The organism is Flavobacterium araucananum (assembly GCF_002222055.1).
Classification (GTDB): domain Bacteria; phylum Bacteroidota; class Bacteroidia; order Flavobacteriales; family Flavobacteriaceae; genus Flavobacterium; species Flavobacterium araucananum.
Window position 1 is genome coordinate 1 of sequence record NZ_MUGS01000034.1, and the last position, 57,671, is coordinate 57,671.

Annotated in this window: 42 protein-coding genes and 1 riboswitch (1 of these 43 running past the window's edge); of the genes, 19 read left to right on the forward strand and 23 right to left on the reverse strand. The window is 35.8% G+C overall.

The window, feature by feature from the left end; translation table 11 throughout:
• The first annotated feature begins 325 nt into the window (after window positions 1–325).
• The 5 genes from B0A64_RS15725 (at window position 326) to B0A64_RS15740 (ending at window position 3,516) form a co-directional block, all read left to right on the forward strand.
• Window positions 326–649 (forward strand): carboxypeptidase-like regulatory domain-containing protein, encoded by a 324-nt coding sequence (locus B0A64_RS15725; RefSeq protein WP_089480456.1) that lies wholly within the window; start codon window positions 326–328, stop codon window positions 647–649.
• 145 nt (window positions 650–794) lie between these two features.
• Window positions 795–1,205, forward strand: a complete 411-nt coding sequence (locus B0A64_RS15730) for a hypothetical protein (RefSeq protein ID WP_089480457.1) — start codon at window positions 795–797, stop codon at window positions 1,203–1,205.
• 370 nt (window positions 1,206–1,575) lie between these two features.
• Window positions 1,576–1,731 carry a hypothetical protein gene (locus tag B0A64_RS25215; protein WP_165769829.1) on the forward strand — a complete coding sequence of 52 codons (156 nt, stop codon included), beginning with the start codon at window positions 1,576–1,578 and terminating at the stop codon, window positions 1,729–1,731.
• Entirely contained in the window at window positions 1,728–1,955 is a 228-nt protein-coding gene (locus tag B0A64_RS15735) for a hypothetical protein (RefSeq protein ID WP_089480458.1), read from the forward strand. The genes B0A64_RS25215 and B0A64_RS15735 overlap by 4 nt, the downstream gene beginning before the upstream one ends.
• A gap of 343 nt (window positions 1,956–2,298) precedes the next feature.
• Entirely contained in the window at window positions 2,299–3,516 is a 1,218-nt protein-coding gene (locus tag B0A64_RS15740) for a hypothetical protein (protein WP_089480459.1), read from the forward strand.
• A gap of 79 nt (window positions 3,517–3,595) precedes the next feature.
• Here the strand turns inward: B0A64_RS15740 and B0A64_RS15745 are convergent, their stop codons facing one another.
• Window positions 3,596–4,003: a helix-turn-helix domain-containing protein gene (locus B0A64_RS15745; RefSeq protein WP_089480460.1), complete on the reverse strand. Its 408-nt coding sequence runs from the start codon at window positions 4,001–4,003 to the stop codon at window positions 3,596–3,598.
• Window positions 4,004–4,100: 97 nt separating this feature from the next.
• Between B0A64_RS15745 and B0A64_RS24945 the strand changes: the two genes are divergently transcribed.
• A complete protein-coding gene (locus B0A64_RS24945; protein WP_123875926.1) occupies window positions 4,101–4,313 on the forward strand; it encodes a hypothetical protein in 213 nt (70 codons plus the stop codon).
• Between the two features lie 106 nt (window positions 4,314–4,419).
• The gene (locus B0A64_RS15750; RefSeq protein WP_089480461.1) at window positions 4,420–5,187 is read left to right on the forward strand and encodes a methyltransferase domain-containing protein; all 768 of its coding nucleotides are present in this window, start codon (window positions 4,420–4,422) and stop codon (window positions 5,185–5,187) included.
• 531 nt (window positions 5,188–5,718) lie between these two features.
• Here B0A64_RS15750 and B0A64_RS15755 read toward each other — a convergent pair.
• The 6 genes from B0A64_RS15755 to B0A64_RS15780 form a co-directional block, all read right to left on the reverse strand.
• Window positions 5,719–6,507: a helix-turn-helix domain-containing protein gene (locus tag B0A64_RS15755; protein WP_089480462.1), complete on the reverse strand. Its 789-nt coding sequence runs from the start codon at window positions 6,505–6,507 to the stop codon at window positions 5,719–5,721.
• A 23-nt stretch (window positions 6,508–6,530) separates the two neighbouring features.
• Window positions 6,531–7,676: an MBL fold metallo-hydrolase gene (locus tag B0A64_RS15760; protein WP_089480463.1), complete on the reverse strand. Its 1,146-nt coding sequence runs from the start codon at window positions 7,674–7,676 to the stop codon at window positions 6,531–6,533.
• A complete protein-coding gene (locus tag B0A64_RS15765; RefSeq protein ID WP_089480464.1) occupies window positions 7,673–8,326 on the reverse strand; it encodes a Rossmann-fold NAD(P)-binding domain-containing protein in 654 nt (217 codons plus the stop codon). The genes B0A64_RS15760 and B0A64_RS15765 overlap by 4 nt, the downstream gene beginning before the upstream one ends.
• Before the next feature lie 2 nt (window positions 8,327–8,328).
• A complete protein-coding gene (locus tag B0A64_RS15770) occupies window positions 8,329–9,369 on the reverse strand; it encodes an SDR family oxidoreductase (RefSeq protein ID WP_089480465.1) in 1,041 nt (346 codons plus the stop codon).
• Between the two features lie 154 nt (window positions 9,370–9,523).
• Window positions 9,524–10,336, reverse strand: coding sequence for a helix-turn-helix domain-containing protein (locus B0A64_RS15775; protein ID WP_089480466.1), 813 nt, complete (start codon window positions 10,334–10,336; stop codon window positions 9,524–9,526).
• A 278-nt stretch (window positions 10,337–10,614) separates the two neighbouring features.
• Window positions 10,615–11,634 (reverse strand): SDR family NAD(P)-dependent oxidoreductase, encoded by a 1,020-nt coding sequence (locus B0A64_RS15780; RefSeq protein ID WP_089480467.1) that lies wholly within the window; start codon window positions 11,632–11,634, stop codon window positions 10,615–10,617.
• Window positions 11,635–11,957: 323 nt separating this feature from the next.
• On the opposite strand from B0A64_RS15780, the gene B0A64_RS15785 reads away from it, so the two are divergent.
• Both B0A64_RS15785 and B0A64_RS15790 read left to right on the forward strand, forming a co-directional pair.
• Complete coding sequence (locus tag B0A64_RS15785) at window positions 11,958–14,378, forward strand: TonB-dependent receptor (RefSeq protein WP_089480468.1); 2,421 nt, start codon at window positions 11,958–11,960, stop codon at window positions 14,376–14,378.
• Window positions 14,379–14,615: 237 nt separating this feature from the next.
• Window positions 14,616–15,077, forward strand: a complete 462-nt coding sequence (locus tag B0A64_RS15790; RefSeq protein ID WP_089480469.1) for a response regulator — start codon at window positions 14,616–14,618, stop codon at window positions 15,075–15,077.
• A 92-nt stretch (window positions 15,078–15,169) separates the two neighbouring features.
• On the opposite strand, the gene B0A64_RS15795 is transcribed toward B0A64_RS15790, so the two are convergent.
• The 11 genes from B0A64_RS15795 to B0A64_RS15845 all read right to left on the reverse strand — a co-directional run bounded on the left by B0A64_RS15795 (window position 15,170) and on the right by B0A64_RS15845 (window position 33,880).
• Window positions 15,170–16,012 carry a porin family protein gene (locus B0A64_RS15795; RefSeq protein ID WP_089480470.1) on the reverse strand — a complete coding sequence of 281 codons (843 nt, stop codon included), beginning with the start codon at window positions 16,010–16,012 and terminating at the stop codon, window positions 15,170–15,172.
• Between the two features lie 49 nt (window positions 16,013–16,061).
• Window positions 16,062–22,313: a T9SS type A sorting domain-containing protein gene (locus tag B0A64_RS15800; RefSeq protein ID WP_089480471.1), complete on the reverse strand. Its 6,252-nt coding sequence runs from the start codon at window positions 22,311–22,313 to the stop codon at window positions 16,062–16,064.
• A 15-nt stretch (window positions 22,314–22,328) separates the two neighbouring features.
• Window positions 22,329–23,267, reverse strand: a complete 939-nt coding sequence (locus tag B0A64_RS15805; protein ID WP_089480472.1) for a formyltransferase family protein — start codon at window positions 23,265–23,267, stop codon at window positions 22,329–22,331.
• Window positions 23,264–24,394: an ABC transporter substrate-binding protein gene (locus B0A64_RS15810; protein WP_123875927.1), complete on the reverse strand. Its 1,131-nt coding sequence runs from the start codon at window positions 24,392–24,394 to the stop codon at window positions 23,264–23,266. The genes B0A64_RS15805 and B0A64_RS15810 overlap by 4 nt, the downstream gene beginning before the upstream one ends.
• 69 nt (window positions 24,395–24,463) lie before the next feature.
• Window positions 24,464–25,003, reverse strand: a complete 540-nt coding sequence (locus tag B0A64_RS15815; RefSeq protein WP_208863545.1) for a phage tail protein — start codon at window positions 25,001–25,003, stop codon at window positions 24,464–24,466.
• A gap of 14 nt (window positions 25,004–25,017) precedes the next feature.
• The gene (locus B0A64_RS15820) at window positions 25,018–25,557 is read right to left on the reverse strand and encodes a phage tail protein (RefSeq protein ID WP_089480475.1); all 540 of its coding nucleotides are present in this window, start codon (window positions 25,555–25,557) and stop codon (window positions 25,018–25,020) included.
• A gap of 42 nt (window positions 25,558–25,599) precedes the next feature.
• Window positions 25,600–26,139, reverse strand: coding sequence for a phage tail protein (locus B0A64_RS15825; protein WP_089480476.1), 540 nt, complete (start codon window positions 26,137–26,139; stop codon window positions 25,600–25,602).
• Window positions 26,140–26,826: 687 nt separating this feature from the next.
• Window positions 26,827–27,705 (reverse strand): cation diffusion facilitator family transporter, encoded by an 879-nt coding sequence (locus B0A64_RS15830; protein ID WP_089480477.1) that lies wholly within the window; start codon window positions 27,703–27,705, stop codon window positions 26,827–26,829.
• A gap of 133 nt (window positions 27,706–27,838) precedes the next feature.
• The gene (locus tag B0A64_RS15835) at window positions 27,839–31,054 is read right to left on the reverse strand and encodes a TonB-dependent receptor (protein WP_089480478.1); all 3,216 of its coding nucleotides are present in this window, start codon (window positions 31,052–31,054) and stop codon (window positions 27,839–27,841) included.
• A 776-nt stretch (window positions 31,055–31,830) separates the two neighbouring features.
• Window positions 31,831–33,198, reverse strand: coding sequence for a HAMP domain-containing sensor histidine kinase (locus B0A64_RS15840; RefSeq protein ID WP_244285428.1), 1,368 nt, complete (start codon window positions 33,196–33,198; stop codon window positions 31,831–31,833).
• Window positions 33,188–33,880, reverse strand: coding sequence for a response regulator transcription factor (locus tag B0A64_RS15845; protein ID WP_089480479.1), 693 nt, complete (start codon window positions 33,878–33,880; stop codon window positions 33,188–33,190). The genes B0A64_RS15840 and B0A64_RS15845 overlap by 11 nt, the downstream gene beginning before the upstream one ends.
• A gap of 352 nt (window positions 33,881–34,232) precedes the next feature.
• Between B0A64_RS15845 and B0A64_RS15850 the strand changes: the two genes are divergently transcribed.
• Window positions 34,233–35,012: a polysaccharide deacetylase family protein gene (locus tag B0A64_RS15850; protein WP_089480480.1), complete on the forward strand. Its 780-nt coding sequence runs from the start codon at window positions 34,233–34,235 to the stop codon at window positions 35,010–35,012.
• 195 nt (window positions 35,013–35,207) lie between these two features.
• Here the strand turns inward: B0A64_RS15850 and B0A64_RS15855 are convergent, their stop codons facing one another.
• On the reverse strand, window positions 35,208–37,832 hold the full coding sequence (locus B0A64_RS15855) for a phosphatidylglycerol lysyltransferase domain-containing protein (RefSeq protein ID WP_089480481.1): 2,625 nt from the start codon (window positions 37,830–37,832) through the stop codon (window positions 35,208–35,210).
• 234 nt (window positions 37,833–38,066) lie between these two features.
• On the opposite strand from B0A64_RS15855, the gene B0A64_RS15860 reads away from it, so the two are divergent.
• Window positions 38,067–41,456, forward strand: coding sequence for a glycosyltransferase (locus tag B0A64_RS15860; protein ID WP_089480482.1), 3,390 nt, complete (start codon window positions 38,067–38,069; stop codon window positions 41,454–41,456).
• A 113-nt stretch (window positions 41,457–41,569) separates the two neighbouring features.
• Here the strand turns inward: B0A64_RS15860 and B0A64_RS15865 are convergent, their stop codons facing one another.
• The 4 genes from B0A64_RS15865 to B0A64_RS15880 form a co-directional block, all read right to left on the reverse strand.
• On the reverse strand, window positions 41,570–42,541 hold the full coding sequence (locus B0A64_RS15865) for a proline dehydrogenase family protein (RefSeq protein ID WP_165769830.1): 972 nt from the start codon (window positions 42,539–42,541) through the stop codon (window positions 41,570–41,572).
• 281 nt (window positions 42,542–42,822) lie between these two features.
• Entirely contained in the window at window positions 42,823–43,083 is a 261-nt protein-coding gene (locus B0A64_RS15870; RefSeq protein WP_089480483.1) for a hypothetical protein, read from the reverse strand.
• Window positions 43,084–43,454: 371 nt separating this feature from the next.
• Complete coding sequence (locus B0A64_RS15875; RefSeq protein ID WP_089480545.1) at window positions 43,455–43,844, reverse strand: RidA family protein; 390 nt, start codon at window positions 43,842–43,844, stop codon at window positions 43,455–43,457.
• 174 nt (window positions 43,845–44,018) lie between these two features.
• On the reverse strand, window positions 44,019–44,582 hold the full coding sequence (locus tag B0A64_RS15880; protein ID WP_089480484.1) for a Crp/Fnr family transcriptional regulator: 564 nt from the start codon (window positions 44,580–44,582) through the stop codon (window positions 44,019–44,021).
• Window positions 44,583–44,922: 340 nt separating this feature from the next.
• Here B0A64_RS15880 and B0A64_RS15885 point away from each other — a divergent pair, with 340 nt between their 5' ends.
• The 8 genes from B0A64_RS15885 to B0A64_RS15920 all read left to right on the forward strand — a co-directional run.
• A complete protein-coding gene (locus tag B0A64_RS15885) occupies window positions 44,923–45,171 on the forward strand; it encodes a hypothetical protein (protein ID WP_089480485.1) in 249 nt (82 codons plus the stop codon).
• 139 nt (window positions 45,172–45,310) lie between these two features.
• Window positions 45,311–45,519, forward strand: a riboswitch (cobalamin riboswitch).
• A gap of 114 nt (window positions 45,520–45,633) precedes the next feature.
• A complete protein-coding gene (locus B0A64_RS15890; protein WP_089480486.1) occupies window positions 45,634–47,682 on the forward strand; it encodes a TonB-dependent receptor in 2,049 nt (682 codons plus the stop codon).
• On the forward strand, window positions 47,679–48,824 hold the full coding sequence (locus B0A64_RS15895; RefSeq protein WP_089480487.1) for a YncE family protein: 1,146 nt from the start codon (window positions 47,679–47,681) through the stop codon (window positions 48,822–48,824). The genes B0A64_RS15890 and B0A64_RS15895 overlap by 4 nt, the downstream gene beginning before the upstream one ends.
• 89 nt (window positions 48,825–48,913) lie before the next feature.
• Window positions 48,914–50,125: a cell surface protein gene (locus B0A64_RS15900; protein WP_089480488.1), complete on the forward strand. Its 1,212-nt coding sequence runs from the start codon at window positions 48,914–48,916 to the stop codon at window positions 50,123–50,125.
• Window positions 50,126–50,150: 25 nt separating this feature from the next.
• Window positions 50,151–52,430, forward strand: a complete 2,280-nt coding sequence (locus tag B0A64_RS15905) for a DUF5074 domain-containing protein (RefSeq protein ID WP_089480546.1) — start codon at window positions 50,151–50,153, stop codon at window positions 52,428–52,430.
• Between the two features lie 191 nt (window positions 52,431–52,621).
• Entirely contained in the window at window positions 52,622–55,174 is a 2,553-nt protein-coding gene (gene mgtA, locus B0A64_RS15910) for a magnesium-translocating P-type ATPase (RefSeq protein ID WP_089480489.1), read from the forward strand.
• A gap of 288 nt (window positions 55,175–55,462) precedes the next feature.
• Window positions 55,463–56,803, forward strand: coding sequence for a TolC family protein (locus B0A64_RS15915; RefSeq protein WP_244285429.1), 1,341 nt, complete (start codon window positions 55,463–55,465; stop codon window positions 56,801–56,803).
• Between the two features lie 10 nt (window positions 56,804–56,813).
• A protein-coding gene (locus tag B0A64_RS15920) for an efflux RND transporter periplasmic adaptor subunit (protein WP_089480547.1) crosses the window boundary here: on the forward strand, window positions 56,814–57,671 show its 5' portion. Its footprint extends 408 nt past the window's final position; the window shows 858 of its 1,266 coding nt (coding positions 1–858); its start codon is at window positions 56,814–56,816; its stop codon lies off the right edge, out of view.

The following is a 57,671-nucleotide window of genomic DNA, read 5'->3' on the forward strand; positions in this document are numbered from 1 at the left end:
TCTTTTTTCTTTGTTTGGTTCCTATCATTATCATTACTTCCTATTTTTTTTAATTTAAACAAAAAAGTAAGGAATAGCAAAATTTGGTCTTTTACTTCTTTTTATTTTTTACTAGGCATTATAACAATATATTTTGTTTTTGATAAAACTTTTGAATTTAAATATAATTCAGCTTATTTTTTATCAATATTTACACCTTATTATTTCATTTTGTCATATTATTTTATTGTCTGGAGAAAATCATTAAGACAAGAGTCTATATAATTTGCACCACTGCTGAATTTGATTTATTAAAATTAGTTTGGCTTACTAAAATAAAAATACTATGATAAATTTTAAATATTTTATTATTTTCTTTTTTTTTATCTCATGTAATAATTCAAGATATTACGGATATGTATATAATTTCGAAAAGAGAAAGCCTTTAGAAGGAGTAAAGGTTTATGATATGTGTAATAAAAAAGTAATTACTACAGATAAAAAAGGATATTTTGAAATTGATCATGCAAAAAATTGTTCAGGTACTTTAGTGTTTCAAAAGACATACTATAATAGTGATACTATTCGTTCAATTTCTATCCAAAGTGGAGAATCTATGATAGAAGTTTTTAAGGGGGATACTATCTATTTAAAGTTAATAAAGGATTAAATTTCAGGAAAATACGTAAAAATTGATACAAACTCCGCTCACGATCCAATAATACTTAAAATCGTTCTTTTCTTATTGTTGTCGCTACGAAGTCAGGAGACTTCGCAGAGCAGGGGCTAATGTGGCTAACTAAAATTAAGGTTTTATGAAAACTGTAAAAAAAACACTAATTCTTTTTTTTATTACATCTCTTATAATAATTCTATCTTTTTTTGGATTATTTTATTTTGGTAATTCCAAACCAAAAATTAATATTCCAAATGTAGATTATTGTCATGGTATAGTACTAGATGAAAAATTACAGCCAATTAAAAATGTAGAGGTTTGTGATATAAGTAGGCATCAAACCATTTCAACAAGTATAAGTGGCTACTTTAAATTAGAAATAGACTCTATTACGTCTCCGGAACCATTAATCTTTAATAAAAAAGGTTATCAAATAGACACAGTTAATGTTGTGGGTATAATGCCGAGAAGTGAAAATGTTTTTTATCGCTTTATGAATAAAAAACCTGACACTATCATTATGAAAAAGTTAAATTTGAGGAAACTCTAGCTCTTCAAAGTCTTCTAAATAAAAACTTAATTTGAAGTTATGCATTGTACGAAGTATTATTACTTACTTTCGGCTCACGATCCAATAATACTTAAAATCGTTCTTTTCTTATCGCTGTCGCTACGAAGTCAGGAGACTTCGCAGAGCAGGGTACTATTATTTAAAAACTTGGGAATATCAAAATTCTAATGATGAAGATAAAAAATTTCAAGAAACCTCTGCTCATGAATTTGGTCATGAAGTTTTACAAGCTTACGGAGGTACTGCATTTTCATGGCAGCATAAAGGCAGTTCATATTATTTTCCTCAAAATACAAAACCATTAAAAGGAAAAGAAACTGCTTGGGAATATATCACACATAGGGATAAAATGCCTGAGATATCAGGCGAAAATTATCCTGTTTCTGGAGAGGTAGATTTGATGAAGTATTATAATAATGATAGAATAAAAGATACATTAAAAACTATTGCATCAGAAAAAGATGTTTTAGGTTTGATATGGTTAACTAAAATTAAAATAAAATGAAAATATATTTATTGATAATTCTAGCACTAATGTATTCATCTTGTGTAAATGACACAAAGCGTAATGCTATAGAAGGTTTTGTCTATGATTCAAAAACCAAAAAACCAATTACAGACGTACAAGTGACTCAAAAATTAGATGGGAAGCGAGTTTTAGCAGGTACTACATCAAAAGTAGGGTATTTTAAGATAGATAAGATAACAGAACTAAAATTAGGTATGTAGACGCATAATCTTGCGAACTTATATTATTTAGAAAAAAAAGGATATTTGATAGATACATTAATGAGTCATGGAGGAGTAAATGATATTGATAAAAGAGATTCTGTTTTTATGAAACCAAGTAGAATTGACAGACGTAAAAATTGATCCAAACTCCGCTCACGATCCTATATTAAAATCGTTCTTTTCTTATCGTTGTCGCTCCGAAGTCAGGAGACTTCGCAGAGCAGGCGTACTACACGAAAATATTCGTGCTGTAGCGAGGATAAATAGAAACTATAGCTTGCAAACTAAAAATTAAAATTGTTTAAAATATTTTTTATTAATAAACACTTTAGACACTTATATGAAAAAAAAAATAATCAAATTAGGGCAACCAATTTTTCTTTGCTCACTGCTTCTTCTTATTCTTAATGACTGGTTGTTTAAGGTTTTGTTTCATAATTTTATTACCGGAAAGTTGTCTGACTTTGCTGGTTTGTTTGCTTTCCCTTTTTTTTGGAGTGCTTTATTTCCGAAGAAAATTAAGGAAATTCATTTATTTACTATTTTGTTTTTTGTCTTTTGGAAAAGCCCTTTTTCAGATGTCTTTGTAAATTTTATTGGAGCATTTAGAGTGGTTGATTTCTCTGATAATATAGCACTCATAAGTGTCTTTATTTCATTTCAACTATCAAAAAAAGAATATTTTATTCTAAAACTTAATCCCCTAATTTTGCAATTAATTATGTTGCTTTCCTGTTTCTCTTTTATTGCTACAACACAAAAAAGAGAGCCATGTGGCACAATTGAGTGTGATTTTTTGAACTTGTCTTTAATTAATGAAACAGATAAAAAGTTAGTGGTTTTGATTGACTTCAAATACTCTGAAAAAGAAATCTCACATTATAAAGAACAGCAGATTTTAGATAACATAAATGTTGGGCGGAAAGCCTTAGAAGAATGGCGTGGAGAGGGATCACATTCTTTCAAACCATCGGATTCAATTAAAATTATAAAAGTAATAAATGACAATTGGACTGCCCGCCAAAAAGCTAGTACTATAGCCCCTTTAATTCTTGATATTCATGCTTCTGCCAATGTATTATTGCCTTTATCTTTTTATGACAGTTTGATTGGATTTCCTGAAAGTTTCAAGATATCTATATTTGACAGTGATTTGAAACCGATCAAGGTGTATGACAAAAAAGCATTCTTTGTCAAAATAAACCAAAACACAACGACAAAATTAGATGAATATTCAAGATCAAATAATTTAAAACTACTTTTTGGAGAGATAAAAAGACCTTTTGTCATATCCAACTGTTATGGGAAGTGGGAATCAAAAGGAAATGGAAATTTTAGTAAAATAGAATTTAATTCACAGTTTTTTATCGATGACAAAACGGGAGATGTTTATAGGTGCGAAAACAAAAATGACACGATTTTGGTACATACTCCAAATCAGATTTATATTGGAATTCTTAAAAACCCAAAAGATAATGAAATTGTCATTTCTTGGGATACAAAAGAAGTTGTTACGTACAGAAAATCTTTAAACCCAACTTTTTTATCCAAGAAATGATTTGAGTTAAATAAAAAAGGCTGTTCAAAAATACATTTTGAACAGCCTTTTAGTCTTTTATTAAATAACAAAATAGGAATTATTTGTCTTTGAATAATTTTTCAAGTCTTACCATCATTTCCTCTTTTTCTTTCAGCATACGCTCGTATAATGCAATTTTCTCTTCGTGTAGTTTAACCAATTGATCAATTTGATTAATGGTAGAATTGTAAAATACAGATGCAGGTTGCTGACAATTGTCAAAAGTATTAGAAATAATATTTATTGCCTGCTCTTCATCAAAATTCTGAAAAGCTTCGACAGGAATTTTTAAAGCATGTGAGATTTGATCCAGTACATCATCTTCAATTATATCTTTTTGCTCCAGCATAGAAATTTTCTTCTGATTCCAGTCATTTCCCAGATCAAAAGCCAATGCTTCTTGTTTGATGCCAAGCATTTCTCTGAAGCGTTTTACATTTCTTCCCTGATGTATTTTCTGTTCCATAATAAATATCAATTTTCTAAAGGCTCAAAGATAAAGCCATTTGGATTAAAAATCCTGAATTTCAAAGATAAAAAAATATCACATAAAACACCCCCTTTTGTCAGATATTATATCTGCATTTAGAACAGATTATCCTTTTGAAAGAATGAAATTTTGCCCGCTGGAGAAGTCTCCGGCTTCGTACCAGTTCGAATGTTCTGTTTTTGTATTTACTTCTTATAAAAATGATTTCCCTAGCCCAGACAGCAGCGGCATCCTTTTATTTTTTTTCTTTAGAAAAATAAAAGATATACCGAATGGCTGGAAATAGCTCCTAATAAAACCCACAAGAATTTTGTATCTTAGTTTTTAGTAACCCAATTTTATCCTGATCAATGAATAGTTGCATCAAAATAAAATTTTTAAAATGACCACAAATGCCTTGGAATCCAGAAATCTACAATAAGTTTAAAAACATACGTTATCAGCCATTTTATGATTTGGCGGACTTTATCAAACCTGTGAGCGGAATGAAAGCGATTGATTTAGGTTGTGGTACGGGAGAACAGACGGCTATTTTAGCCGATAAATTTAGTGATGCTGATTTTTTGGGTGTTGATTCTTCGGTAGAAATGCTGGAACAATCCAAGTCTTTAGAAACTGACAATTTGCATTTTCGTAAAGCAACTACAGAAGAAACATTGAAGTCAGGCGAGAAATGGGATCTGATTTTTAGTAATGCAGCTTTGCAATGGTCAGATGATCATGAAACTTTGTTTACAGAGTTGGTAAAACTCGTTAACCCAAAAGGGCAATTTGCCATACAAATGCCTGTTCAGCCGGAGAATAAACTCAATGTAATTCTTACTGAATTGGTCGATGAAGAACCGTTTAAATCGTATTTGAAAGGTTATAAAAGGGATTCTCCTGTTTTGGGCATTGATGCTTATGCGCAAATTCTTTTTGATGGCGGATTGCAAGATCTTCAAATTCTGCAAAAAGTATATCCAATCATTGCAAATGATCATGAAACGCTTTATAATTTTATTTCGGGATCGGCTTTGATTCCGTATATCGAGCGTTTGGATGGCGATGAGAAAGCACTTTTTATTAATACTTATAAGAAGAGAATCGCACTGCATTTCCCAAAACTGCCGGCGATATATTCTTTTAAGAGGCTTTTGCTTTATGGCAGGAAAGGGTAAATAGTTATTTGCACTAATGATATTAAAATTAAATCTGCTCAATCTGCGAGAGAGAATATTTTAATCTCTATATATTTAAACACATAGAGACATAGTTTTTAGGATTGTTAAAAAGACGTTTTACTTTGAATATTACCGCATAGACTGTGCGTAAAGCTATGTGTAAAAATCTAGTTTTTTTTAACTATCTGAATCAGGAACGTAGAATCTATGTTTCTATGTGTTTAATTTTTTTTCTCGCAGATGTAGCAGATTGAGCAGATTTTTTAATCTATTTAATTCTTTTAATCTGTGGCTATATTAAACACATAACATAGCTTTTAAGATTGTTTAAAAAGGCATTTCACTTTCAATAACACCGCATAGCTTGGTCGCAAAGCTATGTGAGAAAATCTAGTTTTTTTAAACTATCTCAATCAGGAACGTAGAATCTATGTTTCTATGTGTTCAAAATTTTTTCTCGCAGATGTAGCAGATTGAGCAGATTTTTTTTAATCTATTTAATCCTTTTAATCTGTGGCTATTATTAAACTATTGTGGCAATAAAGTTGATGGCGTGATACCGTACTTTTTTTTGAAAGCAAAAGAAAAATGAGAGAGATCTTCGAAACCGAGATCGAGATAAATATCCGATGGTTTCTTTCCTTTTTTTTCGATCAGAAAATAGCCTTCCTGAAGCCTTCTTTGTATGAGCCAATGACTTGGTGTATCTGAAAAAATGGCGGCAAAATCACGTTTAAAACCAGATATACTGCGACCGGTAAGATATGCAAAACGTTCCATACTGATATTAAACTTATAGTTCCTGTTCATATAAGCTTTTAGGTCGATCTTTTCGGGCGGTGCAAAATCAAAGAGAATATCTGTTAATTCAGGATTTTCTTTGATGAGAATCAAAAGCAACTCTTCGCGTTTTATATTTGAAAAAGTATCATCGATTTCGCCTCCATCATTATAATACGGCATTAGCGACAGGATAAAGTTGGGGACCAGATCACTTTTTCTGATGTGTACAAATGATGCTTCGTTGGTATTATTTTGTGCAATAATTTTATGTTTGATGGCAAATTTTTCCAGAAATTGAGTATCAAGGATTACAACCACTTTTTCGAATTCTCCATTTTGTTTTTGCTTGTTGTATCGTGCCAGATGATTTTTGCGCACAATGCAGCATTCACCTTCTTTGAGATGGTATTTACTAATTCCGTCATAACCTTCGATAGTACCTTTTGCGAGGTACAAAAAGAAATGTTCAGCAATAAATTGTTCCGGAGATATTTCGGGACCAATATAGCAACTTTTAATTTCGGTATATCTCATATATTGCACTTAAGTATTCCGGTTTATTTAACGCTATTGATTGAACGGTCTTTCCACCATGGTTTAAAAACTTTATGATCATCAAAAATAACAATTTCTCCAATAACAGGGGTAATGAGCGGGATATGATATTTTGAATTGAGTCGGTTAAGTTCGTTTAGCGGTTCGTTCCAGGTATGTTTGGCAAGGGCAAATTTAGAATTATGAACCGGAACAATACTTTTGGCTTTTAGATCTTGTGCTGCCTGCAAAGTTTCTTCGGGCAACATGTGGATATAATGCCAGGCTTTATTGTATTGTCCGTTTTCCATAATAGCGACATCGATTGGTCCAAATTTTTTTCCGATTTCAGCAAAATGAGTATCATAACCACCATCACCACTATAAAATACTTTTATGGTTGGCGAATGAATTAAATAAGATGCCCATAATGACTGATTTTGTTTTAAACCGCGTCCTGATTTATGTCTTGCAGGAAGTGTGTGAATGGTAAAATCCTTTGCTACAGTGATCGAATCATTCCAGTCTTCTTCTATAATTTTATCTTTGGGATATCCCCAACGTTCAAAATGTGCTCCAACACCCAAGCCACAAATTACTTTTTTTACTTTGTCTTTAAGTGCCAAAACTGTTGGATAATCGAGGTGATCATAGTGATCGTGGGAAATGATTAAATAGTCAATTTGAGGTAAATCCTGTACGTGATAGGTATTTGTTCCGTCAAAAACTTTTACGGTATTTGGCAATGGCGAAGCATTATCACTAAAAATAGGATCGATTAAAATTTTCTTTCCATCAATTTGTAAAAGAGTAGACGAATGTCCAAACCAGACCAGAAGATTTTTATTTGCGGGTAAATGTTTTAGATCTGTTTTTACAGACAGAATTGTGCCTGAAGGTTCTGTAGGAACTGCTTTATCAAAAAACTGTTTTCGCAATACGCCCCAAAAAGTATAACCAGGAGCTAAAGTTGGCGTATAAATCCTATTTTGAAATTCGCCATTTTTATACTGTGCGGATTTCTGGATTCTTTGCTTACTTTTGCCAGATGGTAAACTTCCAAAGGTTGCTTTTTGCATATAAAGCCACGTACATAAACCAAGAACTAAGCCTGGAGTCAGAACAATTATCAGGGTACGTTTGATTATTTTCAGGATTCGTTTTTTCATTTTTGAGATGCTGCTTTTTTAATATCTACTGCTTCCAGTATTTTTTTAGGATATCCGGATTGTGCGACAAAAATCATGGCGCGTCCTATTTCTCTGGTGGTACAACCGGTATAAAACAGGCCAAAGATTGGGTAGAGTAGTGTGATGTATTTGTTGAATCCTTTCAGGTGAATTTGGGTCTTATCGGGTTTCATTAATCCGGGACGAAAATTGTATTGTCTGCTAAAAGATAATGCCTGCAATGCATTTTCGGTTTTTCCTTTTACACGTGCCCACATTACTTTTCCGTTTTCGGAGCTATCTGTATGAGATCCGGAAATAAAGTTGAAGGTAAGGTCTGAGTTTTGATTTAATACTACTTTGGCAAAATGCAAAGTTGTATCGTACGTAATTTGCGTGTATTGTGCTTCGTCCATGCCTACGCTACTAATACCGGCACAAAAGAAACAAGCATCATAACCTGAAAGTTTGGTATCATCGCTTTTTAACGATAAAAAATCCGGAACGAGATATTCTGTTAATTTAGGATGTGATTGACCACTTGCTTTTCTTCCCACATACAAAACAGATTCTATTTGATTATTATCCAGACATTCTATTAAAACTCCTTCGCCCACCATTCCGGTAGCGCCTGTTACAATTACTTTCATATTTATATTTTAAGAGATTTCCATTTTATTAAACTAATTACCGTTGCTATTACAGCTTCTTCATTGCTGCGGGGTTTCCAGCCTAATATTGTTTTTGCTTTTTCGTTGCTGGCGTTGCGATAAATTCCAACTAAGGGCAAGATTGCTTTTGCCTGATCGTTAAACAAAGCGGTTAAGCGTATTATAAAGGTAGGTAAAGATTTTGTAGATGCTTTGTGCGCTACATACGGCATTTTTTGCTTTAAAAGTTTAACAATTTCCAATAGCGACATTGTTCCGCCGGATAAGGCCAAAAAACGTTGTCCTTTTGCCGCCGGATTTTCCATTGCCAGAATGTGCAATTCGGCAACATCTCTTACATCAACAATTCCTAAACTAATATCGGGAATTGCTTTCATAGTACCATCGAGTATTTTTTTGAGCATTTCAAATCCACTTGATAAATCAGCGCTTAGCGACGGACCAAAAATCCCCATCGGATTGATAACTGAAAGTTCTAATGTTCCTGCTTCATTTTTCATAAAATCCCAGGCTGCTTGTTCTGCAAGCACTTTAGATTTATTGTAAATCGAGAGTCCTTTTTCATTAGGATTTGTCCAGCTATCTTCTGTAATAACCGTATTTTTATCTTTATGGCTGTATCCTACAGCGCCAAAGTTTGAGGTCATAACAACACGTTTTACTCCGGCTTCGCGGGCTGCTTTTAATATGCGCAATGTTCCGTCAACAGCAGGACGAATCATTTCGTCTTCGTTTTTTGGTATTCTTAAAAATATAGGCGAAGCAATATGCAGTACATAATGACAACCTATCATAGCTTCCAGCCAATTTTTGTTTGAAGTAAGATCTGCTTCGATAAAATCGATGGAACCAAAATCTGTAATTCCGCCATTTTTAAGCATTTCGAAAATCTTGTCTTTGCTTTTAATCGAACGCACGGTTGTGCGAACCTGATAACCACGATTTAATAATTGTAAAATACTATGTATTGCCACAAAACCGGTTCCGCCTGTTACCAATACTTTTTGATGGGTATGTATCATTAATTGCATTTTTATGGTACAAAGATCTTAAGAAATGCAATTGGGGACTTTGTTCAAAAGTCCAAAGTTGTTTTGTTGAGAGGTTCAGGATATTCAGGAGGGAGAGGGAATTAGATAATTAGAAAATCTAAAAATCTAAAAATCTAAAAACTATTCAATCAATATTGGTCAGATAAGTGGGGGTGTAACCAAATTGTTTTTTAAACGCGTAAGAAAAATGAGATAAGTTTTCGAAGCCAACTTCATAATAAATCTCGGTTGGTTTTTTCTTATTTTCAGCTAGTTGATAATGGGCTAATTCAAGTCTTTTTTTGGTCAGCCATTTTTGAGGGGTTGTATTAAAGAACTTTTTAAAATCCCTGTTAAAAGTAGATAAACTGCGTCCTGTTAGGTAGCCTAATTTTTCCATTGGCATATTGAACATAAAATTGCGTTGCATAAAATCGACTAAATCTATTTTGCCGGGTTCGTCAAAATTGGCCAAGATGGTATCAATTCCGCTGTCAATTTCTCGTAAAATAGTTATGGCTTCGATAATTTTTAAAGAAGCGAGGTTTTCCGGAAAATCTCCTTCGATATCGAAATAAGGAATTAGAGATGCCAGACAACTTTCGAGTAATGGATGATTTTTATAACTGATGATTTTTTGCTCAGAAGTTCGATTAGAATTTAAAGTAATGTTCTGATAAAATTGCTTCAGTCGATGGGTCGAAAGGTGCATAACTACTGTTTTATGAGGCAAACCATTTTTAGGAAAATTAATAATGGTGGCGAGTAAATTTCGTGGGATCAGAAAAATATCTCCTGCCATGAAAGTGTAAGTAGCATTGGCCTGAATGATTTTTGTTTCACCAGAAATGAACCAAATCAGCATGTGATCATCAAAAACTAAGTCTGATTTGAAGAATTTATCTTCGTAACAAGATAGTTTTATATCCTGCGTTAAGTATTTAGACACATGTTCCATTTTAGGGAAATTATTAGTTTTAACCACCAAAGTTGTCACTTTCAATCAATCAATCAAAGATAACAATCTCTGGTGGTATTTTATTTGAGCTTTGCGTGTTTATCTAAACACATAGAAACATAGTTTGTAAAGTCTAAATAGTCGTTTCATTTAAAATAAGCCACATAGCTTTATGTAAAAAAAATATGATTTTCTAGAAACTACTTTTTTTTAGATTAAAACCTATGTTTCTATGCGTTAAAAATAACCCCGGAATTTTATTTTTCGCTTTAAGCGAATTAAGAAATGTCAAACGTAATTCCGGTCATTCTTTCGCTTAAATCCCATAATCTTTGGGCATTATTATGATCTAAGGAGTAGGGTTGTACACCACGAATTGTCGACGGGTCATCGTATTTATGTTCGATGTTCCCCAGGTCTAATTGTGCTATGTCTGCGTCTTCGCAATAAACACCTCCAATATTATTGAGCATAGGGCTTGTGGCACACCAAAGGGTTGTTGCAGCTCCTTGTTCAATTGTTTTTAGCAATGCAGCAACTTCAGGTTTTAGGTTACCGTTCTGGTTGTGAGTTCCTATTTGTTTGAATAACTCTATAGGTTCTTCTCTTCCTAAATCAGTTCCCAGAACACTTCCCGGATGCAAGGAATAAGCCCTAACATTAAACTGTTTTGCACGATTGTCTAATTCTAAAGCAAACAAATTGCATGCTGTTTTAGATTGTCCGTAACCTTGTAAAGTATCATATTCGCGATAGAGAAAATTAGGATCATCAAAGTTAAAAGGTGCCATTTGATGTCCGTACGAAGAAACATTAAGAACCCTGGCTCCGTTTGCTTTTTTGAGAGCAGGGAACAACTTTGCGGTTAGCTCAAATTGCCCTAAATAATTGGTTACCAATTGCGATTCGTATCCGCGTTGATCTCTGCGTAAAGGAACCCACATAATTCCCGCATTATTAATTAGTAAATGCAAGGGTCTTTGTGCTGTCAAAAATTTTGTAGCAAATGCATCAATAGAATCCGGATTCATGAAGTCTAAAGGTTCTAATTCGACATTGGCAATCCCTTTTAGATTTTTTTCGGCTTTAGCCAGATCTCTTGCAGCAACAATCACTGTTGCTCCGGCATTCGAAAGTGTTTTAGTGGTTTCCAGACCAATCCCGGTATGACCGCCTGTTACAATTGCAATTTTTCCGTTAAGGTCGATGCCTTTTATTATTTCATCTGATGTTGATTTTGCATTAAATCCTGAATTTAAAGGTTTTTGCAAGGCTCCCTGATAATTATTTGTTTCCATTTTATAAAATGTTATTTGTTATGAGGGCAAAGTTATCGAGAGCTTAAAGATTCTATTTTGTTTAAAACGTCAATTTACTTTGTTTAAAACGTCAATTTGATAGAAAATAAAGTGTCATTAAAAAATTTTGATTTGAATCAGCATCATTATTTTTGGTTGTGCTGTTATTTCCGTAATAAAATTCTTAAGTCTTTGTTTTAGTGCTATTTTGAACTTTATCGAAATGAAAAAAATTTAAAAAAATTACATAATCAGGGTTGATATATAAGAAAAAATATTGTTCATTTGCGCTTCAATTTAGAATCAGTTTAAATAAGAATAACATGACAACAAAAATACCATTAACGGTCTCTTCTATAAGAAGTTCGAATAAAAAGAGCGTCAGTTTTGTGCCCAACTTCCTTTTCATCACACTGTTGAGTTTGTTACTGAGCGGAGGTTTTGTTAAGGCTCAAACGGCTTCAGGCGGACAAATAAGCGGAACTATTATTACCAATGACGGAAATGCAGGTCAGGGGGTTATCGTAAAATTAATCGAAATTAATAAAACGGCGGTGACGAATGTATCCGGTAATTATGAGTTTAAAAAGGTTCCTTTTGGTACCTATACTTTAGAGGTTACCATGTCTGGATATGCATCGTCTACAGAAACGGCCCAAATTACAGAACAAGTACCTTCTGCAACAATAGATATCAGGGTAAACTCCTCTGTTCAAAATCTTGAAGATGTCGTAATTCGTACGGGAGGAAATCGTTTTGCGAAGAAAGAAAGTATCGACGTGGCTAAAATGCCTCTTAAAAATATCGAAAATTCACAGGTTTATATTATCGTTAGCAAGGAATTAATGAAGGAACAGGTGGTAACGGATTATAACAGTGCTTTTAAGAATGTTCCGGGAGCTGGTATTGCCGAGGTAAGAAATCAAGGTCGTACGACTTCTATATCAAGAGGTTTCCCAACGCCACAAGTGGTTAGAAACGGTGTAGGAAGTTTTACGTATACCACTATCGATCCGTCGAATCTGGAGCGTATTGAGGTTATCAAAGGACCATCGGCTACACTTTTTGGGAGTACTTTGTCTTCTTTTGGCGGATTGTTTAATCGTGTGACCAAAAAACCTTTTGATACCTTCAAGGGTGAGATATCGTACTCTGCAGCCAATTGGGATTTAAATAGATTAACGGCTGATATAAACACGCCTATTAACGAAGATAAAACGGCTTTGCTAAGGATTAATACGGCTTTGCACAGCGAAAGAAGTTTTCAGGATGCAGGATTCAACAGAAATTTTTCTTTTGCTCCAAGTTTTTCTTATCAGATAAATGATCGTTTAACTCTTTTAATTGATGCAGAATTTAGTCAATACAAAGCGACTTCGCCAACGAGACTTGCTCCGTTTGTGGTAAAAGGAACAGAAAGCAGCATCGAAGATCTTGATATTCCTTATAAATTATCTTTTGCTAATAATACGATCAATTATACGAGCCAGCAATATAATATATTTGCTCAGTTAAAATATAAAATGTCTGAGCAATGGACGTCTCAAACGGTGTTGTCAAGAACGAGATCTTCATCTGATGGTTATGTGGTAGCTTTACAAATGATGTCTCCTACTACAATAAGACAACAGGTTACGTACCAGGAATCTCCTTTTTACGGAACTGATATTCAACAAAACTTTATTGGTGTTTTTAAAATTGGTAAACTTAAAAACAGGGTTGTAGCCGGTTTCGATTTTTATAGTTTGCGTGCTACCCGTAACGATGCAATCGTAAATATGCCTGCAATGAATTATAAAAAGCCCGGTGACGCTTACAATAATTTTAATTTGGATAAAGTGGCTCCAATGTTTGCTGATCCGAAGTTAAAATTCAACAATTTTGTATCGAATAATGAAAATACATACAGCGCTTATGTTTCTGATGTTTTGAATGTTACAGACAGATTATTGGCAATGGGAGGGATTCGTGTCGATAAATATGAAAACAAAGGAACGTATTATCCAAGCAAAGATTCGATTGCAGGAAACTACAATCAAACGGCTTTTTCGCCAAAATTTGGATTGGTATATCAAATTGTAAAAGATAAAGTTTCTGTTTTTGGAAATTATATGAATGGTTTTAGCAATGTTTCGGGTTCTGATTTTAATGGAAATACGTTTAAACCAAACCAGGCAAATCAGGTAGAAGGTGGTTTTAAATTTGATCTGAACAAAATATCGGCTACGCTTAGCTATTATGATATAAGTGTAACAGATATTACGCGTGATGATCCTGACCACGCAAACTTTTCTATTCAGGACGGAACTCAGGTGAGCAAAGGTTTTGAGGCAGAGTTGATTGCAAACCCCATTTCTGGTTTAAATATCGTGGCGGGTTATACCTACAATGATAGTAAATACGAAAAAAGCAATGCAAGTGTTCAGGGGCTGCGTCCAACAACAGCGGGATCTCCAAGAACGGCAAACTTATGGGCAAGTTATAGAATTGTAAGAGGTGCTGCCCAAGGTCTGGGATTTGGTTTTGGAGGTATTTATGGTAGCGAATATTACCAGACTAATACCACTACTTTCAAATTTTCTATTCCGTCCTATACCGTTTTAGATGCTTCACTTTTTTACGATCAGCCAAGGTACAGGATTGGACTTAAAGTAGATAACTTAACAAACGAAAAATATTGGTCGTACAGGCTTGCGGCTCAAAATCCAACTCGTGTAACAGCAAATGTGACGTTTAAATTCTAATTTAAAAGTATCACAACGCATAATTTACAGCTCCAAATTCGTTTGATTTTGGAGCTGTTTTTATTTTAAATAATTAGCGGATATTTTTCCTTACTGCAACTTTACTTTAAGTGAAAATTATATAATTAGAAAATAATATTTTGTAAGTTATTTTTGCCTTATTTTTAAAATATTTACATAGTGTTTTGTGCGCTTAATTTGAGTTCAAAACAGATAAGAATTTTAAACTTATTGACTATGAATAAAAAAGGACCCATTGTAGTGATAGAAAATAAACAGGAAGACCGTAAAATATTTATTGAGGTTTTTACTGCACTCAACTACGCAAACCCTATTTTATATTTTAATACCGCCGAGACTGCCTGTAATTATATGCTGCGCCATCAAATTAAGCCTTTTTTGGTTTTTTCTGATATTGTTTTACTCAATGTAATGAACTATAAAGTTATGGAAACGAATCCTGACAATGGTGTAGGAACGATGTTCAATTGTCCGTACTTGTTTTTTACGACTCTTTTTGAACAAAGTTTTGTTATTGATCCTTATTCTTTACCTACGCACAGTTATTTTGTAAAACCGTATGATTATGAGAAATTTAAAGATGTTATAAAAACGATTATTGAATATTGGAGCAAATCAAAATCATTGGCTCAATACAATAAAAAGGAGATAAAGCAGCGTGTTAAAAATAAATATTGATCTAAAAAAAAATCCATTCGCCGCAGCGAATGGATTTTTTAGTTTGCTTAATAATACCCTTTTAGGTATGATAAGAGCATTAAATTTAGATCTTATCTAATGGCATATCTAAGTTTAAGTCCGTAAGAAACCAGTCTGATATCATTTGAAGAGCTTAGCACGCTGTTGTATTGCAACTGTACAGGCAATTGAGGATTATACTGAACCAGGTTTTTGTTTCCTTTGTTGTCATAGACATTGTTTAATCCGTAATCAAAATAAATTCCGATATAAATAGCACTTCTTTCTCCAAATTTTTGTTTTAAACCTGTTTCAAAAGTAGCCGAGTAAGAGACATCAGTTTTTAGATCTTGTTTGCTTGTTTTTAGATCATTTGTACTTGCAAAACCGGCAAATGCAGGGCTAAATAACTCGGCATTGTATTGCGGAAAATAACCACTTGTTGTTAGGTTTTGTGCGGTAGTTTCGTAAGTTCCGTTTGTTGCAAAACCTATTTTAGCGCCCGCAGCAACATACAATTTTGTAGTTCCCGGAGTTTCAAATTGAATACCAATTGGAATATTTACGTATCCTAATTTTTGTTTCTCTCTTAAATCTGTTGCTTTATATCTAAACTGAAACGCTTCATTTTCAGAATCAATGGCGTTATATTGTCCACTAATAGACTGATATTTTACGTCAGAATTGTACGTTTGATACTCGACACCAATCCCAATACTTAAACCTTCGTTTAGGTAGTACGAATATCGAAGTCCGGCACTTATGCCATTTCCGGGTACTAACTCACCAGATGTAGATTTTAGAAATGAAAATGGTCCTGCAACAGCTATCGATAACTCTTGTTTTTTGTCCTGAGCGTAGCTCTTTAGGCCAGATCCTAAAAGTACCGTAACAATAGCTATTGATGCTATATAGCTTCGTATATATTTTTTCATCTTTTTTGTTTTTAATGCCAGTGCTATCCTAAAATAGCACTGACAGATTTTATTTATTTACAATTACTTTTAGTGTTTTCTTGATGTTTGGAGTTTCAATAACTACAACATACATAGTACCGTCAGCATCAGGTAACTGAATTTCAGTTTTTACCGAAGATGATTTCAACGTTTTTACCAATTGACCAGAAACAGAATAAAGGCTTATTTGCATGTTTTCTAATTCTTCTGAAGGAAAATCAGTTTCTACAGTAATAACTTTTCCTGTTTGAATTGGGTTAGGATAAAGTTTTGCCGATAACGTTTTTTGTGTCGTGATTTTGGTAGTACAAGTGCTTAGTACTTTACCGTCTTTGGTAGTCATTTTTACACTGTAATCAGCAGAAGCATCTAGTGTATTACTCACTGCTTCTCCGGCTGAATAGTATTGACCTGTTCCTACTACCTGCCCGTTTTTAAACCATTGGTACGAAACAAATTCATAACCTCCATTGGTTTGCGGGTTGTTGTTTACAATAAGTACATTGTTGAATTTTTGATGTACAATATCATAGAATCCAAAAGGTTTTTCTACAACGATAGTATAATTTGCTGTTGCAGATCCGTCTTGAGAAGTAACAGATACATTTTGTGTATAAATTCCCGCTTTAGGTGGTGTGATCGTAAAATTTGCCGAAGGTGTAATAATCGCACTAGTCTCGTTTAGAATAGAAACGTTTACGTTACTTTCTCCACATGCCATTACGTATTTGATCTCTTTAGCAGGATTTGGGTACACTTTAGTACCAATTGTTATTTTGGTAACACTTACGTCGTTGTTTTTGATGACAAGTACTTGCGATACATCTGTTGCTGGCAAATAATTAGAATCACCATCCTGATGTGCTACAATTAATAAATCACCTGATCTTAACAAATTAACCAAACCAGCTGCTGTAACGCTGGCAGGTGGCAATGCCGATGTGTAAGTGAATGAATAACGAATTGCTAAACCTGAATTTGATGTAGCTTCCAGATTAAAGCTGCTTACCGCTCCAAGTATTTTTGCAGGTATTGGTGCAAAAGTTATTTGTTGCGCTGCTTTATTAATAGTAAGTTCAGCTGTTAGTGTTATTGGAGAACAATTTGCAGAACTTGCAGATGGAGATACTACTGCTGTAACCGTATAGGTTCCAACATTAATGGCACCGTTTGTCGTGCTGCCTGCTGGTGTAATAGAATAGGCTACAGTAGCTCCTGCAGGAAGATTTGCAACTTGTAAGGCTTGCGTGTTTCCAGTATAAGAAACGGCTGTATCAGTAAAAGTTACCAGATCCAAAGGGGATGCTAAAACATGAAGTGTCTGATTTTGAGAAGATGTATTTCCATTACCATCATCATAATTCCACACAATCACATAAGTGCCTTCAGTCGTATAATTTAAAGGGCTGGTTGTTGTAGCATTTACAATTCCGGCACAAACATCAGTCGCTGTTGGTATAGCAATTTCGGCAGATAAAATAGCACAATAATTTGTGATATCAGGCAAATTGGTTACATCAGGAACCGGTGCAGTTACATCCGGACTTGTCAGGATTGTTATTGGTTGTGTAAAACTACATCCGTTATTATCCGTAATGGTTACACTATAGTTTCCTGCGGTTAATCCTGTTGCAGTTGCAGCAGTACCACCAGCTGGCGACCATACATAATTGTAAACTCCTGTACCACCGGTAACAGCAACAGTTGCTTGTCCGTCATTTCCTCCGGCGCACGTTACGTTAGTTTGGGTAAAAGTAGCACTAAGCGCTGTAGGCTCAGTAATTGTAATAGCTTGTACTATCGTGCAACTATTGGCATCTGTAGCAGTTACCGTATAAGTTCCTGCGGCTAATCCTGATGCTGTAGCAGCAGATCCTCCTGTAGGCGACCATGAATAGGTATAAGCACCTGTTCCTCCGGTTACATTAATAGAGGCAGAACCATTGGTACCTCCATTACAACTTACGTTTGTTACTGCGGTAGAAGCAGCAAGAGCAGTAGGCTCTGTCAAAGTAAAACTTTGTGTGATCTGACATAAATTGGTGTCCGTTATGGTTACCGTATACGTACCTGCGCTTAAACCTGTAGCTGTAGCTGCGGTTCCGCCAGATGGAGCCCATGAATAGGTATAAACTCCCGTTCCTCCGGTTACATTTACAGTTGCAGATCCGTTAGTACCACTATTACAAGCTATATTAGTTTGTGATGGAGTTACTGCCAGAGGAGCTGGTTGTGTAATCGCAAAAGGTATAACTGTCGAACAACCGTTAGACGAAGTTATAGTTACCGTATAGTTACCTGCCGTAAGATTAGAAGCAGTATCAGTATTACCTCCGGTAGGTGCCCATACATAAGTAAAAGGTCCCGGAGCTCCTGACGGAACTACTGTAGCAGAACCTGTAGCAGAACCATTACATAAAACATTGACCTGAGATTTTACAGCAACTAAAGTATTGGTTGTGTTAATGGTAAAATTTTTAGTAATCGTACAACCATTACCATCGGTAATCAAGGCACTGTAGTTTCCTGCGGCTAATCCTGTTACAATTTGTGTTGTAGCACCATTTGACCATGAATAAGTATAAGGAAGTGTTCCGCCACTAGGATTAACAGCTGCCTGACCTCCTGTAACACAAGTTGCATCTATTTTGCTTGTTGAAGCTACTAAAATTGCAGGTTCTGTAATATTAAATCCTTGTGTAAAAGTACATCCGTTATTATCAGTAACCAGACAGGTATAACTTCCTGCGGCTAATCCTGTTGCTGTAGCAGCAGTACCACCAGCAGGCGACCATAGATATGTGTAACCCGGAGTTCCACCAGTAGCCACTACTGTAGCTGTTCCTGTTGCTCCGCCATTGCACAATACATTTGTTTGCGATGGTGATACAAATAAAGAAGCAGGTTGATTTATAGTAACGTTTACTGTATATGTACAGGTATTTGCATCCTGAACCGTAACGGTATAGCTTCCTGCGGTTAATCCTGAAGCAGTAGGAGCATTACCTCCAGACGGAGACCATGTATAAGTATATGGTGCTGTAGCGCCAGTTGCAGTTACAGTTGCACTACCATTACTGCCTCCGTTACAAGAAACGTCTGTTTTTGCTATCGTTCCGGAGAAAGCGGCAGGTGTGCTTATGGTTATATTTTTAATCAGTGTACAACCTTTGCTGTCTGTAATCGTACAGGTATAATTTCCTGCTGGTCTGCCGGAAATTGCTGAAGCTGTTCCGCCAAGTGGAGCCCATGCATAAGTATATCCAGGTGTACCTCCAGATACGGTTACACTTGCACTACCATTTGATCCTCCAAAACAACTAACACCTGTTGATGCAGTAGTTGCAGAAAGAATTGCTGCCGGCTGTGTAATTGTAAAATTTCTAGTCGTTTGACATGCGTTTGCATCTGTAATGGTTACCGTATAATTTCCGGCTAATAAATCTGTAGCTGTAGCAGCTGTACCTCCGGATGGAGCCCATGAATAGGTATAAGTACCAGTTCCGCCCGTTACATTTACTGTAGCAGCTCCGGTGGCTTCGCCACGACAATTTACATTTGTTACTGTACCAGCTGTAGCAACTAGTGCAGATGGTTGCGTTAATGTAAAGTTTCTTGTTGTCTGACAGTTATTATTATCTATAATCGTAACAGTATAATTTCCTGCGGTTAATCCTGTTGCAGTAGCAGCAGTACCACCAGATGGTGACCATGAATAGGTATAAGGTGCTGTTGCTCCGGTTACTACCACACTGGCAGATCCCGTAGCAGCTCCGTTACAAATTAAATCAGTTTGTGAAGTTGTTACATTAAAAGGTGCAGGTTGTGAGATTGTAAACGCCTGAGTCGTTTGACACGCGTTTGCATCTGTAACCGTTACGGTGTAAGTTCCGGGTGTTAACCCTGAAGCTGTAGCACCAACACCACCAGATGGTGACCATGAATAACTGTATGCAGGAGTTCCTCCCGTAACAAGAACAGTTGCAGATCCATTAGAACCTCCGTTACAACTTACGTTATTTACTGTTCCCTGAGAAGCTGCCAATAGTAAAGGCTGAGTGATGGTAAAACTTTGTGTAATCTGACAAGAATTAGCATCAGTAATCGTTACGCTATATGTTCCCGGTAACAGGTTATTGATAAAATTTGTTGTAGCACCTGTATTCCAAACATAGGTATAAGCGCCGGTTCCTCCTGTTGGTGTAACCGTTGCAGCTCCGTTAGTTCCTCCAAAACAGCTTACATTAATTTGTGATGGAGTAGGATTAATAAATGCCGGTTGTCCTACTATAATATTATTTATAGGTCTGGTACATGAATTAGCATCTGTAATAGTTACACTATAAGTTCCCGCTGCCAGTCCTGTAGCACTAGCGGTAGTAGCACCATTAGACCATAAGTAAGTGTATCCTGATGTACCTCCTGAAGGTACAACTGTAGCGGTACCATTAGAACCTCCAAAACAAGAAACAGCTGTAGTAGAAGCAGATCCGTTAAGAGGCGCAGCCGGTTGTCCAACTATAATGTTGTTTATGGTTCGTGTGCATGAATTAGCATCTGTTATAGTAACACTGTAAGTTCCTGCCTGTAAATTTGTAGCTGTAGCAGTTGTAGCTCCATTAGACCATAAATAAGTATATCCCGGTGTACCTCCGGAAGCCGCAATAGTAGCACTACCATTACCTCCTCCAAAACAAGAAACGGCTGTACTGGTAGGAATTCCGTTAAGAATTGCAGCCGGTTGCCCTACTATAATGCTGTTTATTGTTCGTGTACAAGAATTAGCATCAGTAATAGTTACACTATAACTTCCTGCAAGAAGTCCGGTTGCAGTAGCAGTAGTAGCACCATTAGACCATAAATAAGTATATCCCGGAGTACCTCCGGAAGGTGCAATACTAGCAATACCATTAGAACCTCCAAAACAGGAAACATTTGTAACACCAGGAGTTCCGTTAAGGATCGCTGCTGGTTCTGCAATAGTAACTGTATGTGTTTTAGAACAAAGAATATTATCTGTAACAGTTACAGTATAAGTTCCTGCCCCAAGTCCGCTTGCTGTTGCTGCGGTACCTCCTGACGGAGACCATGAATAGGTGTAGGGCGCGATACCTCCTGTAACAGTAAGTGTTGCAGATCCGTTACTACCGCCTTTACAACTCACACTTGTTTGAGCAGATGTGCTAATAATCATATCAGGAACTGTAAGTGTTGCCTGATTAGAAGTTACAGAACCTGCTCCGGAAGCAACACAACGATACAAATATCCGCTCATTGCAGCTGTAACAGTTGTAACTGTCAATGTAGCTGTTGTTACATTAGAATAAGGTGCAACATTGGTTAGGTTTGTAAAACCACTTCCGGTATTTACCTGCCATTGATAAGCTGTAGCATCACTGGCTGTAATAGGGAAAGTAGTACTGCCACCTACACACAATGTTCTGTTTGGCGGATTTGCTGTAATTGTAGGGGCTACTCCTAAAAACGGCGCACCAGATGGCATCGTTTGCGCTGTAGTCGAAAGTGTCCAGTTTGCCTGATTCATTACAGCAGCTCTAATACCGGCAGCGTTCGTAAACGGAGCTCCGGTACCATTATATTTTGAAGATTGCGATAAAGTATTACCGGCTAATGTTCCTGTATAAAATGCATTTGTACCTCCTGTAAGACCCGGAGGCATCACAGATGAGTTTGGTCCAATGGTACAACCGCTGGCAACAGTATCCCAGGTTGCAGTAGATGTACTTGCATTACACATAAAATAGGTAATTCCGGATAAGAGTGTTACACCACTACCACTAACAGAGCCAGAGCCCCCTTGAAAAGCGATGACCTGATCTCCAACATTTGATAAAGATAATCCGTAAAGAAAAGTTCCTTCTGAAACGCTTACTGTACCATTTGCTGTTAGTGTGCTGGTAGATGGGTTATAAGTAGAAGCTGCAAGCCCCTTTATAAGTATCTCTGTTCCCATTGCGATTGTTGTTCCCGAAGTCCAGGTAACAGATCCTTCTGTACCACCAGTAGCTTGCCAGCCGGCACCGTTATAACCACGGTCAGAAAAACTGATTACCGTACCGGCAGAAATATTGGTCAGTAATACAAACGAATAACTGTCGGCAGCTGTAGGACTTGGGGTTGCGGTGGCATCATAGCCCGTAAAAATAAGATCTCCAACTCCTAATGTCGTTTGCGAATTCGCTAAGTAACTTTGCAAAAATATCCCTAGAAATAAGGCGATATTCAGAAAGTTTTTAATTTGTGAGTAAAAATGTTTCATAATAAATTGATTAAATTATAAAGAGGCAAATCGCTCGCCATTTTTTATGCCAAAAATGAGCAACTTGTGCCCACTCATAAATGCTTCATCCGTATAAACAATGTTGATACGGAGTTGTGTGTTGTTGTAACATTGTATAATAAGTCCTTTTTCTTCGTCTATATTCAAAATAGTTCCGGGATTAAGTGATTGTTCACATTTGTAACTTGTCAGAGAAGCTTCCAGAATACGAATATTCCATCCATTCCATTGTGCGTAAGCGCCTTTATTCCAGGGATTGCAGGCTCTTATTAACGCTTCTATAGATTTTGCATCCTGGTCTTTCCAATTGATACATACATCTGAAGCATTGGGTCTTTTATAATAATTAGATTGTTCTTCTTCTTGTGGAATACCTTTGATATTGTTTTCAAGCAAAGTCAATAACTCCGGTATAAGTTGCGCGCCTAAATAAGAAAGGTTGGTACACAATATTCCGTGTGTAAACGGAATATCCAGTGGTAATACCTTCTTTAATATAATTGCGCCGCTGTCAATTTCTTTTTCTATCGCATGAACCGTAATTCCGGTTTCTTTTTTTTGTTGTCGGATCGATTCAAATACAGGATCTGATCCTCGCATTTCAGGTAAAAGCCCATAATGAAAATTATAAAACAGGTTTGGATGTTGTTTTATAACTTCTCCGGGAATTTTCCAGGGAAATGTCATCGTAAAAACAGATTTTAATGCCTTATTTTTTGCTAATTCCTGTATTTGGGTTTCCAGCTTTTCTTTTTCAAGGATAATCAGTTCAGTTCCGGTTTGAGCCGCAAAACCCAAACAAAAATCTTTGATATCTTCATTGTTACCCGGAATTGCGATACTAGCCAACCGACCCATGCCATGAATGGTTTGTATGGCTGCAAAAGCCATCCGATGATTGCATAAAACAGCTATGTCACGTTTTGTATTCATGATTCTAAACAAGCATAAGCGTTAAGCCAGGTATTACTTAAAGTATCTCTGATCGCAATTATGTTTTGCTGTAAACTTTCCCGTTCTTCGTTGAGGTTTGTTACTTCGGTTATATCCTCTAAACAACAAGTACCTGTTTTTTCGTCTTTTGCAACAGTTGCATAATAAACAGGGGCTTCGGCAAAGCCAGTATTTGGATTCATAAATAAGGCTCCACGAGGAGAATTAATAATGATTCCGTCCAGGGATCCTTTATTCATAGCCGCAATAAACAAAGCAGTTTCCCATCCTAAAAGCGAAAAAACATTTGCCTTATTGGGTTTGATGTTTTCCATCGTAGTGACAAATTCACTATTTTCCTGAGATTCTATTTTTGAGGACCACGGAATCGAGCAACTCCAATCGTATCCGGGATACGTTATTTTATTCAACCAGGATTCCTCGGCAGTAAAACCACTTCCGTAAGTTTTGCAGGAAGAAATACTGTCAAATTTTGCCGCTTCTCTAAAAAAATCTTCCGTCATATCTCCGCAAAATGAAGTAAGCAAAGCAGCCTCCTTATTATTTTCTAAATATTGGGCTAAGGCTTCTAAGCTAAATTCTGATTTTTGCAAAGGTGTAATGTGGTTATAACTAATGATAGCCCCTCTTTCTTCGGTTGCAATTGCATAAGCATAAGGAGATCGATAACCTGCATCATAAAAAGAACAGGTAAAGGCAAAATTATGCTGCCCTTCATCTAATGCTTTTCGCACAATGGCACGAGAACATAAACTTCCCTGTAATGAAATAAAATAAGCATTTGACAGTTTTCCGTTAAACGAATGAAAATGATAACCACTATCGAGTACAATAAGGGTTTTGCCGGAGTTCTCGAAAAGAGGATGTACATATTCTGCCGAAACAGGGTTCATATATCCTACTATAACATCAGAACCATTTAATAACAGTTGTTCGCAACTGGCATAAATTTCTTCATTTTTTCCGGCTACGCCTATACTGGTCGATACGATTTCATGTTTTTCGCCAAGCCCTAATTTTTTCAGGCCAATTTTTAATCCGTCCATAATATCAAAAGATATCGAAGGGTAGAGTACAGAGCGCGGCAAGAGTAGTCCTATAGTCATATAATTTTATGATGTAAAGGGTGTTTAGCGCAGTATGAAACGTAAAAACACCCTGTTTTACAAATGATTTTAATTTCTTGACGGAAAAATTCCGTACAAACAGATTATATAGTTCATCCCTAAATAAGGTTGCTGAACCGGTATTGGCAACGTACTACCAGCTGGTGCTACTGTAATTGGTGCTGTAATAGGTCTTAAGAAGCTATCGGGTGTTTTGTTAGAAAAAAGACCATCTAATGATGCCAGGCTATTTCCGGTTGGAGATCCGTTATTTCCTCCGTCTGAAAAAGCTCCCATTGCAAACGAACCTGCTGCTACGTGCGTATGACTAGGCAGGTTTAGAGAAGTTGCTGTTATACTATTTGATCCTGATATTTGTCCTAACTGAAAAGTATTTACACCGGATGCCTGTCCGGTACCCATAGGTACACGTCCTCGAAAATCCGGTAGTGCAAAAGTTTGAATACCGTTTCCGCCGTAGGTAGTACCTAAAAGGCTAAATAAGGCTTGATTGGTACTTATAGCTAATATTTGTCCTGCACAAAAAGCCCAATTTCTAGGCGCGAAGTTTGGTGCGAATAAGCGAATTTCTGAGATTGTTCCGTCCATGATTCGTGTTTAAATTAATTTCTACTTGGAAAAATACCCTGCACACAAATAATATAATTTGTTGAAAGATAAGGTTGTATGATACCAAAAGGAGTTCCTGAACCTGTTAGATTAAGGGTTACTGCTGAGGTTTGAACTTTTAGATTAGTATCTGATGTTGCAGAGGAATATGCTCCTGCTAAACCCGCTAATATAGAACCCGTTGGTGATCCTAAAGTATCGGCTCCTGCCAGAGTAGGAATTGTAATAGTTCCTGAAGCAATATGATTGTGCGTTGGCATTTGACCAGTGCTCATCGTTACGGTTTCAGTACCGCCAACCTGACCAAGATTTACTTGTGGCAATCCCGGTCCTTGTCCTGTACCTACAGGTATGCGGCTTCGAAGATCCGGCAGGTTAAAGGTTTGTACGCCATCGCCACCGTATGTTGTGCCTATTAAAGTAAAAAGTGCTTCATTTCCTGAAATAGCCAGTGAAGTACCAGCACAAAAAGCCCAACTTTGTGGGGCAAAATTACCCGCAAATACACGGATTTCTCCTATAGTTCCTTCCATAATAATGTTTTAAAAAAAGTTAAAAAATGTAATTTGAGAAAGTTATGAACGCTGAGGAAAAGTCCCGTACATGCATATAATGTAATTCATACCAATTGCTGGCTGACTTAAAGGCAAAGGCTGGTTACCACCAGTTAAGCTTACAACAGGAACATAGGGTACTGTTTTCAAACTTGTATCAACAACTTCGGTACTGAACATAGCTGATTTTGATGCTAATACATTTCCGCTTGGCGTGTTTACATCTCCTTCATCAGAATATGCCGGAACTGAAATCGTTGCAGAAGAAATATGAGTATGTGGCGGAAGTTGTGCAGCAGTTAGCGTAACACTGTTTACACCACTTTTTTGTCCTAAATCATAAAATGATAATCCTGTTCCCTGACCGGCTCCCAGAACGACACGCCCTTTTAGATCGGGTAACATAAAGGTAGTCTGACCGTTGCCACCATAAGTAGTTCCTAAAATAGAGAATAATGCAGTGTTACTTCTGATCTGAATTGTTGAGCCATCACAATACGACCAATTTCTTGGTGCAAAGCTTGTAGCAATCAGGCGAATTTCTCCTATTGTTCCATCCATAGTTTGTAGTTTTAATAGTTAATGATTGTTATAGTTATTTTTATATCGTGCCTCCTTTTACAGAAAAGCAGGCGTTGACAGACTTTTTTAATGCTAAGTTACTTTATATGAGTATCTTAGAAACAGGTATTTCTACCTGATTTTGCGATAGAAATAAATCCCGGTTTTAAAATAGAATCTATAGAAAACAAAAAAATCTCACGACATTTAGTAGTGTGGCAATACCACAATAACATCACTAATTATTAACGTACTATTTTGGTCTTAAGTAATTCAGTTTCTCTAATCAGTTTTAAAAGTAAAAATCAATTGCGTGTAACGAGAAAAATATGTTACAGGGCAGCTTTTTCCTGTCATGAAATTACTTTTTGATGTCAGATTAATTTTGATCGATCACTTAGAAATAGGCGCAGTGATTTTCAATCAAAACAAGAGAACTTTTATTGAAAACTTTAGTATAAAATATCTTTGAAAGGCTTATATAGGGTATGCTTTACTTATTTGACAGAATAAATTTATAAAAAAATACAATACAAAAATCTGTTTGAGAAAATATTTTTAAGTAAATTCTTATTTAGCAGATATGATATGTAAGAATTCGTTTTACGGCTATAGTAAACACAAAAAAAAAGTGCTGAATCTTTTTTTGATCCAGCACTTTTTATGGCAAAGTATTTTTGTAATAGACTAATTTCGATATACATCAGGTTCTACATGAATCAGGATATTACTTAACTCGGGTATATTTTCATGCAAGGCATCCTGTAGTTTATGCGCCAGATCATGCCCTTGGGTTACAGAGATCGTACCACTCACGATGGCATGAAGATCTACATGATATTTCATACCGGCTTTTCGGATAAAGCATTTTTCAGTTCCCAGAATTCCATCTACTTTTAGCGATTCGACCCTGATTAATTCTACTAAATCTTCGTATACATATTCATCCATAATCTCGCCCAGAGCAGGTCGAAAAATTTTGTAGCTATTGTATAAAATAAAACCAGCAGCAAACAAGGCAGCCCAATCGTCTGCAAATTCATATCCTTTTCCTAAAATTATAGCAATCGAAATACCTATAAAAGCCGCTACAGAAGTTATAGCATCGCTTCTATGGTGCCAGGCGTCTGCTTTTAGAGAAGAGCTGTTGGTTTCAACAGCTTTTTTCATGACCATCCTAAAAGATATTTCTTTCCATACTATTAACACAGCCAGTAAAATGAGTGTCCATGATTTGGGTAATTCATGCGGAGTACCAATATTGGCGATACTTTCGTATGCTATTATGGTAGCCGATATAATCAAAAAACCAACAACAAGAAAAGTAATCAAAGGTTCGGCTCTTCCGTGTCCGTACGGATGGTTTTTGTCTGCAGGTTTGTTGGCATACTTGATACCAAAGAGAACCAGACAGGAAGAAAAAATATCTGCCGTTGATTCGATCGCATCTGCAATTAAGGCATAAGAGTTGCCTAAAACTCCCGCTACGCCTTTTATGGCAGCAAGGATTATATTGCTTATGATACTAAAATAAGTTGCCTTTATCGCTGTTTGTTCATTTGTCATCGCTTAATTTTTTTAAGAATCGGGGGTGAAGGTAGTAAATCTCTGTTAAAATAATAAAATTACTACAAAAAAAAGTCCCCCAGTTTCATAAGGTTTGAAACTGGGGGACAGTAAAAAAAATAAAACACAATCTTTAGAACGAATACCTAACACCAAGTTGTCCTTGGAATCTTGAAGCTAATTGATCTATAGTATAAGGTGTAGTGGTTGGTTTCTGGAAAGTATAAGTTGGATCGCCAGTAGCAACTCCGCCTAAATTTCCTGATTTTGTCAACCCTAAATTTGCTGTTGAATTGTATGTGTTTGGAACGAAATAACTTCTTCCCCAATCTTTATTGATAAGGTTTCCGATGTTTGCCACGCTAAATGAAATTTGGAATGTACCTACTTTTGATACTTTGATTTCGTCCATTAATTTCAAATCTGCCTGAATGTTCCAGGGTGTAGTATCACCATTTCTTTGTGTAAATGTTCCTCTTCTGCTTTTTAAGTAATCGTTTCCATTCACAAAAGCTTCGTAATCTGCTACTTGTTGCGCAGCTGTTGCTGATGGAACTCCTGCTGCACTTACCCCAATATATTTTGCTGCTTCTGCTGCATCTTTAAAGATATAAGCCAATCCCGCTGCTTGTCCTGTTCCTGCAATTGTTGAGTTTACAAATCCCCATGAGAACGGATTTCCTGATTGCGCATTAAAATATACGTTTGCAGATAATGTATTGTTGTCTGCTACTTTTACAGCATATCCTACGTTTGTAACGATTCTGTGTTTGATATTAAAGTTTGAAGTTGCCAATTGAGGATCATTAGGTGTCAATGACTGGTTCATCTGGAAATTACTTTCCATAGAGTTACGAATACCGTTTGTAACATCACGGGAATCTCCATAAGTATAAGCAACCATAAAGTTAAGACCAAAATCATACGTTTTTGAAACCATCTCTGTAATGCTGTATCTGTATCCTTTATTGGTATTTGAAAGCAAATAAGCATTAGAAAAAGCAGGGTTTATATTGGCTGCATAAATGGGCATTTGGTGGCTTGTATCGTAAGAGAAATAAGTAGGATTATCTAATTTATTTACTTGTTGAAATTCAAGATCACGAATTACTTTTGTATAAATACCTTCGGTTGTAAATTTGTATCCGTCAATAATTTTATCTATTGCAAGTGAGTTTCTTAAAACAGCCGGCATTTTAAATTTATTGTCTACTAAATCTGCCTGTACCTTTGGCGTTGCATCATGATAACCGTTTAATCCGTTTGTTGCAAGAGGATCACCCGCTGCTGCAACCTGAGCAGTAGTAAGGTTGTTTTTATCATAACTTCCGTAACCTACACCATCATTATAATAAGCATATCCTAACCATGCAAACGGAATTCTACCTGTAAATACTCCTGAACCCCCTCTTAAAACAAGTGTTTTGTCTTCGTCTACATTATAAGTAAACCCTATTCTTGGAGAAACTAATGCAGTGCTAAAAAAGTTGTTTTTTATTTGGTTCAAAGGCGTATAGCTATATGTTGTGCCATAATTAGGGTCAGCCGGAGAGTTTTGTACTTGCGAACTCAAGTTTGGTTTCGTAGGCAAATCTGTATAATCAATTCTTACTCCTGGTGTTACTTTTAGTTTGTTACCAATTCGAATCTCATCCTGTACATAAAAACTATAAAGGTTTACTTTGAATTTAGCATATGGATTATTAAAAATCTGATCTCTTGTAGACCCGTCAAAAGGATACGTTCCACGAACACGGGTAGGTGTTTTATTGTAGAAATCTGCCAGAGATTTATACGAAACCCTTCCGTTAAGGGCGTTTACAAAACCGTAATTAATGTCGTAAAATTCGTTGTGTGTACCAAATAATAAAGTATGGTTTCCTGTTTTGTAAGTAAGGTTGTCTGTAATTTCGGCTGTGTTTTGTTTCATATTAAAAACAGTAGCTTCACGATCGTTTCCTAAGAAAATAGTTCCTCCGTTATACCCAATTTCTGCCTGAGGAAACATTGCATTTCCTGATTTTGGATCACGGTAATCTTTAATGGCAGAGTAACTTGCAATAAACGAGTTTGACCATTGGCTGTTAAAATGACTTTTTAATTCTAAAACCGTACTAACAGATTGGTTTTTTTGTGTAAAATCCATGCTTGAAAACCTGAAATTTGCTGCATCACGCTCCAGATTCGAAGCTTGAGAAATAACCGTATTGTTTCTTAATGAAAGCGAATGTTTATCATTAATTTTCCAATCTAATTTATTGAAGAATTTTTGGCTTTTTGCAAAGTTGTTGTAAGCACCATAACTTCCCGGATCAAATCCATAGTTTGTTTTTACGAAATTCGAAATTTGTTCTGCTGTAGCATTATCTACTAATGACGTCAATTTTCCGTCAGAGTTTGTTTGTCCTGCATTATAAAACAAAGGATCTGTACGCTCTGCATATTCCATATTCGTAAAGAAGAATAATTTGTCTTTGATAATTGGTAATCCCAATCTGAAACCTACCTGATAATCTCCAAAAGATTTTGGCATTTTAGATCCGTCACCTGCATTATTTGGACCTGTAATAGCGGCACTACGGCCATAGCTGTAAATAGATCCTGTAACTTCGTTTGTACCGCTGCGTGTCACAGCATTTACGCTTCCTCCTAAAAAGTTTCCTAATTTTATATCATAAGGAGCAATATAAACCTGAATATCCTGTATCGCATCAAGACTGATAGAGTTAGATCTTGTGCTGCTTCCAGGCATTCCTGATGTTCCGGACTGACCTCCTAATGACGGACTAAAACCAATTGCATCATTGTTGATAGAACCATCAATGGTTACGTTATTGTATCTAAAGTTTGTTCCTGCAAATGAGTTGTTTGAACTTTGCGGAACTAGTTTGGTAACATCCTGAATACCTCTGTTAATTAACGGAAGACCATTAATTTTTTTCTCATTAATACTTGTACCGTTATTTTTAGAAGATTGTTTTGATCCTGTTATAACAACCTCTGCTAATACATTGTTATCAGCATTGCTAACTACAATTGTAGGCAAATCATTTTCGCCCAGCGCTAAATTTATTTGTGGGTTAGAGTAATCTTTGGTGCCTGTACTTTTAATTTCTAATTCGTAAGGACCACCGGCATTCAAATTTTCGAAACTAAATCTACCTTGCTTATCTGTTACAGCTCTGTAAACTGAGTTGGTAGGTAAATGTGTTAATGTAACCTCAGCATTAATAAGTGGGCTTGTACCATCATTAACCTTTGCAGATAAGGATGAGGTTGTAATTTGAGCAAAAATGTTCCCCATAACAAGAAGCATTAATGCCGAAAAAAAGAGTTTTAGTTTTGTCATGTTGTTTTAAGTTTTTATTTGACAAAGAAACTCTGTTTGTTTCGATCAGATTTAACGCTTTTGTTAACTTAAAATTATAAAACTATTCATTGTTAACTTAAAATCACGAACGTATTCTTTTTGTAAAACCCATAGAACTCTTTAAAATCAACTACTTGTGTAAAAGGCTAAAAATAAATAGATTAAAGTTATATTTAAAGTAGATTAGAAAAAGATTAGAGTGTTAAGCAAATGTTACCAATCACAATAAACGGATAACCTTAAAGTGGAATTATCTATTGTTAAATTCATAGAAACATAGCTTTCAGGAATAATAAAAAAAGGACGTTTCATTTTTAATATTATCACATAGCAGCATTGACAAAGCTATGTGTGAAAATCTAGGTTTTTTTGAAATTCTCTTTATAAAGAATATAAAAATCTATGTTTCTATGTGTTGAATTTTTTCCGGCAGATTAGGCAGATTTTTATTGTTATAATTATTTTCTATTATTGAAACACATAGCAACATAAGCTTTAATTCTATTTAAATTCTTTTAACTTGCGGGTAAATAGTCCCAATGGGACGCTATATTTATAGAAATTTAATTCCCATATTTCGAAAAGCCCCATCGGGGTGACCTATTTAATAGTTACATATAATATAGATTTCGCTCCACTGGAGCTTTGATGCAAATAACGGATATATTTTCTATAGATATTTTGCTCCTATGGAGCTTAATTAAACAAATAAATTTGCTAAATCTGCGAGAAAAAAAATCATTTATAACAATTACTCACGGAAATACCAGAGAAAACGAAGTGCCTTTTTCCAGTTCAGAATCTACAACCAAAGTAATATGGTGCAGTTTAAGAATTTGCATCGTGATAAAAAGTCCTAAACCCTGTCCCTGAATATGTCGCGTATTATCACTTCTAAAAAAGAGATCAAAAATAGATTCCTGATCACTTTTTGAAATTCCGGGACCCTGATCTGTAATTTTTATAACCAGTTTGCCATCATTCGACAGCGCAAAAATGGTTACCGGAGCAGGAACCGAGAATTTTATGGCGTTGTCCAATATATTATAGAGTGCAATAAACAGCATGTGTTTATTGGCATGAATCTCCAGTAGCTCTTCGTGATCTGCAACGGCGTTTAAATGTACTGCTACTTTGGATTCCGGATATTCAATCGCTTTTTTTTCCAGTACATTCCATAAAATCTCGTCTATCCTTACCGTTTCCATTTGTTGAGGCTCAGAGAGTTCGAGACCAGATAGTACCAAAAGTCCTTCGAGAGTAGCCTTAAGATGCAACGTATCTTTGCGAAGCGATTTTAAAATTTTCTCATATTGTTCGTTTGTTCTGGGTTGCTGCAACGAAACATCAATGTCTCCAATAATAATAGTAAGAGGTGTTTTTAATTCGTGCGAGGCATTTTTCAGGAAATTATTCTGGATCTTAATACCGCTTTCTAAGCGTTCCAGAAGATAATTAAAAGTTGTCGCTAATTCATTAATCTCATCTTTGCCATTCGTTTGTGGTATTTCTAATCTCGAATGCAGATTTTCTGTCGTTATCGTATTTACTTTTGCAATAACTTCGGCAAAAGGCCGGAAAGTTTGTTTGGCCAGAAAAGTTCCTAAAAGATAATTTAGCGGTATTCCGGCGAGATAAAACAGTATAAACATGAAACCCAGAATCTCTAATTGTCTGTTACCGGCACGATCGATACCCGAAACCACAATAATAAAATCTCCCTGATTGTCCTTATAAAACAAGGCTACAAATTGTCTGTCGCCTCTTGTAAAAGTGCGTAGTTTTTCTTTAGCAATATTTTTTAGCTCTTTATCGCTTAAGTCAAGATCGATTGTATCGTGCAGATAAAGTTTATTGGTCTTTGCATTATAAACGCGTATCGATTCGTTGTTTATTCGTTTATACTGAAGTTCGATTTGTTGGTAACGAACGCTGTTGATTTCTTTTATCTCATCTTTTTCAAAATAAAAAAGAGCCGTTGCCATTGCATGATCTTCAAGATTATCAAAGTAAAGGTCTTTCATGTGACTCCTAAACAAAAGGAAAGATCCCGCCATAAGAAGTCCCACTATAAAAGCAAATAGCAAAGTAGAATTTACGGCTAATTTATTTTTAAGATTCATAACTCTTTTGTTTGAGCATATATCCTGTTCCTTTTATAGTATGAATTAACGGAGTAGGGAAGTTCTTGTCTATTTTATTACGCAAATAGTTAATGTAAACATCGACTGTGTTTGATGTGGTATCAAAATCAATATTCCAGACCGCTTGTGCAATCGCAATTCGGGATAAGGCTTTCTCGCGGTTTTTCATAAAAAAGATCAAAAGTTTAAGTTCTCTCGACGAGAGATTTAATTCTTTTCCGTCTCTGGTGGCGCTTTGTTCTTTCATATTAATTTCGACTCCCGCATAGGATTGAAAATCGAGAATTCCGGTGCTGAATTCCGCACGACGAAGCTGTGCATTTATTCTCGCCAGCAATTCTTCAAACAAAAAAGGTTTAGCCAGATAATCATCGGCTCCGGCTTGCAGGCCTTTTACTTTTTCGTGTGGTGTATCGAGCGCACTCAAAATAAGGATGGGCACTATAATTTTCCGGCTTCTTAAAACTTCACAAACTTCAAATCCCGTAATATCAGGCAGCATAATATCGAGAATAATAATATTATAGTCATTCTCCATAACCTCTTTTATAGCGTCAAAACCTTTTGTAATTGTTTTAACCTCATAGAGATGTTCTTCAAGTCCTCTTGTAATAAAAGAACCCACTCTGGGATCGTCTTCAACTAATAATACTTTATTCATAAGCGAATATTATTGTAATTTTTTTAATAGCGTTACGTAATACAATACGTATTACTGTTTTTTGTGGGAGTTAATTTTTTACCGTTTATTTCTAAAAGCGTGTGCTCTATCAATTGAGACATTATATCCAGGACTAGAACATTGGGTCGCAACCCAAACAGATTTGACCCAATTTGATGTTATAAAAGTAATTAAAAAGTAGTACCACCTGCAAAAAAAATCAGCAAAGTATAAGATCTTGATCAGAAAAGAAATTTAAAGAAATTAGAAATAAAAAGAGATACAAAAATGTTTATATTTGAGAGATATCAGTACAGGCATTCCAATCTCAATCCTAAACGACAATTAAAATATGAAGCTATTTTTTACCAAAGCAATACTTTTTTTAATATGCTTAACGTTTTTTTCCTGCGAAACCAAAAAACAAAAGCCAGAGCCCAAACCTTATGCCGCCGGAGTAATTTTGTCTTTTGATGATGCCTATGTCGATGAATGGTATGAAGCTGATCAGGCTTTGAAAAAATACGGATGGAAAGCCACTTTTAATGTTTGCAGAATAGATTCTATTGGAGCACCACAAATCAGGAAACTTCTTGAATTACAAAAAGAAGGTCATGAAATCGCCGCTCACGGTTATCACCATTATAATGCTGTTAAGTTTGTCAAACAACACGGAATCGATGCCTATATGAAGCAGGAAATAGACCCTATGATTGTCTCCATGAAACGCCTTAATTTTAAGGTAACAACTTTTGCTTATCCCTACGGAGAAAGATCTGAGGCATTGGACAGAGCATTATCGAATGATTATAAAATAATAAGAGGAAGGTCGTTTGGAGGTCAGGTTCCGGAGAAACAAAATAGTTATTTTAATAATTCTAAAATAGTTTTTGCTTTTGATATTGACAACAGTCACATTCATTTTAGTATTCCGTATGTGTTAGAATTATTGGATTATGCCAAAAAGAACAATAAAATATTGCTCTTATGCGGACACAGGCCTGTAAAAAATGTAACCGAAAATTATCAGACAAAAATTGAAACGCTGGAATTTATCTGTAAGTATATAAAACTTAACGATCTTAAATTCTATAAAACATCAGATCTTGATGATTTGCTTCCTGAGGAATAAGATTTTTTTTGATTTTTTAGCTACAGATTAAAAGGATTAGCACAGATTTTTTAATCCTTTTAATCCTTTAATCTGTGGCGGATTTTTTTACGCAGATTTTGCAGATTTAGTTTTTTTTTTTTGCCACAGATTAAAAGGATTAGCACAGATTTTTTAATCCTTTTAATCCTTTAATCTGTGGCTGAATTTTTAATCTTACGGTTTTATGACTTTTGCTAAAATTGAGGGAATCTGAATCAGATCATAATCATCCGTAAAAACAATATATTGATTGTGCCATGACGGCGAAAATTTATCTTTAAAATCCCGAAGACCTTTATAATGCGAAAACGATTTTACTTTTTCGTAAGCGTATTTCATTGATTTTTCCTGTAATGTTTGCGGATTTTCGATTCCGCTTAAAGGAGCAAGACCAAGATCTACAGAAGCAATACCTTTTGATTTAAGATAATTAAAAAGTGCGACCATCATAAAATCGATAATGCCATTTGGTGCGTCATCCGTTTTTCGGATCAGGTCATAAGTGCTTTCATTTTTTGCATAATCGGGAATGATATTTAAGAAAGCCAGAATTTTTCCTTCGTTATTTTCAACTGTTATTATAGTTTGGTTTTTAAGTTCGTCCCAAAGAAAAATACCCTGAGAAAAAAGCATTTCTTTTCGGGAAGTTTCCTGAAGCCATTGGTCGCTAACGGCTTTAATTTGCTGTAGTAAACCATCTTTTATCGGAGCTTCATTAATGGTGGCTTTCAAACCCAGATCTGTGATTTTTTTTAAGGAATTTCGCAACGATTTTCGGTTTTGCCCTTCAAGATGAAATTCCTCCAGAGCCACAACAGCCGCCTGCCCCAGAAAAAAGTATTTTTTACCAATTGTGGTATACGTTTTTAAACTTGCTTCGGGGATGCGATAATATAGGCTTCTTAACCCGAAATCATAACAAAATTGGTCAAATTCAATAATACAAAGTCTAATTTCTTCGGTTGTTGAGCCAACAGGATTTTCGAGAACAACGGCAAAATTTCCTGACAATCGATACGATAGAAAAGCATTTTTGCTTTGAGCAATAAAAATCAATTTATCAAAATAGGTTTTAAAATAATCCAGGCTCGAATTGCCATATTGGTTTAGAAGTTCCCTTGCAATTTCTTTTTCTTCCGGACTCAACGTATACTTCAGGATCGAAGGTTTTACCAACGTATATATTAAAAAAGCAAAAGACAGGAAACCACTAATTTTTAGTGAGATTAAAAAATGCATTGCAAAAGTTCCTGTTGGATGCAGATTGTCACTACCCGCCAAAAAATAGTTTTGTAGTGTATATCGAATCGATTCTGTTAAGCTAAAATCGATATTAAAGTGTTTTTTATCAAAGAAATAAAACCCCAATACACCATAAATTAAAACCGCCAGAATACTTAACAATGAGGTTTGCAGCCCAATTATACCAAGCTTTGGATTTGTTTTTACATAATATTGTTTTCGGGTTGCAACAAGGACACAAAGCACCAGAAAGGCAACAGTAGATTCTTCAAAATCGATAGCTTTGGTAAGATTTCCGATCAAAGAAACTACTGCCAGTATTAAGGCAAACCACCACGCCATACGAAGTCCCTTAAGCATAAAAGCAGCCGTAACCAATAGAAACAAACCAGCCGTTAAGACCAGATAATTAGAGGCATGAATGGCTTCTAACGGCAAAAAATCTTTTAGGATAATAAGCCTTTGGTTGATTGCCGGCGTGAGAACAGATATAATATTTATAATACCAAGCGTTAGCAAAAGCAATGCAGGCACGAGACGCAGCAAGAGTTTCCGGATTTTTGAAATAAACAAAATCATCCCTGCAAGCAACGGAAGCCAGAATTCGAAAATCCTGTAGAAAAGTGTTATAGCAACAGCTTCCATATTATTATAGCCATATTGTATTAATACATAACCCATAGAAACTTCGACAGCACCCAAACCTCTTAAAAACGGAGAGATTATCAAGAAAATAACGGCGATCACATACGCCATTGTTGCAGCAAAAACCGAAGCTTCGAATTGCAAAGCTTTCATGGCGATGTACACATGTGCAATGCCAACGGCATCGATTATGAGCGAACACAATATGATTTTAAAAAACTTGGTTCTGTTTATTTTATGCTCCTGAAGATCTATTAAAAAAGGCTCTATTTTGGGAAAACTTTTTAAGAGTAGCCTGTAAAATCTTCCTTTTTGAATGATCGAATTAAACAATAAAACAAACAGCGGTATGATAACGATTACAAGACCTAAAACGAGCCATTCTGTATAACCAACAGAGCCTTCTAAAAGGGAGAACAGAAATAACGGTATAGCAAAAAGTAGCACAGAAACGATCCCAACAAATCCGTAGATAGCAGATGCCAGATGAACCTCAGTTCTGGTAGTTCCTTTTTTTAATAAAGGATCCGTAAAAAAGAACAGAGAAGTAATGCCACCCGCAGGTATAAAAACACTTATAAAATTACGCTTTAAGAATAAAATGTTGGCATCCCGCCAGGTTATTTTAGCATCAATCGCAGCAAACGAGACCACATACATTAATCCCTGCAAAAAGATATAGAGAATCGTGACCAGAAAACCAATTAAGATCCATAACGGCTGAGCTTGCGCAATGCTATTTTTGATTTGATACAGTTCGTTTTGCTCTTCTTTGATGAACCAAAAACCAATAAAAAAGAAAATCAATGTCAGAATGATTTGCCCCGTTAATTTGCCATTTTTAGAGAAAAAAGCAGCAATTCTTTTTTTGAGTGTACTCAAAACGGTATTTGTATTTTTTGTTTCTTTCATAAGAATAACACTTGTTTTGACTTTGCTATAAAAATACTACATTAATTGGTTTTTTATGATGAATGTATGTTTTAAAATCAAGGAATTGAGAATGGTACCGAAATTATTTAATAAGGAAATAATACTTAAAAATAGGCTATTTTTTTGTAAGATAAAAATTCAGGAATTGATATGTTCTGAGATCAATTGAATTAAAAAATAACGTATATTTATGCATCAATCGTAATGAAGGCTATGGATAATAAAAAACAAGTGTTTCAGACTGAAACAAAATTGCGCTGGAGAACTTTTCAATGGTCAACCAGATTGATCCTTTTTTTGATCTTAATGTTGATTCCCATTTTTATTCTTACGCTGCATCGCGGTTTAAAACCTTCCTTACCTATATTAGGCAATGACACATCGGCACAAAAATTAGTAAATCCAAGTGTTCCGGTAGCACTCACGCCCAAAGAACTTAGAAAATATAAAGGTTTCGACAGCTTTTTGAGATCAAAGTCGAAAATGGAAAATCTCAAAAAACAAAATCAGACAATTGATTTCCCTCAGGTTCGCGCTGCTTTTTATGTCGATTGGGACCCGCAAAGTTTGTTTTCGCTTCAAAAAAATATTGATAAACTCAATATGGTTGTTCCGGAATGGTTTTTTTTAGATCCTAAAACAGATTTGCTGCGCACAGAAATTGATACGGCAGCATTGAAAATCATGAAAAAAGCCGGAATAAAAATTGTTCCGCTTATCAATAACATCAACGAATCCAAAGGCGAAGGAGAGTTTGATGGCGATTTGATCCATCGTATACTACACGACAATGTAAAAAAAGAAAGACTAATTAATGATATTGTCAAAAATCTTAAGCAATATAACCTTCAGGGAATAAATATTGATTTTGAAGAGTTTAAAGAAACCAGCGATGAACCTATTATTGCTTTTCAAAAAGAGCTGTATGAAAAACTTCATCCAATGGGATATATCGTTTCGCAGGATATTATGGCAAACGACGACGATTTTAATATAAAAGCATTGGCGCAGTACAATGATTATATGTTTTTGATGGCGTATGATGAACATTACAGCGGCAGCGTTCCCGGAGCGATAAGCAGCCAAAAATGGACCGAAAGAATTCTGGATCAGGTTGCCAAAGAGATTCCGTCAAATAAGATTATCCTTTGTTTTGCCGGTTATGGGTATGATTGGGAACAAAATAAAGAAGCCGTAACAGTAACCTACGACGAGGCTCTCTCGCTTGCAAAGCAATACAGTGCAACGATAACCTTTAATGATAACAGCTATAATAACTCATTTAGTTATACAGACGGAAGAGGCAAAAAACATGATGTTTATTTTACAGATGCCGCTACAAATTTTAATACCATTCGTTTTGCAGACGAATATGGTACTGCCGGTACCGCATTGTGGAGATTGGGGAGCGAGGATGGCAGGTTATGGCATTATTACAATCGAAGTCTAACAAACAAAAGCATTGCCAAAACGGCATTTGATTTTAGAACATTAGAGAAAGTACACATGAGTTTTTCGACACCGGATTATATAGGCGAGGGCGAAATTCTAAATGTACTGACCGATCCTCAGCCCGGAAAAATTAAACTTCAGTCAGATGCAAATGAGTCGATAATAACCGAGGAAAAATATGTAGAGCTACCTACAAAATATGTCATTAGCAAGTTTGGTAATGTGCATAAAGAGGTGGTGCTAACGTTTGATGATGGACCGGATCCTACCTATACACCACAAATTTTGGATATTTTGAAACGCGAAAAAGTGCCTGCCGCTTTTTTTGTCGTAGGACTTCAGGGCGAGAATAATATCCCGCTTTTGCAACGCATCTATACCGAAGGGCATGAGATTGGAAATCACACTTTTACCCATCCTAATATTGCAGTAGTAAGCAAAGAACGCGCATCTGCAGAGATGGAAACAACACGTTTATTGATCGAAGCCGTTACAGGACGAAGTACCGTACTTTTTAGAGCTCCTTATAATGCAGATGCTGAACCAACAACAGAGGCAGAGTTAAGACCCGTTGCCCTGAGCAAAGCCCAGAATTATTATACGGTTGGCGAGAGTATTGACCCAAACGACTGGGAAAAAGGAGTATCTGCAGATAGTATTTATGCCAGAGTAACCAGAGAATATGAAGCTGATCCTACCAAAGGAATTATCCTGCTTCATGATGCCGGCGGTAACAGGCAGGCAACGGTGGAGGCTTTGCCAAGAATTATTAAATACTTTAAGGATAAAGGAATTCAATTTACAACCGTTTCTAAATTATTAGGAAAAACCAAGAACGAGATCATGCCAAAAGCCAAAGGGAATTTGGTTACCATCGATAATATCATTTTTGACTTAGGATATTGGTTTGGTAATTTTATAACAGTTGTTTTCTGGCTGGCAATTTTGTTAGGATTTCTGCGTATCTTGTTAATGGCGATTATGGCTTTTACCAAAAAATGGAAAGACTATAAACATCCCCCACAGTACAATGCGACAGGAGATACACATCCAAAAGTAAGTATCATTGTGCCGGCTTATAATGAAGAAGTCAATGCCGTAAAAACCATTCACAACTTGCTGCGTCAGGATTACCCTAATTTTGATATTATTTTTGTCGATGATGGCTCAAAAGACAGCACCTACAATCAGGTTGATGCAGCGTTCAAAAATCACGATATTGTAAAAGTACATACCAAAGTAAACGGAGGTAAAGCATCTGCACTTAATCACGGAATTGCCATTACACAGAACGATTTTGTGGTTTGTATTGATGCCGATACGCAACTAAAAACAGATGCCCTTTCGCAATTAATGAAGTGTTTTACATTGCAGTTTAAAGACCACGAACAAGTAGGAGCCGTTGCCGGAAATGTAAAAGTAGGCAACGAAAATACCATGTTGGCAAAGTGGCAAAGTATCGAATATACAACCGCGCAAAATTTTGACAGACGTGCTTTTGATCTCATTAACGGCATTACCGTTGTGCCTGGAGCTATTGGCGCATTTAGAAAAGAAGCCATCAAAATTGCCGGAGGTTTTACAACAGATACACTTGCCGAAGATTGTGATTTAACCATTAGAATATTACGCAATAACTACCGAATTGTTAATTGTGTAGAGGCTGTCGCTGTTACTGAGGCGCCCGAAACGCTGAACGAATTTATGAAACAGCGTTTTCGATGGAGTTATGGTATCATGCAGGCATTCTGGAAAAATCGTGATGCCTGTTTTAATCCAAAATACAAAGGACTGGGAATGGTTTCGTTGCCTAACGTATTAATTTTTCAGATTGTGCTTCCTGTTTTTGCACCGCTCGCAGATTTAATTCTGATAGTAAGCTTAATCTGGAATCATAACGATACAGACAGTCTGCATAAAATAGGGATTTACTATCTCGTATTTATGTTGGTAGACATGCTGGTTAGTCTGATTGCTTTTATTTTCGAGAAAGAAAAGTTAAGCAAACTAATCTGGCTTATTCCGCAACGATTTGTGTACCGTCAATTAATGTATGTTATATTGTTCAGGGCTATCAGAAGAGCCATAAAAGGAGAAAGTCAGAGTTGGGGAGTACTAACCAGAACCGGAAATGTAGGTTCGTTAGAGTAATAATTCTGTGTTTTCGGGAGCCAAAATAAAACACACGATTTACATCTCAATAAAAAACCAGTAAAGTTAATTTTTACTGGTTTTTTTATAAATATATATTGAAAATAAGTGTGTTAGCTTACAATATCGCTTAAAGCCTGAAATATATTCAAAGGATATTCGGCAATTCTGTTACAAAGGTACAAATACCATTCTTTACCATATACAAAGTATAATTTTGTTGGATAACCTTGCTCTTTTAGTCTTATAAGTTGCTCCGTCTGAATGCCGTATAAACTTTCGAATTCATATAAATCCTTATTAGGTTTATAGTTTTCAAGCATTGCAACAACTTCTCTTTGTATTGCGTCATGATGTGTAGCAATAGCACAGCTGTGTTTTCTTGAAAGAAGCTGATCTATATAATACAAATAACGCTCATCGAGTGCGCTGCCTCTGGAAATAGAAATCCCCTCAGGAGTTTCAAAAGCTCCTTTTACGATTCTTATTCTTCCTTTTTGCTGAATCAAATCTTCAAAATCATCTTTTGATCTGTGCAAATAAGCCTGAAGCGTAATCGAAACATTACTGTAATTTTGAGAAGCAGTTTTATAAACATCAATAACAGCATCGGTTATTTCGATATTTTCGGCACTGATAGTTACTTCAATATTTTCTTTTTTAGCCTCCTGACATATTAAATCTAAGTTGTTCAGGCATAAATCTTTGGATATTGACAAACCAATGTGCGAAAGATCAAGAGAAAAAGTCGAGTTCAGTTTTTGTTTTGAAATCTCCTGCGCTATGCTCACAAATTCAGTAGTAGCCTCAAAAGCCTCTTTTTCAGTTAGCGTATTTTCGCCCATGAATTCGATAGAAGTCTTAAAACCTTGCTTGTTCTGGTCTTTAACCTTAACAATAGTTTCTTCTAATGTTTCTCCACCAATGTAGCGGTCAGCCGCTTTTTTAATGGTTTTAAATAAAACTTCGTTCGACAGAATGTATTCTTTTGCTTGTTCATTTAAGGCGGCTTTTCTCAAAGCACTTGCTCCCAGTAGTAATAAATTTTGTTCTGTTATTACCTTATTTATTTCTATAGACTCCATATTACAAATATAATAACCACATATCAAAATATATCGATTCGATACTTTTTATTTTAACTAATTTTTAATTGAAAAAGGGGAGTATCAATCAGATTTTATACAAAATACAGTTCCTGTTTTTTTAAAGCAAGAAAGAAAAACCTAAAAAAGAAAGTAAGATTTGGAGAATACCAGGAGCAAGCTTATTAGCGAAGTAGTAATTAGAACAGAAGTTTTAGTGCAGCAGTAAAAATCCGACTTTGTACAAAAATGGGATTTTTAATTTTTAGAAGCAGTGTTATTTAATGAGAATTGTCTGTGAGAAGAGAATTTTCTATAATACTTTTTACACTTTGAATAAAAGTTTCAGTATTGTTGATTTCGTCTTTAAGATAAATGTCGTAATTCGTGAGCTTAAACTGTTCGAGCATATCTTTTTTTAGAAACTTTATCATGGATTCGATACTTCGGGTATCATTTTCATTTTGCCTTTTCAACTCTCGTTGTTTGCTTTCCAGATACGCTAAAGTCTTTTTTAATCTTTGTACATTTATTTTGTCCACACTTAATCTTCTTAGAATTAATAAAATAACGATAATCAGGAATAAGATAAAATTCAATATTTTTCCAAAAACGTAATAGTGAATTGAATTTATCTCATTACGAGACTATCGTTTCTGTTAATTACGTTTTATTTGACTTTTTAGATTGAAATATAATGCAAAAAAAATGTAAATGCCCTCAATAATATCAAATGTATAGTTGTAACACCTTGAAATACTTGGTTTTATAAGTAAAGTAATACGATAATTATTTTCAATTATTTTTTATCACTTCAGTAAAAACAACCTTATAATTGCCTAAAACAAAAAAAGCTGTGCTTTCCTGATTAAGAAAACACAGCTTTTTTTAAGAATGCTTTTTATAGAATAGATTACCTGACCACAGTTGCTTCCAGTTCTACCTTTAGTGTTTCGAATAAACTTTTTACCTCCAGTAAAGTAGTTGCTTGTTGCATGCCGTGTTTAGCGATCCAATCCTGAATAATCGAAAAGTTTGGCCACAGTTCAGCCGTATTAGTCGTGTAGATGTTTAACCTTACGATGCCTTTGCACTCATATCCGGCACTGGTAATCACCAATTCCAGATTTTTTAAGGCAAGCTTTATTTGCGATGCCATATCCTCATTGCTTGATATTCCGTTAGCACTTATGGCAGTTTGCCCTGAAACATAAAGTGTTCCTTCCGGATTTTTTACTTCTACAGCTTGTACATAACTGCGTTGATCCTGCCATTCCCATGGATTAATGATTGTTTTTTCCATTTGTTTCCCTTTTTTAGTTTGTGCCAGTACAGGCATCATCGTTAATAATAGTAATGCTAAAAGGTTTGCTGTTTTTTTCACGATTACAGTTTAAAATTTATACTGCAAAATTGTAAATAATAGCGGGAATCAGGTCTTGACATTTCTCACGAATGTCAAGTGCGAAATGTCACATTAAGAGGATAATCTGCTCAGGGTTTCGCGCGAAACACCCAAATAAGAGGCGATAAGGCTTTTAGGGACACGCTGAAAAAGTGATGGATATTGTTTTAAGAGTTGCTCGTATCGTTCTTTTGAGTTAGACGTTTGCCAGGATATAATACGACGTTGTGATCCCAGAAAACCAAAAGTGGCTTTTTCGAGAAAAAAACGCTCCATTTTTTGCAAACCGTCCCGTAGTTTTTTATAATCATCATAGGAACAACAAAGTACCTCTGTATCTTCAAGACATTCTAATGACATTGTGGCTTCGGTTTGGGTATAAAAAGCATAATAATCACTTTCCCACCAATCTTCCATCGCAAAGGATACAATGTGTTCCTTTTCTTTAGTATCTGTATGCACTAATTTTAAAAGTCCCGAAACAACAAAATACGAATATTTTACAGGATCACCTTTTTGAATTATAAACTGGTGCTTTTTGAATTTTTTGATACTAAAATGACTGTACACAAAAGCAAACTCCTCCTCTGTAAGGGCTATTATTTTTTCGATATGTTCTCTTAGATTTGCTTGCATAACAGAGACCAAAGTTATTCAAATTTTGATAACCTAATTATTTTTGTTTTACCTGTTAGAAGATACCAATACAAAGATTTTAATAGGATAAAAACGCTGCACACACCTTACAGATACTTTGTAAACCCAGACAGAGATACTGTTTTGTAAGATTTATAGTTAGTCATTTTTTTTTAATAATCCCATTAAGATTTTGTAAAATTAATAACAATTTATCAAACGATTGTTTATTACTGTGTTGATAAATAATGATTTATAGGAGAAATTTATGAATATTCTTATTTAATTAATATTTATATTTGATAATAGATCTAAGTCTAATAATTTAAAAATATTTACCATGGAAAAAGCTATAAAACTAAAAGTCCGCAAGGAGTTAGATAGTCAACAACAGTTGAATATTATAAAATTAAAGGGCAGTTTAATCTCAAAAGGATATACAGAAATTATACATATTCTGGATCAGGATGATGAATTTCATATTAATTCTTTTGCAACCCCTTCAGAAACTACAAATGAAGTTCAGGAATTTATAAAAGCGTTTATCTGCAAAGAAAATCTGGCAGACACCATATCAATTTTCAGATAATATTTTTAATTGGATATTGCGCCCTGCAATTCGATTCGATGAGTTTTTAACTCATTGGTCTGATAGTCTCGTTATTTCTTAAATTATTGTGATAAATGTAATTTTACGCAGTAATACTTGTTTTTATAAAGATAGTTCTATCTTTACGGCAGATTTTGGTCTATTTTTTTAAAAATTTCACAAAAAAAATAGTTAAAAGGGAATCAGGTGCAAATCCTGAACAGACCCGCTACTGTAAGTTCTATATAAGTCTTTAAACGGTACTAATGCCACTGTTTGCCACCGCGAATGGGAAGGTTGTTTAAAGATGGAACAAGTCAGGAGACCTGCCACAATCACATAGTTTAAGACTTTCGAGGAATAAAGTTGAACAACAAGAACTGACCTGTTATGGTATAACAGGCCTATGTCTTATTGCTATTTGATTATTACATCCCCGAGGTTTATTTAATTAAATCAGTGATGTATAATACAAAAAAATTACTCTTATTTATTTTTATATTGTTTGCCCCATTATTACTGCATTCGCAAGTATCTAATGATAGTTTGCGCATTCTGAAAGAAGTAATACTAAAAGCAAAACCATATCAGGAAGTAATACCCGTACAAACCCTTTCGGGAAAATTACTGGAAAATTTAGCCAGCCATAACGTTGCAGATGCCCTGAGGTATTTTGCCGGTACACAAATAAAAGATTATGGAGGTCTTGGCGGTCTTAAAACCGTCGATGTACGTAATATGGGTACCCATCATGTAGGTGTTTTTTATGATGGAATACAGTTAGGAAACGCACAAAACGGGGTGACCGATTTAGGCAAATACTCCTTAGACGATATGGAGTCCCTGACGATGTACAATGGTCAGAAAAGCGAAATATTTCAGTCGGCAAAAGACTTTGCAGCAGCTTCAACCATTTATTTAAGAACAAAACGTCCTGTTTTTGTTGGCGGTAAAAAAACGAATTTATTGGTTCGTTACAAAACCATGTCTATCAACTATAATAATCCGTCTTTTCGATGGGAACAAAAATTGGGCGATAAAGTTAGTATGAGCGTAAGTTCAGAATATATAAAATCTAACGGTCAATATAAATTCAGATACAAAAGAAACAATCTCGATGGCACGGTAGCCTATGATACAACTGCTACCAGAATGAACAGTGATATAGAAGCTTTTAGATTTGAATCCGGTCTTTACGGAAAAATAAACAATGGCTCCTGGGATGCCAAAGTTTATTATTATGATTCAGATCGGGGTGCACCCGGAGCCATTGTAGAGAATAAATTTTCTGACGGTTACAGGCAATACGACAAGAATTTTTTTACGCAGGCATCTTTAGTCAAAGATTTTACCAAAAGATATAAGTTTCAGGCAAGAGCAAAATATGCTTATGATTATACCCATTATGTAGCCAGAGATACCACCAATATATTAGGCGAAATCGTAACCGAAGGAGCACAGTCTGATGATAGTTATTACCAGCAGGAATACTACTTATCAGCAGTAAATATGTACAGTATATTACCTGCATGGGATATTTCGTTATCTACAGATTTTCAATACAATCGTCTTAACGCAACCAGAAAAGGCATCCAGACTCAATTTTCATTTCCGCAACGTTATACCGCATTGTTTTCTCTTGCAAGTACCTACAGACTTGGAGGTTTTAAAGTTTTGGGTAGTGTTGTGGGGACTCATGTACAGGAAGAAGTGCGATATAATGCAAAACCACCTGATAAAACAGAATTTACACCTGCATTATTTTTAGGTTATACACCCTTTAAAGATTATGATTTTAATCTGAGGGCATTTGCAAAACGAATTTTCAGGATGCCTACTTTCAATGATTTGTACTATACTATGGTTGGCTCAAGTACCTTAAGGCCTGAATACATGAACCAATATGATGTTGGGTTTACCTATAATTTGCCGGTAGAAAAAGGATTTTTCGACAAATTTTCGATTCAGGTCGATGGCTATTACACCAATACCAAAGACAAAATAGTAGCAGCGCCAACAGGCAATTTGTTCCGTTGGATGATGACCAACATTGGGCAGGTACGAGGCAAAGGAGTTGAATCTGTTGTAAGCATGGAAACCCATATTGGCAAAGTCGATCTGGCTGCTAATCTTACCTATACCTATTCTGAAAGTAGAGATTATACAAAATTTGCAGGTCTCGAACTGTCTTCTTATGGAGACCAGATACCTTATACACCCTGGAGTAGTGGCTCAGGAATATTAAATGCCAATTATAAATCCTGGAATTTTAACTACAGTTTTATCTATGTAGGCAAACGCTACAACGGTAATGTCAACAACATAAAAATTAACGAAGTGCAGCCTTGGTATACACATGATCTGGCGGTACAGAAATCTTTTGCAATTCATCATTACCAATTAAAAGGAGCAATAGAACTAAACAATGTCCTCAATCAAAATTATGAGGTAATATACAATTATCCAATGCCGGGACGTACAATGAAATTTATAATAAGTATTGCGCTATGAAAAAAACAACCACAAAAATAATCCTTGGTTTATTTATAGCCCTTGCTTTTGTTTCCTGCCGGGAAGAAGAAACCATTTTTCCGTCTACAGACCAAGGCGTTGCCGCACCAAGAAGCGATGGTAAAATCGAAGGTTTTTACCTGCTTAACGAGGGCAATATGGGCATGAACAGAGCGAGTATAGACATTTTTAATTACAGAACCGGAAACTATACAACCGATATTTATTCTGAACGAAACCCTACAGTTGTAAAAGAACTGGGAGATGTAGGCAACGATATAAAAATTTATGGCAACAAAGTTTATGCCGTAATCAATTGCTCGAATAAAGTCGAAGTGATCGAAAAATGGACTGCAAAGCGCATCAAAAAAATAGACATTCCCAATTGTCGTTATATGGCTTTTTACAAAAACAAAGCCTATGTAAGCTCTTATTCCGGTCCTGTCGCTATAAACCCAAATGCAGAGATTGGTTTTGTGGCAGAGATTGATACTGCCTCATTAGAAATAAAAAGAAAAGTAACGGTAGGATATCAGCCCGAACAAATGGTGGTTCATAATGGCAAATTGTATGTCGCAAATTCCGGAGGTTACAGAGTCCCTAATTACGATCGGACCCTATCTGTAGTGGATTTGGAGAGTTTTACCGAAACAAAAAAAATAGACGTAGGCATAAACCTCAATAGCATGCAAATAGACAGCCGGGGAGATATTTATGTAAGTTCCCGCGGAGATTATTACAACATACCTTCGAATCTTTATGTAATTGACTCCAAAACAGACGAGAAGAAACTACAACTCGATATTCCGGTTTCAGGAATGTGTCTCGTAGACGATTTATTGTATTTCTATAGTGTTTCGTGGAGCTACCTGACCAATAGCAATAAAGTAACCTATGGAATATTGGATACAAAAACCAAAAAAGTAATCAGCGACAAACTCATTACAGATGGAACGGATAAGAAAATTATGATTCCGTACGGACTTCAGGTAAATCCCGAAACAAAAGAAATTTACATCACCGATGCTCAAAACTATGTTGTAACAGGTTATATCTATTGTTTTACACCCGAAGGAAAACTAAAATGGAAAACTACAGCAGGAAATATTCCGGCCCATATTGCTTTTATAACCAAAAATTAAAATCTCAAAAATCAAAAAACATGAAAAAAACTTTACGCTTTATTCCGATTTCTAAAGGCAGTTGTATTTAATATTAAAATTTTATGAAGATGAAAAAAAAGCCTTTCAAAATTTTAAAAATCACTTTGTTTACCGTTTTTCTACTCGGCTTTATTGCCTGTGGAACAGATAAAGAAGAAGATTTAGGCATCGAAGAACCTTTGGTTGTACTTAAAGACAGCTACACGATCGACCGTTTTAAGGTGTTAAATATTAATCCTGATCTGGGTACCAATTCAAAATTAACATGGAGCGTCAATGATTCTGTAATTTCAGAAAATGCACAACTTGATTTTATCAGTCCGTATCTAAAAAACTATTCCTTGAGATTAAGAGTAGAAGGCAACGGAGTTATAAAAACATACACCAGCTTTATTAATGTCATAAAAGAGGCGGGAACTTATAGCAAATATATCTCGAATGTATTTGATTTTCGTCCGGCAATGGGGCAGTTTACAAATGAAATCCCTCAATACCTACCCGGAAATACAGACGCCAACCTTATAAGTGCAGCAAAAAAAGCACTCGTTGGGTCTAACACCACCATGGTCTCATTGGGCGGTTTTGGCGGTTATGTCGTATTTGGTTTTGACCATACGATACCCAATATGAACGGCAGGGATTTTAAGGTTTTAGGAAACGCCTTTTGGGGAAGCGAAGCCACGGCAGAGCGTTCAGGATCTTGCGAACCCGGAATTATTGTAGTGGCTTACGACAAAAATAAAAACGGAAAACCCGATGAAGACGAATGGTACGAAATTGCAGGAAGCGAGTATTTTATAAACACAACACTAAAAAATTACAGTGTTACGTATTTTAAACCCGATAGCAATAAACCCGCCGTTGCAGGACAGGAATACTGGCAAACTGATATAGAATATAGCAAATGGCAGGATAATCTGGGCAATTCAGGATATAAAACAAAAAATGCATTTCACGACCAGAGTTATTACCCACTCTGGATTACTGAGGCATCTTACAGCTTAAAAGGCACTAGAATCAAAGACAATTTTTACGATCAAAGCGGTACCGGAAGCTATTGGGTAGGCAAATCATTTGATTTTGGATATGCAGATAATGCACCCAACAATGATGAGGGATCTAATATTGATATCTCCTGGGCTGTAGATAAAAACGGAAATTATGTAAAACTTCCCGGGATAGATTTCATAAAAATATACACCGGAATCAATCAGGAAGCCGGTTGGTTAGGAGAAGTTTCTACAGAAGTAGCAGGAGCTTATGACTTATACCTTAAATAATAAAACCTTTAAAATTAAATATACTATGAAAAAAAATTACCTTTTAATACTACTATTATTTTTTGCGTTTCTGACCAATGCGCAGGTTACTACTGTTCAGGGAGTGCCCAGAAATGATCTTAAACTAAAAAACACAGCAAAAAGCCAGCTTAAAAAAAGTGCTGCAAATACAGCGACTTTCGCCGATATTAAGTATTGGGTAGGCACAGGTGCTAATCAGGCAGCATTTGTTTTGCAATGGAACGACGGCAAAAATTCTGATGCCTTAATGTGGGGTTTTAGATGGGATGGTGACGCAACAGGCGAGGATATGATGAAAGCAATATTAAAAGCAGATCACCGTCTTTTCTCTCTATTGTATCAGGGAACACAATTTGGTTCTGCCGTAGGAGGATTAGGTTTTGACCTGAACGGCGTAAATAGTAACGGACTTTATAAAGATGCAAATGTAACGTATCCTTATTATCCCCTCAATGGGATTATAAATACCAGTGCTTACGATTTTGATCAATACACCGCTATAGATGCAGCTGATCACTGGCAATCAGGGTGGACAGTAAATGGTTATTGGGCTTATAATGTAAAAAATCCTACTGATGAAGATTTTGGCTATTCCAGTTTGGGAGTAAGCAGCCGTGTTTTAGAAAATGGTTCATGGGATCTTTGGAGTTACAGTCCGTCATTTGTTTTGGTTCCTGCTCTGGAAACATTTACTGCGGTAACACCTTATGTTGTTGCAACAGATTTTACCAATGGTTTTTTTATGGTAAACGAAGAATGGTTTGGACATACCAACGGGTCTGTAAATTTTGTGAACAATGATGGCAGTATCAATTACCGCACTTATAGTACTGCAAACGACAACAAAGCTTTTGGAGCTACGACACAATACGGAACTATCTACGGAGATAAATTTTATTTTATTTCGAAACAGGCAAAAGATGGAGGAGATACTAAATATACTGCCGGTGGAAGATTAGTAGTTGCCAATGCACAAAACATGCAAAGAATTGCCGGATTTGATAACATAGGCGGCGGAGACGGACGCTCTTTTCTGGGAGTGAACGAAAATACAGGATATATTGGGGAGTCGAACGGAATTTATGTCTTTGATATCGCCAACATGCAGGTAGGAACTCTAATACCCGACACAGGTGGGACAGGACAAATAGGAAACATGATTCGTACCTCTCAAAATGTATTTGCTGTCAAACAGAGCAAAGGAGTTTTGGTAATCGATCCAAATACCAATACCGTAATTAAAACAATTGCAGGATCCTTTAACTCAATAGTTCAGGCAAAAGACGGAAGTATCTGGGCAATTCAGGATCAGAAATTATTAAATATAGAGGCAACAACTTTTGCAACAACAGTATATACAATTCCTACCACTAAATATATAGCAGACTGGGGAGCCTGGAATGCAGGAAGTTTTACGTACAGTACCAAACAGAATGCTTTGTTCTGGATCAACTCTGTTAATAGTTTTACATCTGGAACAAAAGTGGTAAAGTTTGATGTGGCTACAAAAACATTTAATGAAAACTTTGCAACAATTCCGGGACAAACAGGTACTTATAAGCAAATTGCTTATGGGGCAGCATTGCGTATTGATCCCGTTTCAGATAATTTGATTCTAAACACAACCGAAAGCGGATACGGAGCACATTACCAAAAAAACTGGATTCATACTTTTGATGCAACAGGAGCTTTAACCAATACCAGAACTTTAGACGATTATTACTGGTTTCCTGCCGTAACAGTTTTTCCGGATAACAATGCCCCTGTAGTAAGTACTACTTTACCATCGCAGGTTTCTTTAAATAGTGCTACCGTAATTGATTTAAAAACAGTTGTTTCAGATGCAGATAATTTGTCGGCAGCAATAATAAAAACGATAAAATCAAACAGTGATGCCAATGTTGTTACAGCAGTAATAAATGCCAACGAAGAGTTAGTCCTAACGCCCAAAGCTACCGGAAATGCCACTGTAGTATTACGTTTTAATTCTAATGGTAAAATAGTCGAACAATCTATTGTTGTAGATGCAACAACCACTACTTTAGGAACAGGTGGCTTTACAAAACTAAAATTAGCGATTTATCCTAATCCGGTTTCCGAAATTCTAAACATTCAAACAGAAGATGAAGTGTTGAGCGTAACTGTTTATGATATTTTAGGAAAATCAATCAATACCAGCGTTAATAACAATCAAATTAACGTAAGCGATTTTATAAAAGGCATGTACATTATCAATGTAACAACAGATAAAGCCAATTATGTACAGAAATTCATCAAGAAGTAATCCCGTATCAAATTCTGAAAATTTTAAAAATACCCCCTTTACTGTCTTAGTAAAGGGGGTATTTGTTTAGAAAAGTTTGAAGAACTTAATACGCTAAAAATTAAGCAGAAAACCATCATAAAAAAAAATAGTAATAAAAAATAATAGTAAGTTATTGATTATCTTTATGGTTAACATTCAATAGCTAACTTATGGAAAGTAATTCTGACGTTGATACTAGTTTTTGGAATTTAAGCACACAAGATGCTTACAATAAGTTAAAAGCCAGTCCGCAAGGGCTCGATGATGCAGAGGTAGCCCGAAGGTTAAAGCAATACGGACCAAATACCTTAAAGAATAATGCCAATACCTCGATGTTTATCCTGTTTATTTCGCAGTTTAAAAGTCCCATAACTATTTTGCTTATCGTTGCTGCAATTTTATCAGCAGGACTAGGAGACATTTCAGACACTGTGATCATTCTTTGTATCATAATTTTAAGTAGTTTTTTGGGATTCTGGCAGGAAAAAGGCGCTGCAAATGCCGTAAAAGAATTACTAAAAATGGTTCGCTTAAAGTGTCGTGTCGTCAGAAGCGGAACTTCAAAAGAAATAGCAGTCGAAGAAGTAGTTCCCGGAGATATTGTAACATTGTCTGCCGGAGATATTATTCCGGGCGATTGCCTTATTATCGATTCAAAAGAACTATTTGTCGATGAAGCCGCATTTACCGGAGAAACCTTTCCTGTAGAAAAAAGCAGTGGCGAACCACTTCCCGCAAATACGGTACTTTCTAAAAGAAGCAACACCCTGTTTATGGGGGCAAGTGTTATAAGCGGAAAAGCAACAGCACTTGTAATGGCAACCGGAAAACAAACTGAATTTGGGAAAATATCAACCAATCTGCAGTCAAAAGCACCCGAAACAGATTTTGAACTCGGCATACGAAAGTTTGGATATTTACTCATGGAAGTGACGCTGGTTCTCGTAATTATTATTTTTGGCGTAAACGTATTTCTGCATAAACCCATATTAGATTCCTTCTTGTTTTCTCTCGCGCTTGCAGTAGGCTTAACGCCACAGTTGCTTCCCGCGATTATAAGCGTCAATCTTTCGACAGGAGCAAAAAGAATGGCAAAACTACAAGTTATCGTCAAACGACTTTCGTCTATAGAAAATATCGGAAGCATGAATATTCTTTGTTCGGATAAAACAGGAACCATAACCGCAGGAAAAGTAAACCTGAAAGATACCCTGGATATCAACGGAAACCATAATGACAAAGTACTGGAATATGCCTGGCTAAATGCCTCTTTGCAACAAGGATTCCGAAACCCTATCGACGAAGCAATCTGTCTGGCATACAAAGAAACCGCACCTATTTTTACCGTACAATCAGAGATACCGTATGATTTTATCAGAAAACGTCTGACCATCGTGGTCAAAAGCAAAAGCGAAACTTTTGCCATTACCAAAGGAGCTTTAAATTCGATCTTATCAATATGCAGTCAAGCCGAAGTTGCCGAAGGAAAACTTACCAATATAGCCGATTCTAAAGCATCGATTCAGGCGCAATATGAAAAACTAAGCGAAGCAGGGTTCAGAACATTAGGAGTTGCTTATAAACCCGTAAAAGATACCGCAGTTTTTGGTCGTGACGACGAAAGCGATATGATCTTTTTAGGATTTATAACCTTGTTTGATCCTCCAAAACCAAATGTAGAAGCTATAATTGCCAAACTGAATACATTAGGCGTAAAACTTAAAATTATTACCGGCGATAATGCATTAGTAGCAAAAAGCCTCGCTTTGCAGGTAGGGATAAAAGATCCTAAAATAGTGACTGGTGCCGAGTTGCAAAAAATGACCAAAGCCGCACTAATGCATCAGGCAATACATACCGATATCTTTGCAGAAGTAGAGCCCAACCAAAAAGAACGTATTATTGCGATATTAAAAAGCGGAGGAAATGTAGTAGGTTTCATGGGTGACGGGATCAATGATGCTCCCGCATTGCATACCGCAGATGTGGGGATATCTGTAGATACTGCCGTAGATGTTGCCAAAGAAGCCGCAGATATTGTATTGTTAAGTCAGGATCTGGATGTTTTGACAAATGGTATAATCGAAGGACGAAAAACATTTACCAACACCATGAAATATATTTTTATGGCAACAAGCGCCAATTTTGGTAATATGTTCAGTATGGCAGGCGCTTCGTTATTTCTTCCTTTTTTGCCGTTATTGCCCAAACAAATTTTATTGACCAATCTTTTGACGGATTTTCCAGAAATGGCAATTGCAACAGATCGTGTCGATGATCTCAACATACAAACACCGCAACGCTGGGATATTTCGTTTATCAGGAAATTTATGGTTGTTTTTGGTTTATTAAGTTCCGTATTCGATTTTTTGATGTTTGGCGTTTTGCTGTTTATTTTTCATGCCAAAGAAAAAGAATTTCAAACCGCATGGTTTATCGAATCCGTAATTTCGGCTACCTTAATAGTGCTCGTAGTGCGAACCAGATTACCGTTTTTTAAGAGTTTGCCCGGTAAATATTTGTCTATTGCCACCGCAATAATTGTACTCTTTGTGCTCGTATTGCCTTTTACACCATTTGCAGGTTGGTTTGACTTTGTAAAATTGCCCTTTATGCTTTATGTATGGATGTTTTTATTAATAGCAACCTATATCGTTTCTGCCGAAATTGTAAAACATAAGTTTTATAAAGTAATGCTCAAAAAACATCGAAAATACCGCTAACCATACATCTTATCCTAACAGGTTTATAAAACCTGTTAGGATAATAAAAAAGCAATCCGTTTTTTATACTTTTTTTATCTTTTTTTTATGATTAAAATGAGAATCACATCGGTAAAAGTGTTAAAATAATCGCTATATTTGATGTAGTTATTCGTTTTATCTACCATTATTATGAATAGCATATCAAATCCCCCCTTTTTGATCAAATCCACAATACGCACAAAGCAAATTTTATTATCTAAGACTCAGGTTACAATTTATTTTTTTTAATTTAAATTAAATTCAGGTATGAAGTCATTTATGATAAATACTTTAATGGTAATTTTTATTATTCAGTCAGCAGATGTTTCGGCACAAACGATTGAACAAAATCAGTTACCGGCAGTATGGAATCTGGAACAATGTGTTGCTTATGCTAAGCAACAAAACATTCAAATTAACACATTACGGCTAACAACAAAATCTACAGAGCAGGATTTATTGTTGTCAAAAGCAGCGAAATATCCCAATCTGTCGGGGAGTGCATCGCAAACCTTTACCAATGCCAAAAATGCAGATTTGGTTGTAGGTGGTTTTCAGACGCAATCGAGTTTTGCGGGCAATTATGCCATAAATTCAGCAATGGTTTTATACAACGGTGGTTATTTGAACAATGACATCAAACAAAAAGAACTCTTTACCCAATCGGCTCAATTTAATGCCCAGGCGGCAGAGAATGATATTACCATTCAAATCACACAATCCTATTTAACCATTCTTTTGGCAAAAGAAAATAATGTGTATCTCAACGAGATTTTAGAAACCTCTAAGGCGCAACTCAAATTAGGAGAACTAAAATACAATGCCGGAAGTATTGCCAAAAAAGATTTTGTATTGTTAAAAGCGCAAGTGGCTACAGACAATTATAATTTGATCACGTCACAAAATAACGAGCGTCAGAATGTTTTAACCTTAAAACAACTGCTGCAACTTCCTTCTGGATACAATTTGACTATTGAGAAACCAGAAACTTTAGAAACCACATTACCGGTTGTAAATCTCGAAGATGCTCAAAAAACAGCTTTAGAACAAAGACCGGAAATAAAAAGCAGCCAATTAGAAAAAGAAGCTGCTGATTTGCAACTGCAAAAATCAAAAGCCAGCTTTTTGCCCACACTTAGTGCCAGCGGAACATTGGCATCCGGATATTCAGACAATCAAAATACACCTTATCCCACCCAGATCGACAATAATTTTTACCAACGTTTGGGACTTTCACTAACTATTCCGGTATTTACGAACCGAATAGCAAAAACAGGAGTCGAAAAATCAAAAATCGCAATCGATCAGTCCAAACTCAATCTTACCAATACAGAAACGGTACTTTCTCAAAAAGTAGAGCAAGCCTATATTAATGTTCTTAATGCGCAATCTCAGTTTAGTGCAGCCCAGGAACAACTTGATGCCAATACCGAGAATTACCGAATCGCCAACGAACAATTAAGGCTGGGAGGTATTAGTACGGTAGATTATTTGCTGGAAAAGAATTTGTACATACAGGCATTTCAAAATTTTATACAGTCTAAATACAATGCTGTAGTGAGTTTAAAAATATATGATTTCTATAAAGGAGATCCAATCAAACTATAAAAAGAGCAAAATGAAAAAAAGTAAATTAATAATCATTATCCTCATTGGGTTGTTACTTATAGGAAGTATAGGATATTATATTTTTCATAAAGAAGGTAATCAAGTAGCACTAATTACCGAAAAGCCTCATTATGGAGACATTGCAACCAGTGTAACCGCCACCGGAAAAATACAACCCGTAGATACTGTAGCAGTAGGAACACAGGTTTCGGGCACGATACAAAAGGTATTTGTAGATTTTAACTCAGTTGTAAAAAAAGGGCAATTACTGGCACAAATAGATCAGTCGTTATTGATGGCGCAAGTAGAACAAATTACGGCAAACTTGCAATTATCAAAAAATAACCTGAGCTACCAGCAATCTAATTTTAACAGACAAAGCGAATTATACAAAGCAGGAGGAATTAGCAGGGCCGATTTTGAAACTGCAAGAAACCTGTATGAAGTGGCAAAAGACAACGTAAACAGCGTTGCCGCACAATTGAAGTCTGTACAAAAAAGTCTCTCGTTTACTACTATTTTTTCGCCTATTGACGGCACCGTTTTATCCAGAAAAGTAAGCGAAGGACAAACTGTAGCAGCGAGTTTAAACACACCAACCTTATTTAGTATTGCCAAAGACCTAACCAAGATGCAGGTTCAGGCATCTGTAGATGAAGCCGATGTAGGAAATGTAAAAGTAGGAGAAAGTGCGAGTTTTACCGTAGATGCCTTTCCGGATGATGTGTTTAAAGGAACCGTGATCGAGGTGCGGTTGCAACCCACAATTTCTTCAAATGTGGTAACCTATACAACCATTATTAATGCACCAAACAACGATTTGAAACTCAAACCCGGAATGACCGCCAATATTATAATTTATACCAAT

Bases quoted from the DNA above. Each gene is read 5' to 3' on its own strand.
- B0A64_RS15760 (WP_089480463.1), bottom strand. From the start codon at position 7,676: ATGAAAAAACGAATCCTGAAAATAATCAAACGTACCCTGATAATTGTT.
- B0A64_RS15750 (WP_089480461.1), top strand. From the start codon at position 4,420: ATGCCTTGGAATCCAGAAATCTACAATAAGTTTAAAAACATACGTTAT.
- B0A64_RS15775 (WP_089480466.1), bottom strand. From the start codon at position 10,336: ATGGAACATGTGTCTAAATACTTAACGCAGGATATAAAACTATCTTGT.
- B0A64_RS15830 (WP_089480477.1), bottom strand. From the start codon at position 27,705: ATGACAAATGAACAAACAGCGATAAAGGCAACTTATTTTAGTATCATA.
- B0A64_RS15860 (WP_089480482.1), top strand. From the start codon at position 38,067: ATGGATAATAAAAAACAAGTGTTTCAGACTGAAACAAAATTGCGCTGG.
- B0A64_RS15840 (WP_244285428.1), bottom strand. From the start codon at position 33,198: ATGAATCTTAAAAATAAATTAGCCGTAAATTCTACTTTGCTATTTGCT.
- B0A64_RS15885 (WP_089480485.1), top strand. From the start codon at position 44,923: ATGGAAAAAGCTATAAAACTAAAAGTCCGCAAGGAGTTAGATAGTCAA.
- B0A64_RS15785 (WP_089480468.1), top strand. From the start codon at position 11,958: ATGACAACAAAAATACCATTAACGGTCTCTTCTATAAGAAGTTCGAAT.
- mgtA (WP_089480489.1), top strand. From the start codon at position 52,622: ATGGAAAGTAATTCTGACGTTGATACTAGTTTTTGGAATTTAAGCACA.
- B0A64_RS15795 (WP_089480470.1), bottom strand. From the start codon at position 16,012: ATGAAAAAATATATACGAAGCTATATAGCATCAATAGCTATTGTTACG.
- B0A64_RS15765 (WP_089480464.1), bottom strand. From the start codon at position 8,326: ATGAAAGTAATTGTAACAGGCGCTACCGGAATGGTGGGCGAAGGAGTT.
- B0A64_RS15875 (WP_089480545.1), bottom strand. From the start codon at position 43,844: ATGGAAAAAACAATCATTAATCCATGGGAATGGCAGGATCAACGCAGT.
- B0A64_RS15820 (WP_089480475.1), bottom strand. From the start codon at position 25,557: ATGGAAGGAACTATAGGAGAAATCCGTGTATTTGCGGGTAATTTTGCC.
- B0A64_RS25215 (WP_165769829.1), top strand. From the start codon at position 1,576: ATGCCTGAGATATCAGGCGAAAATTATCCTGTTTCTGGAGAGGTAGAT.
- B0A64_RS15730 (WP_089480457.1), top strand. From the start codon at position 795: ATGAAAACTGTAAAAAAAACACTAATTCTTTTTTTTATTACATCTCTT.
- B0A64_RS15855 (WP_089480481.1), bottom strand. From the start codon at position 37,832: ATGAAAGAAACAAAAAATACAAATACCGTTTTGAGTACACTCAAAAAA.
- B0A64_RS15880 (WP_089480484.1), bottom strand. From the start codon at position 44,582: ATGCAAGCAAATCTAAGAGAACATATCGAAAAAATAATAGCCCTTACA.
- B0A64_RS15790 (WP_089480469.1), top strand. From the start codon at position 14,616: ATGAATAAAAAAGGACCCATTGTAGTGATAGAAAATAAACAGGAAGAC.
- B0A64_RS15895 (WP_089480487.1), top strand. From the start codon at position 47,679: ATGAAAAAAACAACCACAAAAATAATCCTTGGTTTATTTATAGCCCTT.
- B0A64_RS15740 (WP_089480459.1), top strand. From the start codon at position 2,299: ATGAAAAAAAAAATAATCAAATTAGGGCAACCAATTTTTCTTTGCTCA.
- B0A64_RS15755 (WP_089480462.1), bottom strand. From the start codon at position 6,507: ATGAGATATACCGAAATTAAAAGTTGCTATATTGGTCCCGAAATATCT.
- B0A64_RS15900 (WP_089480488.1), top strand. From the start codon at position 48,914: ATGAAAAAAAAGCCTTTCAAAATTTTAAAAATCACTTTGTTTACCGTT.
- B0A64_RS15735 (WP_089480458.1), top strand. From the start codon at position 1,728: ATGAAAATATATTTATTGATAATTCTAGCACTAATGTATTCATCTTGT.
- B0A64_RS15890 (WP_089480486.1), top strand. From the start codon at position 45,634: ATGTATAATACAAAAAAATTACTCTTATTTATTTTTATATTGTTTGCC.
- B0A64_RS15815 (WP_208863545.1), bottom strand. From the start codon at position 25,003: ATGGACGGAACAATCTCAGAAATTCGCTTATTCGCACCAAACTTCGCG.
- B0A64_RS15770 (WP_089480465.1), bottom strand. From the start codon at position 9,369: ATGATACATACCCATCAAAAAGTATTGGTAACAGGCGGAACCGGTTTT.
- B0A64_RS15800 (WP_089480471.1), bottom strand. From the start codon at position 22,313: ATGAAACATTTTTACTCACAAATTAAAAACTTTCTGAATATCGCCTTA.
- B0A64_RS15845 (WP_089480479.1), bottom strand. From the start codon at position 33,880: ATGAATAAAGTATTATTAGTTGAAGACGATCCCAGAGTGGGTTCTTTT.
- B0A64_RS15810 (WP_123875927.1), bottom strand. From the start codon at position 24,394: ATGACTATAGGACTACTCTTGCCGCGCTCTGTACTCTACCCTTCGATA.
- B0A64_RS15780 (WP_089480467.1), bottom strand. From the start codon at position 11,634: ATGGAAACAAATAATTATCAGGGAGCCTTGCAAAAACCTTTAAATTCA.
- B0A64_RS15745 (WP_089480460.1), bottom strand. From the start codon at position 4,003: ATGGAACAGAAAATACATCAGGGAAGAAATGTAAAACGCTTCAGAGAA.
- B0A64_RS15835 (WP_089480478.1), bottom strand. From the start codon at position 31,054: ATGACAAAACTAAAACTCTTTTTTTCGGCATTAATGCTTCTTGTTATG.
- B0A64_RS15915 (WP_244285429.1), top strand. From the start codon at position 55,463: ATGAAGTCATTTATGATAAATACTTTAATGGTAATTTTTATTATTCAG.
- B0A64_RS15805 (WP_089480472.1), bottom strand. From the start codon at position 23,267: ATGAATACAAAACGTGACATAGCTGTTTTATGCAATCATCGGATGGCT.
- B0A64_RS15905 (WP_089480546.1), top strand. From the start codon at position 50,151: ATGAAAAAAAATTACCTTTTAATACTACTATTATTTTTTGCGTTTCTG.
- B0A64_RS15850 (WP_089480480.1), top strand. From the start codon at position 34,233: ATGAAGCTATTTTTTACCAAAGCAATACTTTTTTTAATATGCTTAACG.
- B0A64_RS15825 (WP_089480476.1), bottom strand. From the start codon at position 26,139: ATGGATGGAACAATAGGAGAAATTCGCCTGATTGCTACAAGCTTTGCA.
- B0A64_RS15865 (WP_165769830.1), bottom strand. From the start codon at position 42,541: ATGGAGTCTATAGAAATAAATAAGGTAATAACAGAACAAAATTTATTA.
- B0A64_RS15725 (WP_089480456.1), top strand. From the start codon at position 326: ATGATAAATTTTAAATATTTTATTATTTTCTTTTTTTTTATCTCATGT.